Below are 55,098 nucleotides of genomic sequence, written 5' to 3'. Positions count from 1 at the left end.
AGCTTCGCCATGCGCGGCAACCCGGCGACGACGGTGATCGCGGTCGCTGTCGACTCGATCTACCCGCAATGCCCGAAGGCGCTGGTCCGTTCGCGGCTCTGGAACCCGGAGGTTCAGATCCCGCGCTCGGCCCTGCCCTCGACGGGCGAGATGATGAAGGCGATCGACCCTGCCTTCGATGCCGAGACCTACGAATCGGAATACCCGGCGCGGATGGAACGCACGATCTATTGAGGCTACGCCGCGCAGCCGGTTACCCCCGGATATCGCCCCGGAACACGACATGCAGCTTGTTGCCGTCGGGATCGCGCAGATAGGCCCCGTAATAGCCTTCGCCATAATGCGGGCGGGGCCCCGGCGCACCTTCACAGGTTCCGCCCGTGGCCATGCCTCCGGCATAGGCGGAATCGACGGCCGCAGGCGAAGGTGCCTCGAAGGCAACCATCACCCCGTTTCCGGCCGTCGCGGGCGCGCCGTTGAAGGGCCGGTAGATATTGAGGCGCGGCAGCGTCTGCCCGGGCTTGATCCAGCAGAGCGAGGGCGGTCCGCCATCGGGCGTAACGGGGCGCTGCACCAGGCCGAGAGGCATCAGCAGGGCATCGTAGAACAGACCGGCACGATCGAGATCATTCGTGCCAAGGGTCACGTGGCTGAACATCGGAAACCTCACAAAGCAAAAGACAAGACAAAACAGCACTTCAGCAATGCGCCCGGATAGCACCAGCGCCGCAAGCAGGCAATGCACCGGGCAAGTTGCATGAGTCCCGCCGGGTTGCGTGGCGAGCGGTTTTCGCCTATGGAGCCGGCGTGCCGGTCTTGCACCCTTGGAGGAAGCGGCACAAACGCGAGGCCCAGCGCCCCGGTTTTCATTTTTGGAGAATCATATGTCCACCATCAAGAACCTCTCGGCCTCGCGCCGTGAGCGGGCCGGTAAGGGGGCCGCCCGTGCTGTTCGTCGTGAAGGCCGCGTTCCGGCCGTCATTTACGGCGCCGGCCAGCCCCCCGTTTCGATCTCGCTCGACTTCAAGGATACGAACAAGCTGATCTATGCCGGTCACTTCCTGACGACCGTGTTCGATATCGATGTCGAAGGCGAGAAGATCCGCGCCATCCCGCGCGACTATCAGCTCGACGTTGTCCGTGACTTCCCGATCCATGTCGACTTCCTCCGCCTCGGCGAAGGCGCGACCGTGCGTGTGGAAATTCCGGTCCATGTCGTCGGCCAGGATGTATCGCCGGGCCTGAAGGCCGGCGGCGCGCTGAACCTTGTCCGCCATACGGTCGAGTTCAATGTTCCCGCCGACAGCATCCCGGAATACATCGAAGTCGATGTCTCGAAGGCGAAGCTGGGCGATTCGATCCACATCTCGGCGGTCAAGCTGCCGGCTGGTGCCAAGCCGGTCATCTCGGACCGTGACTTCACCATCGCCACGATCGCCGGCACCGGCGCCAAGGGCGGCGAAGGCTGAGCCCTTCCGGAGGGAGGCGCCCTGACGGGCCCTCCCCTGCCAACCCGGCTGCCGCGCGGTCCCGCGCCGCAGCCTTTTTCTTGAGCGGAGCCAGGCGATGCATCTTCTCGTCGGCCTCGGAAATCCCGGCCCCCGCTACGCAGGGAATCGGCACAATATCGGCTTCATGGCCCTGGACGCGCTGCATCGCCGCTGGCGCAGATTGCCCTGGCGCGCCCGGTTCCAGGGCGAGGCCAGCGAGATCACCATCGGGACCGACCGCGCCATCCTGCTGAAACCCACCACCTTCATGAACGAGAGCGGCCGCGCCGTCGGCGAGGCGATGCGCTTCTACAAGATCCCGCTCGACCGGGTGCTGGTCTTCCATGACGAACTCGACCTGCCACCCGGCAAGCTGCGCGTGAAGACCGGGGGCGGCAATGCCGGCCATAACGGGCTGCGTTCGATCACTGCGCATTGCGGCAATGAGTATCCCCGCCTGCGTCTCGGCATCGGCCATCCCGGCGACAAGGCGCTGGTCCATGCCTATGTGCTCAATGATTTCGCGAAGGCGGAGGAGGGTTGGGTTGACAGCCTGTGCCGCGCCATGGCCGAGGAAGCACCCCGGTTGCTGGCGGGCGATGCGGCCGGCTTCCAGAGCAAGGTGCATCTGGCGATGGAGGCGGCCGGCCATGGCAGCCCGGAAACCCTCGGCCGCCCCGCGAAAAAGACTGGACTTCCGGACTGATCGAAGGTCAAAAGACCGCGATTTCCTTCTCTCTGCACAGAATTGAGCGGACCAAGCCATGGGCTTCAAATGCGGTATCGTCGGCCTGCCGAATGTCGGCAAATCGACCCTCTTCAACGCCCTGACTCAGACCGCGGCGGCGCAGGCGGCCAATTATCCGTTCTGCACCATCGAGCCCAATGTCGGCGATGTCGCCGTACCGGATGACCGGCTGGAAAAGCTCTCCGCCATTGCCGGCTCGAAGGAGATCATCCCTACCCGGCTGACCTTCGTTGACATTGCCGGCCTCGTGCGCGGCGCCTCGAAGGGTGAGGGCCTCGGCAACCAGTTCCTCGCCAATATCCGCGAGGTGGATGCCATCGCGCATGTGGTCCGCTGCTTCGAGGATTCCGACATCACCCATGTCGAAGGCAAAATCGACCCGATCGCGGATATCGAGACGATCGAGACGGAACTGATGCTCGCCGATCTCGACAGCCTCGAGAAGCGCATCATTGCCATCGAGAAGAAGGCCAAGGGCAACGACAAGGAGGCGAAAGAGACCTTCGACCTGATGAGCCGCGCGCTTGTGCTGCTGCGCGAGGGCAAACCGGCGCGGCTGGTCGAGATCAAGCCGGCCGAGGCAAAGGCCTTCGACATGCTCGGCCTGCTGACGGCCAAGCCGGTCCTTTATGTCTGCAATGTCGAGGAAGCCTCCGCCGACCAGGGCAATGCCTTCTCGGCCCGCGTCTTCCAGCGGGCGAAGGAGGAAGGCGCTCGCGCCGTCGTGGTTTCCGCCAAGATCGAGAGCGAGATCGCCGTCCTCGCGCCGGACGAGCAGCGCGACTATCTCGAGGCGATCGGCCTCGAGGAACCCGGCCTCAACCGCGTGATCCGGGAAGGCTATGCCCTGCTCGGCCTGATCACCTATTTCACGGTCGGCCCGAAGGAAGCGCGCGCCTGGACGGTGATGGCCGGCACGAAGGCGCCACAAGCGGCAGGCGTGATCCACACGGATTTCGAGAAGGGCTTCATCCGCGCCGAAACGGTGGCCTACGAGGATTACGTCACGCTCAAGGGCGAAGCCGGCGCGCGCGATGCCGGGAAGTTCCGTCTCGAAGGCAAGGAATATGTCGTCGCGGACGGTGACGTGCTCCATTTCCGCTTCGCCAACTGACCGGCATAGCCCGGAGCCAGGCAAATCGCAGCTTGTCATTAACCAATTCGACTTTAGTCTATCTCCCGGGAAACCCTCGGGAGGTGGTCATGGCTGTGATCGTCGCTGAAATCCGTTCGGTCTATTACCGTGCCTTGATGGTGCTGCTCTTTCCCTTCGTCTTCCTCTGGACCGCGCTCGAAATGGTCCCGCGGGAATGGATCAGGGGCTTTTTCGAGGGCGCACTTCTATCCTTCGCCCTTGTCTCCACCCTCGCCCTCGGGCTGGCAAGCGTGTATGGCTTGAAGATCCTGTTTTCCTGACGACCGGCGCGGCCCTCCCACCGGTCCTTCCGCATGGACCGGAGAGAATGCGCTATTTCGAAGATTTCGAGGTCGGAACCTCGGAAGCCTATGGCTCGATCACGATCCGCGAAGACGAGATGCTCGCTTTCGCCGCGGAATTCGACCCCCAGCCCATGCATCTGGATGCGGCTTCCGAACAGGCCCGGCGCATGGGCGGTGTGATCGCCTCCGGCTGGTATACCTGCTCGGCCAATATGCGCCTGATGGCCGATCACTTCATCCTGAATTCGGCCGGCATGGGCTCGCCCGGTGTCTCGAACCTCAGATGGGCCCGGCCCGTCCGCGCCGGCGACACGCTGACCGGACGCATGCATATCCTTGATCGCAAGCCTTCCTCCAGCAAGCCGGATCGCGGCTTCGTGCAATACCGGTTCGACCTGCATAACCAGGAGGACGAGCTGGTTCTCGAGCAGACCAACCTGATCATGATGGGCCGCCGTGAGCCGGGCCTGGTCGAAGCCGCACCGACTGCCATTGCCCGCCCTCCCGCCGAAACTTTCCTGCCTGAAGCGAATGTCACACGGTTCGGTCCGGTCGAGGAAATCCGGCCAGGCATGATCATCCGCTTCGGCACCTACGACTTCACGCCGGATGTCATGCTTCGCTTTGCCCGACGCTATGATCCGCAGGAATTCCACCTGTCGGAGGAAGCCGGCCGCAACAGCCATTTCGGCGGTCTCTCCGCCTCCGGCTGGCACACCGCCTCGGCCTGGATGGGTACGGTGATCCGCTTCTGGCAGGATCGTGAGAGAGAGGCGGCCTTGCCGAAGCGTGGCCCTGGCTTCGGTTTTACCGACCTGCACTGGATTCGCCCTGTCCTCGCTGGCGACAGGCTGACCTATTTTGCAAGGATCCTCGAAGCGCGGCCCTCGCAGTCAAAGCCGGGCTGGGGCATCGTCACCCAGCGCAATTACGCCATCAACCAGAACGGGATTCCCGTCTTCGCCTTTACCGGCGCCGTATTCTGGGGAACCCGCGAATGACGCCCGCGCCGCGCCTGCTGCAGACATCCGGCCATCGGATCCTCGTCGTCATGGCCGCCACCGTCGAATACGGCCCGGCCCTGCAACAACGCATCACGCCGGTCATCACCGGACTCGGCCCCGTCGAGGCGGCGATCGGCACGACTCGCGCCCTGCAGGATTGCCTTGATCATCAGGGCCTGCCCGATCTGGTACTCTCGCTCGGGTCGGCCGGCTCCCGGCGGCTTGAACAGGGGGCGATCTATCAGGTGAGCGCGGTTTCCTACCGCGACATGGATGCCTCGCCGCTCGGCTTCGAGAAGGGTCGCACGCCGTTTCTTGACCTGCCGGCCGAACTGGCCCTGCCATTGCGCTTGCGGGAGGTGCCGGCCGCACGGCTTTCCACCGGCGCCAACATCGTCTCCGGCCCGGCCTATGACGCGATCGATGCAGAGATGGTCGATATGGAAACCTATGCCGTCCTGCGCGCCTGCCAGCATTTCGGCGTGCCGATGATCGGCCTGCGCGGCATTTCGGATGGCGCCGAGGAGTTGCGGCATTACAACGACTGGACAGCCCTTCTCGGCCATCTCGACAGGGAAATGGCGGCCATCATCGACCGGCTGGAAACCCTGCTGCTCGCCGCCTGAATCCGTTCAATGCCCGTCAAAGGCGACAAGCGTGCGCACCGGCACGCCGAGCGCCTCGATCTTCGCCCGCCCGCCCAGTTCCGGCAGGTCGATCACGAAGCAGGCGGCTTCGACCTCCGCCCCGATCTTCTGGAGCAGCTGCACCGCCGCGGTGGCTGTGCCGCCGGTGGCGATCAGGTCATCGACGAGAATAACCTTCTCGCCGGGCGCGACCGCATCGAGATGGATCTCCATCTCGTCCGTTCCGTATTCCAGCGCATAGGAAATCGAAACAGTGCGATGCGGCAGCTTGCCCTTCTTGCGGATCGGCACGAAGCCGCAGGACAGCTGATGCGCCACCGCGCCGCCGAGGATGAAGCCGCGGGCCTCGATCCCCGCAACCTTGTCCACCCGCGCACCGGCATAGGGCTGGACCAGCTCGTCCACGGCCCTGCGGAAGGCGCGCGGATTGCCGAGAAGGGTCGAAATATCCCGGAACTGGATGCCGGGTTTCGGATAATCCGGAATGGTGCGGATCGTATTGCGCAGGAAGTCCATCACTCGTCGTTCCGTCAGGGGATCGTCATCCCTTTGTCACGTCCTGCGGCGGCCTTGGCAAGCGGGAAACACGCATGAAAAAAGGGGCCGAAGCCCCTTTTCAATCCCTCCCGCGGGAAGGGCTCAGTGCGCACCCTCAAGCCGCGACCAGATCCGCTTCTTGGTGAGATAGAGCAGGCCAGCCAGCAGGATCAGCCAAAGCATGACCTTCGTGCCGGTCTGCTTGCGCTCTTCCATCTTCGGTTCGGCTGCCCACATCAGGAACGCCGTGACATCGCGGGCTACCTGCTCGCGCGTGACCGGCGTTCCATCGGTGTAGAAGCCCGGATCATGCGGCTTGCCGGCATCGTCGAACACGGCCACCAGCGGATTGCCCATGGCGATCTTGTTGCCGGGGAAGTACCGGTTCCAGTGCAGGCCCGCCTCCACCGTCACGCCCTGCGGCGGCTCCTCGTAGCCGAGCAGCAGCGCGGTGATGTAGTCCACGCCCTGCTCCTGGTACTGGGTGATGACGTCGAGAAGGTACAGCGGGAAGCCGCGCTCATAGGTGCGGGCCTTGGCGATCACAGAGAAATCCGGCGGGACAGCGCCGTTATTCGCCGCCTTGGCCGCTTCCGAATTCGGGAACGGCTTCGGGAAACGGTCAGACGGGCGCGCCGGCCGTTCGAACATCTCGCCGGATTCGTTCGGGCCGTCCATCACCTTGTACTCGGCCGCCAGCGTCTTGACCTGCCCGTCGGTGAAGCCCGGGCCGCCCGGCTGCGACAGGTTGCGGAACGAAAGCTTTTCAAGGCCATGGCACGAGGCGCAGACCTCGCGATAGACCTTGAAGCCGCGCTGGAGCTGCGCCCGGTCAAACATGCCGAACGGACCGGAGAAGGTCCAGTTCTGGCGCGGCGGCTTTTCCGCACCGCCGGCCGCGAGGGCCGGCTGGGCGAGAGCGGCAAGGCCCGAAAGGGCGAGGGCCGCGAGCAGGAAACGAGAAGACGTCGTCATGATAGGTTCCTTCCCGTCCTCAATGCTTGGGCGGCGCCGCATGCGCGCCGGCAATATGGCCGCTCCCCGCCGGTCCGAGCACCGAATCGGCGATCGAGGCCGGCAGCGCCTTGGGCTTCTCGATCAGGCCGAGCAGCGGCAGCGCCACGAGGAAATAGGCGAAGTAGATCGCGGTCAGGATCTGCGCGAAATCGACCATGTCAAGGCGGGTCTGTCCGCCGATCGCCAGCACAACCTTGTCGGTCGGCTGCGAGCCGGTATAGCCGAGCAGCACGGACACGATCACGAACGTCCAGAAGGCGAACTGGAACCACGGGCGATACTTGCCCGAGCGCACCTTCGACGTGTCGAGCCACGGCAGGAAGGCGAGGATCGCGATCGAGGCGAACATCGCCACAACGCCGCCGAGCTTGTCCGGGATGGCGCGCAGGATGCCGTAGAACGGCAGGAAGTACCATTCCGGAACGATATGTGCCGGCGTCTTCAGCGGATCGGCCGGGATGTAGTTATCCGCATGGCCGAGGAAATTGGGCTGGTAGAACACGAACCACGCGAAGAAGATCATGAAGCAGACCATGGCGAACAGGTCCTTCACGGTCGCATACGGGGTAAACGGCACCGTATCTTTCTTGTAGTTCTTCACCTCGACGCCCGACGGGTTGTTCTGGCCGACATGATGCAGCGCCCAGACATGGAGGATGACCACGCCGAAGATCATGAACGGCAGCAGGTAATGCAGCGAGAAGAAGCGGTTCAGCGTCGGGTTGTCGACGGAGTAGCCGCCCCAGAGCCAGACCACGATGGCCTCGCCGACCACCGGAATGGCCGAGAACAGGTTGGTGATGACGGTCGCACCCCAGAAGCTCATCTGGCCCCAGGGCAGCACGTAGCCGAGGAAGGCCGTGGCCATCATCAGCAGGAAGATGACGACACCGAGGATCCAGAGCACCTCGCGCGGGGCCTTGTACGAGCCGTAGAACATGCCGCGGAAGATGTGGATATAGACGGCGATGAAGAACATCGACGCGCCGTTGGCATGCATGTAGCGCATCAGCCAGCCGTAATTCACGTCGCGCATGATGTGCTCGACCGACTGGAACGCATAATCGACATGCGGCGTGTAATGCATGACCAGCACGATGCCGGTGACGATCTGCGACACCAGCATGAACATGAGGATGCCGCCGAAGGTCCAGAAATAGTTCAGGTTCCGCGGCACCGGATAGGATACGGCGGAATCGTGCATCAGCCGGACGATCGGCAGGCGGGCATCGAGCCAACGCTCGAACCCGGTCTTGGGCACATAGGTGGAATGATGCTCAGCCATTCGGGTCTCTCACTCTGGATTCGCTCAGCCGATGCGGATTTTCGACGCGGACAGGAAAGTGAATTCGGGGATATCAAGGTTACGCGGCGCAGGACCTTTGCGGATACGCCCGGCATTGTCGTAATGTGAGCCGTGGCACGGGCAGTACCAGCCATTGAAATCGCCCGAGAAGCCGATCGGCACGCAGCCGAGATGGGTGCAGTTGCCATAGACAACGACCCATTGTTCCAGCGCCTTGCCTTCGAAGGCACGGACGCGGGCGGCATCGGCCTGCGGATCCGGCAGACCGGACGCATCATCCTTCTTGGAGGCCTCGATCTCGGCCGCCGTACGGTGGCGGACGAAGATCGGCTTGCCGCGCCATTTCAGCGTGATCGCGCGACCTTCGGCGATCGGTGCCAGGTCAACTTCGACCGGTGCGCCCGCCGCAATGGTCGAGGCATCCGGCGACATCTGCGAAATCAGCGGCCAGGCCACGCCGCCCACGGCGACGGCACCGGCAGCGCCGGTGGCCAGAAACAGAAAATCACGGCGGTTCGGTTCGCTCATCGATTGATCAGCCACAATCCTAATCCTTCTTTCACCCTGGCGCACCGCGACCATGGAGATGCCCGGCGACGAGGTGCCCGGCGACAGCCTCAGGAACATTCCGGTGCAGATAGCATTCGGCTATCCGGATTGGAGAGGCGAATTGCCTCAGCCGTCCCACCCGGTCCCGGGCAGCGCCCGGCCGGATCGCATATTGGAACGATCCTGAATTGCAAGGCTCATGGCACCGTCTATATCGCTTGTCCATCCCTTTCCGCGTTCCCTGGCCCCTGAACAATGGTCGACCCCCGCGAAACCGCATTTCCGCCATCGCCCCTGAGGCTTGCCCTCTATGAACCGGACATCCCGCAGAATGCCGGGACGCTGTTCCGGCTCGGTGCCTGCCTCGGCGTACCGGTCGATCTGATCGAACCGGCAGGATTCGACGCCTCGGATCGCAACCTGCGCCGGGCCGGCCTGGACTATCTCGACCGGCTCGACCTGACGCGGCACCTCTCCTACGGCCATTTCCGCCAGACGATCCGGGCGCGCGGGCACCGCCTCGTCCTCGCCACCACGCGCGGCGCCGTGGCCCATCATCGCTTCGCTTTCCGCCCGGGCGACATCATCCTGCTCGGTCGGGAAAGCGCCGGCGTTCCGGATCCGGTGCAGGAGGATGCTGATGCCCGCATCGTCATTCCGATGCAGCCCGGCCTGCGTTCGCTCAATGTCGCGGTTTCCGGCGCCATTCTGGTTGCGGAAGCGTTGCGCCAGCTTGACGGTTTCGCGTCGAACGATGCACAACCGGACGGGAAACTGTAAAGTTGAGAGGACACGAGGACTGCATGACCCTTGCCGACCAGCCTGAACTCGTCGCCCGCCGTGCCCGCGCCTCGGAATGGTTCCTCTCCCTCCAGCAGCGCATCATGGCAGCCTTCGAGGCGGTCGAGATCGAGGCGGAAGGCCCTTTCTTTCCCGAGGCGACCACGCCCGGAAAAGCCACCTTCAAGCCATGGAGCCGCAACAACCACGATGGTTCGCCCGGCGGCGGCGGCACGATGGGGATGATCCGGGGCCGGGTCTTCGAGAAGGCCGGCGTGCATGTCAGCCATGTCCACGGCACGTTTGCACCGGAATTCGCCAAGGAAATTCCCGGCGCCGATGCGGACCCGAATTTCGCGGCGACAGGCATCTCGTTGATCGCCCATCCCTGGAACCCGCATGCACCGACCGTGCATATGAACACCCGCTTCGTCGTGACCTCGAAGGCCTGGTTCGGCGGCGGCGCCGACCTGACGCCGGTTCTGGTGCGCCGGCGCGAACAGGCGGATCCGGATTCGCAGGCCTTCCATGCGGCAATGAAGGTGCCTTGCGATGCCCATGGCCGGGATTACCCGCGTTACAAGGCATGGTGCGACGAATATTTCCACCTGAAGCACCGGAACGAGCCACGCGGCATCGGCGGTATTTTCTACGATTATGTCGCCACAGGAGACTGGGAGGCGGATTTCGCCTTCACCCGGGCAGTCGGCGAGGCCTTCCTCGACGCCTATATCCCGATCCTCCGCGCCAATATCACGCAGCCCTGGACGGAAGCCGATCGGGAAGAGCAGCAGGTCCGCCGCGGCCGATATGTCGAGTTCAACCTGCTCTATGACCGCGGGACAATCTTTGGCCTGCGCACCGGCGGCAACGTCGAATCGATTCTCTCCTCGATGCCGCCCTCGGTCCGCTGGCCCTGATTTCAGCTTCCGGCACCGGATTCCGCGAGAAAGCGAGAGAAAAGCGCGCGCTGTTCGGCCTCCGATCCCGGCGCGCCGGCCTCGATCCAGCGGGCGCGGAAGGCCGCCAGCCGGGCGCCGACCACGGGCCCCGGCGTGAAGCCGGCCGCGAGGAAATCGCGCCCCGAGACATACAGCCGCGGATGCTTCTCCGCCGCCTCCGCCAGCGCGAGAACCCGCTCCGGCTCGGGCGAGACCGAGGCGGCCAGCGCGATCGCCTCGCCGGCAGCGAGCGGGAAGTCCTCCGCCAGCCAGCTGGCAAGATGGGCAGCACCGCGGGTGATCAGGTCTTCCGCCCCGGCGCATTGCTCGAGCCAGCGCATTTCCTCGTTCGACAGCTTCAGCGCCTCCTGCAAGGCCGGGTCGACCCGCCCCTTGCGGGACAGCAGGGCCGCCAGCCGGGCCAGGACCGGCCAGGCGAGGTCAGGCCGCCGGGCCTGCAAGCCGGCCCGCGCAGCGAACCGGTCGAGATCGGCCTCGATCCCGAGCAGGTCGGGCAGGAGCCCGGCCTCGCCCATCTGCCGGAGAACCGGCAGGACATGGGCCGCCATCAGCAGCTTGAATAGCTCCTGACGGATGCGCTCGCGCGAGAGGCCGGCAAACCCGGCCCGCATCCGGAGGATTGCGGCCATTCCGGCAGGATCAAGCCGCCCGCCGCCATAGCGGGCCGAAAAGCGGAAGAACCGCAGGCCACGCAGGTAATCCTCGCGCAGACGGGTCTCGGGATCGCCGATGAAGCGCACGATCCGGGCAGCGAGATCAGCCTCGCCGCCGAAATAGTCATGAAGTCGGCCATCGGTGCCCAGCGAAAGCGCGTTGATCGTGAAGTCGCGCCGCGCGGCATCCTCCCGGAAGTCGCGGCCGAACACGACCCGGGCATGACGGCCATCCGTCTCGACATCGCGGCGAAGGGTCGTGACCTCGAAGCTCCGCCCCTCGCGCAGAAGTGTGATCGTTCCGTGCTCGATGCCGGTCGGCACGGCCTTCCAGCCCATCGCCTTGCCCCGCTTGAGGATATCCGGCGGCTGGAGCGTGGTTGCAAGATCGACATCCTCGGTCGGCTCGCCGAGCAGCGTGTTCCGCACGATGCCGCCGACAAGGCGCGTCTCCTCGCCCGGCGGATTCAGCGCAACCATCAGGTTCGACAGGACAGGGTCCGCCAGCAGCCTTTCAAGGCGTTCGTTGGCGGAACCGCCCCTCACTCGACCCGTCCCGGCACGAGCTGACCGTCCTTGAACACGGCCGGCGAATAGGGACCCGTATGCGCCTCGTCCAGAAGGCCATAGACAACGAGCACCAGCGCCATCAGTGCTACGCCGGCCAGCGTCTGCCATTGCAGCGCCTTCCGCGTCAGGATCTTCTTGGCCGCCCGCGGATTGCGCTGCTGCCAGATCAGGAACCCCGCATAGCAGAGGAAGGGCAGGATGAAGAAGCCAGCCAGTTCGAAGACAATGCGCGCCATGAAACCTCGTTGATCAGTAACGTTCCGCCATGGACCGCAGGATCCCGGCCGTCACCCCCCAGATATAGGCATCGTGATGGTCGAGGATATAGAAGATGCGTTCACGACCCCGCCAGAAGATTGTCGATTGCCGGTAGCGGGCGAGATCCAGCGCCTGCGCCAGCGGAACTTCGAAGACTCTCGCCACCTCCGACGGATCCGGTCGCAGATCAAGATCGGGCTCGACCAATGCCACGAGCGGCTGGACGCGGAAACCCGTTCCGGAGAAGTAATTCGGCAGGAATCCCAACGGCTCCACGCGGTCGGGCGGGAGACCGATCTCCTCCTCCGCCTCGCGGAGCGCCGCGTCGATTGCTGTCTCGCCCGGCTCGATCCGCCCGCCCGGAAAGGCCACCTGCCCCGCATGCGTCGAGAGATGGCCCGAGCGCTCGGTCAGCAGCACAGTAAGCCCGGTCGGCCGCTTGATGACAGGGTAGAGCACCGCTGCCGGCTTCGCCTTTTCCAGTAGCCCCGGCTCCATCGGCAGGCCGGCAATCGCATGGTCACCGTAAGGCGTTGCGCCGGCATGGACATCGCGCGGCTCGGGCAGCAGCAACTCGCGCGCCCGGGCGACGAAGCGCGGCAATTCGACCGGTCGCGACATCGTGTCACGCATGGCCCGCCTCCGGCACGCCGAAGAACTGCCCCCCGGCCGCAAGCCCGATCCGGCCATCGGGCGTCTCGATCAGCCGCTCGGCCAGATCGATCGCGAGCGCGCGCGTCAGGCGGGCCCAGAGGCCGCCCCGGACCAGCACATAGGGCTTCAGCCCGCCGCCCGGCTCGACATCGAACCGGACGGGATGCGCGGCATCGACGGTCACGATTTCGTCGAGATTGGTCCGGAAGGCGAGGCCCGGCGCGCCCTCGGCCTCGATTTCCGCCATTTCCACGGCGAGGAAAGGGGCATCCTCAACCTCGATCCCCACCCGCTCGACCGGAGTGACCAGCACATGCCGGTCCTCGTCCTTGCGGAGAATGGTGGAGAACAGCTTCACCAGGGCCGGCCGCGTGATCGGCGTCCCCATGTAGAACCAGCGCCCGTCCCTGGCGATGCGCATGTCGATCTCGCCGCAATAGGCCGGATTCCAGCGTTCGACCGGCGGCAGCGCGCGGCCGCCATGCGCCATGGCGGCCTCGAGAAAGCGCGAGGGCAGCCCGGGCGGCAGGTCTGGAGGCAAGCTGGGGAGCGTGAGCCGGGACGTCATGGCCGTTGATGTAGGACGCAGCGCCGCAAACGCAAAGCCATTCCGCCTTGTCCCCGCCATGATTGCCTCCTCGACTGGCACCGGAATTGCGGATCAGCCTCACGGCAGCGGCGCGGCACACAAAGTTGTGTACCGCAAATTCGGGGGTCGTGACGTTTCGCGCATTGCCGCAAGGGCAGTGCCGTTCCAGATTGGTTTGATAGACGGCAAGGAGAATCGACCATGCGGGAAGCACCCACCTCGTCGGAACAGCCGGCAGATTTCGCGGCCTCCTTCGTGCGAATGGCCGAGGATGCCGCCGGCAACCTTGTCCGGGCGCGGGCAGAGATCGGCAAAGCGATCTTCGGGCAGGAACGTGTGATCGAGGAAGCGCTGGTCACGGTCCTGTCGGGTGGCCACGCCCTTCTGGTCGGTGTTCCCGGCCTCGCCAAGACCAAGCTTGTCGAAACCATGGGCAGGGTGCTCGGTCTCGATGCGCGGCGCGTCCAGTTTACGCCTGACCTGATGCCCTCCGACATTCTCGGCACCGAGATCCTCGAGGAGCCGACACCCGGCAAACGCGCCTTCCGCTTCGTGAAAGGGCCCGTCTTCGCCGAATTGCTGATGGCGGATGAAATCAACCGCGCCAGCCCGCGCACCCAGTCGGCCCTGCTGCAGGCGATGCAGGAAGGCTTTGTCACCATTGCCGGCCAGCGCCATGACCTGCCCAAGCCTTTCCATGTGCTGGCGACACAGAACCCGATCGAGCAGGAAGGCACCTATCCCTTGCCGGAAGCCCAGCTTGATCGCTTCCTGCTGGAAATCGACGTTGATTACCCGGATCGCGATGCCGAACGCCGGATGCTGATCGAAACCACAGGCTCGGAATCGAGCGAGATCCAGGCCGTCTTTTCGGCCGAGGGCATCCTTGCTGCGCAGCGCCTCGTCCGCCGCCTGCCGGTGGGCGACAGCATCGTCGAATCCATCCTCGATCTCGTCCGCTCGGCCCGCCCGCTGCCGGGAACGCCGCTCGCCGAGAAGCTGGTCTGGGGTCCCGGCCCGCGCGCCAGCCAGGCCCTCATGCTCGCCATCCGCGCCCGCGCCCTGATCGATGGCCGCCTTTCGCCCTCGCTCGACGATGTCGTGGCGCTTGCCGAGCCCGTCCTGAAACACAGGATGGCCCTCTCCTTCGCGGCACGGGCAGAAGGCGAGACCATCAGCAAGATCATCCGCTCCCTCACCGACCGCTTCGCCTGAGGGCGGCAAGGAAAGCCTGCATGAAGGTCGAGGAAGCCCATTCCGTTCCCCCCTTCGCCGGCAAGGTGCCCCTTTCGCTGGCGAGCGAGGCTGCCCAGCTCGCCGAAGTGCTGCCGCATCTCGTGGTGGAAGCCCGGAATGTGGCGGCCCAGCTCCAGCTCGGCATCCATGGACGGCGGAGGCCCGGCCCCGGTGAGGAATTCTGGGAATTCCGCCCCTTCGTGGCCGGCGAATCCACCAGCCGGATCGACTGGCGGCGTTCGGCCCGCGATGACCGGCTCTATGTCCGCGAACGGGAATGGGAAAGCGCCTCGGCGCATTGGCTCTGGATCGATTTCTCCGCCTCGATGCATTTCGGCTCGCGCCTTGCCGGCCGTGCGAAGCGCGACCGCGCCGTTCTGATTGGCCTTGCCCTCGCCGACCTGCTGGTCCATGCCGGCGAACGGGTTGGCCTGCCCGGCCGCACGCATCCGATGGCCTCGCGCAACATCGTGATGCGCCTTGCGGAAGCTCTGTTGCGGCAGGACCGGTCAGGGATCGACCCGCTGACCATGGAAGCCCTGCCGGAAAGCCTGCCGGTAAAGCGGCACGACCATGTGATCCTGATCGGCGATTTCATCATGCCGATGCCGCTTTTCGCCGAGCGGATCGCCCGGATCGCCCATCGCGGTGCCAAGGGAACCATCGTTCTCGTCCGCGATCCGGTCGAGGAGGAATTCCCCTTTGCCGGCGAGTTCGAGTTCGAGGCCCTTGAAACCGAAGAGACCTGGCGCGTCGGCGAGGCTCAGGACATCGCCCTCCGCTACCGGGAGCGGATCGCCTCGATCAACGAGGAAATGCGCCGCATCGCCCTCAAGCACGGCTTCGGCTTCGTGCGGCACCTGACGCACCGGCCTGCGGCGGAAACCCTGCTCGCGCTTGCGGCGATGATCGGCGGGCAGGTCCTGCCGGCTCATTCGTCTTTGGGGGCAACGCCATGATCGCCGGGCTGTCCTTCCTTGCTCCGCTGGCCCTGATCGCGCTGGTCGCATTGCCGGCCATCCTGTTCCTCCTCCGCATCACACCGCCGCCGCCGCGCCGCCTGCCTCTGCCGACCCTGCCGCTCGTGAAGGACATTCTCGGCAAGGAACGCGAACCCGCCCGCACGCCGTGGTGGCTGCTCGTCCTGCGCCTGCTCGCAGCCGCTGCAGTCATCCTGGCGGTGGCCGGCCCGCGCTGGCAGCCGAGCCAGGATCTGCAGCTCGCGCCGGGCCAGGGGCCGCTCATCGTCCTGGTTGACGATGGCTGGGCAGCTGCCGGCGACTGGCCCACCCGGATTTCGCGGGCGCAGGCCCTGATCGAACAGGCCGCCAGCCGCCCGGTCCAGGTGATCGGGACGAGCGAGGAGCGCCCGAGCCTCCAGCCGGAGACAGCCGCCACAGCACTCAGCCGCCTGCTTTCGCTGCGGCCGAAACCCTATTTCCCGCAACGCGAGGCGGCCTTCGACATTGCCCTTGCGGCCGGTGCCAGTGCCAGCATTGTCTGGATCAGCGATGGCATCCGGCAGGAAGACGAAGCCCCGCGCATCGACCGTTTCATCGCGGCGGCCGGAAACCGGCTCGACATCATCGCCATGCAGTCCTCGTCCGTTCTTGCCCTCGCCGGCCTGACGCAGAACGCCGAGGGCCTCGAGGCGGTGATCCGCCGTCCGGCCACCACGGGGCAGGCCCGGCAGGGGTTGATTCGCGCCTATGACGACAAGGGCCGCCTGCTCGGCGATACCACCTTCGCGCTGGCCGCCGAGGCGCGCGAAGCGACAGCCCGGCTGGCCCTGCCGATCGAGCTGGTCAATGACATCACCCGGCTCGAAATTGCCGACGAGAAACATGCCGGCGCCGTCCACCTGCTCGATTCCGCGCATCGGCGGCGCCGCGTCGCGCTGATCTCTGGCGAGACCACCGATACTGCGCAGCCGCTTGTCTCGGCGCGCTATTTCGTCAGCCGGGCATTGCAGCCCTTCGCCGATCTGCGCGAGCCGCCGCGTGGCGTGCCGGATCCGATCGCCCGCGCGCTCGAGGAACGGCCGGATGTGCTGGTCCTTGTCGATATCGGCACGCTGGCCGGCGAAACCGCGGCCTCGATCACCCGCTTCGTCGAGAATGGCGGCATGCTGATGCGCTTTGCAGGCCCGGGCCTCGCCGCCGCTTCCGACGATCTCCTGCCGGTCAAGCTTCGTCGCGGCGGCCGCATCCTCGGCGGCGCCCTGTCCTGGGACAAGCCACGCCGGCTCGGTGCCTATCCCGAGGCATCCCCCTTCTTCGGCCTTGCCGCCAGCCCCGATATTCAGGTCGAGCGGCAGGTGCTGGCCGAACCCGATGCCGAACTGAGCCGCGCCAGCTGGGCCGTCCTCGAGGATGGCACGCCGCTCGTCACCGGCATTGCGCGCGGAAAGGGACATATCGTGCTGTTCCATGTCACCGGCGATACGAGCTGGTCGAACCTGCCGCTATCCGGCGCCTTCGTCGACATGCTGCGCCGAACGCTGCTGATCGCCCGGAGTGCCGGGGCGGCGGATGCAGGGACCGCAACAACCGGGCGTGAGCGCCTCGCCGCGCGCAACAATCTGGATGGTTTCGGCCAGTTTGGCGGCCCCTCGCCGACAGCGCGGCCTGTCGATCCCCGCTATGCGCAGCCGGGCACGCCGGATCACCCGCCAGGCTTCTATGGCCCCGCCGAGGCCGGGCTCGCCGTCAACGCGCTGACCCTGGCAACCACCATCGAACCGATCCGCTTCGGCACGGCCCGGGTAACCCCGCTCTCGGAAGGCACGGTGCTCGATTTCCGGCCTTGGCTGATGCTGGTCGCCGTGGCGCTCTTCGTGGCGGACGCGCTTGCGGTAGCCCTCATCGGCGGCCTTGCGGGTGCCCTTCGCGGACGCGGGCGCCTCGCTGCACGCGCAGCGGCCATTCTGCTTGGTCTTGGCCTGCTTTCGCTGGCCACCCCGACACCAGGGCAGGCTCAAAGTCCCGCACAGACCCAAAGCCCGGCGCTAGTGCCGGGCCCCGACCTTCGCTCGATCCGTCAGGAAGATATCCGCTCCAGCCTCCGGCCGCGGCTTGCCTATGTGATCACCGGCGATTCCCGGGTCGACGAGGCCAGCCGTGCCGGCCTCGCCGGCCTGAGCAATATCCTCCAGCAGCGGACCTCGATCTCGCTCGACGAGCCGATCGGTCTTGATCCGGCGCGCGACGAACTGGTCTTTTATTCCATGATCTACTGGCCGATCCTCGCCGGCCAGACGGCCCCGCAGGAACGCGCCATCCGGGCCATCGACACCTTCATGAAGCAGGGCGGCACGGTCATTTTCGATACGCGCGATGCCTTCGTGCAGCGCCCGGGCGGCATGCCCACGGCCGAGACCCGCGCCCTGCGCGCCATGCTTGCCTCGCTCGATATCCCTGCTCTTGAACCGATCCCGCCGGATCATGTTCTCACCAAGACCTTCTACCTGCTGGACCGGTTCGTTGGCCGCTATGCCGCCGGCGATACCTGGGTCGAAACGCTTGCCGGCCCGCGGGATGCCAAGACGCCCGCCCGCGCCGGAGACCGCGTCTCGCCCATTATCATCACATCGAATGACCTTGCGGCCGCCTGGGCTGTCGATCGGCTCGGCAACCCGATGTTCCCGCTGGTGCCGGGTGAACCGCGCCAGCGCGAGATGGCTTTCCGTACCGGGGTCAACATCGTGATGTATGTGATGACAGGCAACTACAAGGCCGATCAGGTCCATGTCCCGGCCCTGCTCGAAAGGCTCGGCCAATGAGTGCGGATCGCTGGAGCCTTGCCTTCTCGCCCTTCCTGCCCTGGCCTTTCCTTGCTGCTCTGGCGCTGGTCGGGCTCGTGGCGGTTGCCCTTCTGGTCTGGCGCGGCAAGCGCGGCGCCTGGATCCGCCTCGCAGCGTTGGTTCTGGTGCTGGCTGGCCTCGCCGATCCGCGCATCATCAACGAGAAGCGGGACCGGCTGACCGATATCGTCGCCATCGCTGTGGATCGCTCCGGCTCGCAGACGATCGGCAATCGGCAGCAGGAAACAGAGGCCGCGCTCAAGGCGCTGACCGACAGGCTGAAGGACCGGCCGAATACCGAGACCCGGCTGATCGAGGTCTTTGACCGCGAGGGCAATGGCGACGGCACCCGCCTTTTCGATGCGATTGCCGGCGCCACGCGGGACATCCCGCAGGACCGGCTCGCCGGCGTGATCGCCATCACGGACGGCGTGGTGCATGACATCCCGGCTGACAGGGCACGCCTGCCCTTCACGGCGCCGCTCCATGCCCTGGTGACCGGGCGGTCCGGCGAGTTCGACCGGCGCATCGAGCTTGTCGAAGCGCCGCGCTTCGGCATTGTCGGGAAGGATGTGACGGTCAGTGTCCGGGTCGAGAACCAGGGCGCGCCGGCCGGCCCGGTCCGGATGACGATCCGCCAGAACGGGCAGGTTCTCGGCACGCGCAACGTCATTGCCGGCGTGCCCGCACGGCTGCCCCTGCGCATCGACCGGGCGGGCATGAACCTGTTCGAGATTTCGGTCGAGACCGCTCCGGGCGAGCTGACACCCCTCAACAACCTGCTTGCACTGCCCATTGACGGTGTGCGTGAGAAGCTTCGCGTTCTGCTCGTCTCGGGTGAACCCCATGCCGGCGAACGCACCTGGCGTAACCTGCTCAAGGCCGACCCCAATGTCGACCTCGTGCATTTCACCATTCTCCGCCCGCCGGAAAAGCAGGACGGAACGCCGACGAACGAATTGTCGCTGATCGCCTTCCCGACGCGGGAACTCTTCGTCACCAAGATCTCCGAATTCGACCTGATCATCTTCGACCGCTATTCGAACCAGACCTTCCTGCCGACGCTCTATTTCGAGAACATGGTGCGCTATGTCCGCGAAGGCGGCGCGATCCTTTTCGCCGTAGGGCCGGAAATCGTCGCGCGTGGCGGATTGCTGACGACGCCCCTGCGCGAGATCATGCCGGCGGAACCCACCGGCTCCATCGTCGAACGGGCCTATCGTGCCGAAGTGACGGATCTCGGCCGCAAGCACCCGGTGACGCGAAACCTCGAAGGCGCAACCGGGCCGCAGGGAACGCCGGTCTGGTCGCCCTGGTTCCGGCAGATCGCCGCGCGCAGTCGCGAGGGCCAGAGCCTGCTCAACGGCATCGACAACCTGCCGTTGCTTGAACTTCGCCGCGAGGGCAAGGGCCGCGTCGGGCTCTTCCTGTCCGACCATGTCTGGCTCTGGGCCCGCGGCTATGCCGGTGGTGGCCCCTATCTTGACCTGCTCCGCCGTACGTCGCATTGGCTGATGAAGGAACCGGAACTCGAGGAGGAAGCACTGCGCCTCTCCGTCGCGGCCGGCCGCATCCAGATCGAGCGGCGGACCATTGCCGGCCCGCCGGGTGACGCGCGGATCATCGAACCCTCGGGCGAGGCCCTGCCAGTCACGCTGAGCGAGGCCGAGCCCGGAATCTGGCGTGCAGAAATCGCCATCCGGCGTGCCGGGCTCTACCGGGCGGAAAATGGCGGCCTTGTTGCTTTCGTGAATGCGGGCCAGCCCAACCCCCGGGAATTCCGCCAGGTTGTCAGCACCACCTCTGACCTCGCCCCGATCGCCGAAGCCACCGGCGGTTCGGTGCGCCGCCTCTATCCGAACAGCACGCTTGTCCTGCCCCGCCTGGTCGATATCCGCTCGGGCACGCGCTTCAGCGGCAGCGACTATATCGGCCTGCGCCCGACCGAGGCCTCCATCCTGCGCGGAGTCAGTGTCCTGCCGCTGGGGCTCGGTTTCCTCGGGCTCGGCCTCCTGTTGATCCCGATCCTCGCAACATGGCTGGCGGAGGGGCTGCGCCGGCGCCGCCCGGCCGGCGGCTGATCAACGCGTCAGGTGCCGCCGCGCACCTCGCCCCGCATCATGGCGAGAGCATCCGGTTCGAGCTCCAGTGCCAGCAGGCGCATTGGATCGACCGGCCCGGGCAGGGTGATCTGCCCCGGTGGCACGCGCCGGTAGCCACTGCGCTTGTAATAGGCCTCGTCGCCCACAAGAAGGATCAGCGTCGATCCCAGCGCCCGGGCGGAATGCGCGCAGCGCTCCAGCAGGGCGCGGCCGATCCCCTTGCCCTCGAAAGGCGGATCCACCGTCAGCGGGCCCAGCATGAAGGCCGGCCGCGCACCGATCCGGATCGGCGTCAGTTGGACTGCCGCCACCAGCAGCGATCCGACATACGCAACGAAGGCAAGCCCTTCCGTCTGCCCGGCCTGTTCGCGGATGCGGAACGCTGTCCGCGCATAGCGCCCCGGCCCGAAGGCGCGCGCATGCAGCCGTTCGACCGCCTCGTCATCCTTCGGCTTCTGGTGGGTGATGATGAATTCCAGGCCCTGCATGGGCCGCGTGATCACCGGACTTGCTGCCGCCGTCAAGCGCTTTCACCAGAAAGGCGAGGCTGGCTTGCCTTCGAGCCACTCGGCCAGGCGGGCACGCGTGCCCGCCGTGGTTCCCTCAGGCAGGGCATCCAGCGGGAAGAACTCAGCCTCGGCAATCTCGCGGTCAGGCGGGCGCGGGCCGGTTTGCCGCACCTGGCGGATCCCGTAGACCGCCACATGGTCGCGCCGCGAGACATGGCGGTTCCAGTAGAGCCCGACCAGTTCCGGCGGGCTCTCGGCGACAAGATTACCCTCCTCGCGGAGTTCCATCGCCAGCGCGTCCAGCAGGCTCTGGCCCCATTCCACGCCACCTCCCGGCAAATGCCAGCCGGCCACATAGGTATGCCGCACGAGAAAGACCCGGCCCTCCCCGTCCAGCGCGATGGCCCGGACGCCGAGCGTCATCCCGCGGGACAGATAGAACCAGAGATGGAGGACCCGGCGGAGAACGCGCTTCCAGAACGGAATTGGCTGCCCCTTCGGCTTCTGGAGGCTTGACGGGGAAGGGGTTACACGCGACAGGGACGTAACGCGCCCCTTGGCGTCGCGACCGGTTTCGAGGCCTGCTTGACCTTTACCCTCGCCCATCTCTCCGATCCCCATATCGGGCCGCTTCCCCGCATCCCTTTCCGGGAGCTGCTGAACAAGCGGCTGACCGGCGCGCTCAACTGGCACAGCGCCCGTGCGACGATCCATAACATGGATGTGCTGGCCGCCATCATGGCGGATATCCTCGAGCAGTCACCAGACCACATCGCTCTGACCGGCGACCTCGTCAATATCGGCCATGAAGACGAATTCCCGCAGGCCTTGGCCACAACGGAAATCCTCGGCGGCCCGGACCGCGTGAGCATCGTTCCCGGAAACCACGATGCCTATATCCGCGTATCATTGCCGGCCATGGCAGCCGTGTTCAGCCCTTTCATGTCGGGAGACACGGCTGAAAGCCACGCTTTCCCCTATCTCCGCCAGCGGGGTTCCATCGCCCTGATCGGGGTGAATTCAGGCATTCCCACCCTTCCCTTCATGGCGACCGGGAAGGTCGGCCGGGCCCAGCGCCAGGCCCTCGCGGCGATGCTCGACGAAACGCGCAAGGCTGGCCTTTTCCGCGTGCTGATGATCCATCACCCGCCGGTCAGGAACGCTTCCCGCTTCGGCCGAAGCCTGAAGGACAACAAGGAATTCACACGGCTTCTGGCCGAACATGGCGCGGAACTCGTGCTTCACGGCCATAACCACCGGCATTCGCTCAACGTGATCGAGTCCGTTTCGGGGCCGGTCCCCGTGGTCGGTGTCGGCTCGGCTTCGGCAGTGCCCGGCACGCCGCTGCACAAGGCCGAATATCACCTGATCCGGATCGACCCGAAAACACGCAGCTTCGAGTTGCGCCGGCGCGGCTTTGCCGGACGGAAAAGCCAGATCGACGATCTCGGCGGCTTCTGCTTCCCCGTTATCCCCGGCTCGGGAACAAAACCTTAACCGGAATGCGCGCAGACTGTCCCCGATTTTGGATACTGGGGATCGACCACGTGACGGCCGCGCAACCGATAGACCTCATGAGCGAGCAGCAGCCCCCGGCTGGTGCCGACGTTTTGGCCGCGCCGGCCATGGTCCGCCGGGTGGCGGACGCGATGGACCGCGCTGCTATTCCCTACACACTCCAGATGCTCCCCCGCGCAATGACCGCACCCGAGGAGCTGGCGGAAGCCTGCGGCTGCGAGGTCAATTTCATCGTCCAGGCGTTGCTGATGCGCGGCAAGGCGACAAAAAAGAACTTCCTGATCCTTCACTCCGCCGCCACCCGCGTGAATGACCGCATCCTCGGTCCGATGGTGGGCGAGAATCTCCAACGGGCGGACGCCGATTTCACGTTGCGGTTCACCGGCTTCCCGATGGGCTGTGTTCCGCCGATCGGCCACCAGAACCGCGTTCCGATGTTGATGGATATCAGCCTGACGCGCTTTGCCCGGGTCTGGTGCCCGTCCGGTGCGCCGAATGCACTGTTCTCGGTGCCGACCTTGGTCCTCGCGCGGGCCGTCTCGGCCCGGATCGTCCAGTTCAACTGATCCATCCGGCTGCGGCATCCGGTCAAGGCATCCCTCTCGCCTTCGCGGGCGCTTGCGTTATGGTGCCAGCCCGGTTCGCGCGGATCTGATGCAGCATGATGGATTTTCTAGAAGAGTACTGGCTGAGGCCTGATCCGGCCGATCCGCGCCTGTCCGAGGCCGTTTCAGGCCATGACGAGACCGGCGCCGCCATCGAGACCCGTGTTACCGTCGAACGGCCGCTGACCCTGTTTCTCAACGCACGCGAGATCGTCACCATGATGACGATCGGCGACTACCCCGAATATCTCGCGCTCGGCTATCTTTTGAACCAGAACATGCTCTCGCCGGATACGGAAGTCACGGCGGTCGAGCATGACGAGGATCTCGATGTCGTGGTCGTCCGGACCGCGACAGAGACCGATTTCGAGGAGAAGCTGAAAAAGAAGATCCAGACCTCGGGATGCGCGCAAGGCACCGTCTTCGGTGATCTGATGGACGTGATCGAGAATGCCCGCCTGCCGCAGACGCCGCTCCGCACATCCTGGCTTTACCATCTGACGCACAAGATCAACCAGACACCGTCGCTCTATCTCGAATCCGGCGCCATTCACGGTTCGATCCTTGCGCGAGAAGACAGGCCCCTTGTCTATATGGAGGATGTCGGACGCCACAATGCCGTCGACAAGATTGCCGGCTACATGTATCGGCATGGCATCGATCCGGCAGACAAGATCTTTTACACGACAGGCCGGCTGACATCCGAGATGGTGATCAAGACCGTCCGCATGGGAATTCCGGTACTGGTCTCGCGGTCCGGCTTCACCGCCTGGGGTGTCGAACTGGCACGAAAAGCCGGGCTGACGCTGATCGGGCGGGCGCGCGGAAAGCGCTTCCTTGTACTCTCTGGCCAGGACAGGCTGATCTACGATCAGGATCTGGCTTATATCCCCGAGGAATCAGCGCGCAATCGCCGGAAGGGGGCCGGAGAATGAGCCTTGCCTATGTCATCCTCGCCGGAGGCAGGGCGACCCGAATGGGCGGGGGTGACAAGCCCCTGAAGCGCCTCGGAGACCGCGCCATTCTCGACCGTGTGATCGATCGTCTGGCAGCACCCGCCGGACGTCTTGTGTTGAACGCGAATGCCGACCCCGGTCGGTTTGCCAGCTATTCCCTTCCCGTGGTGTCGGATGCGCTGCCGGATTATCCCGGCCCTCTTGCCGGCATCCTTGCCGGTCTCGACTGGGCTGTCGGGCAAGACGGTGTCACCGATATCCTCTCCGTTCCCGGCGACTGCCCGTTCATCCCGAAGAACCTCGCGTCACGCCTGCTGACGGGGCGCGCGGGTGCCGGAACCGCCTTCGCCTGCGCGGCATCCGACGGCTGGACGCATCCCGTCATTGGCCTCTGGCCGATCTCCTGCCGCGACGACCTTCGCGACGCTCTGGTGGCTGGCGAGCGCAAGATCGACCGATTTACCGGACGATATGGTTGCGCCGCCGTGGAATGGCCGCATGAGGGTTATGATCCCTTCTTCAACGTGAATACCCCGGACGAATTGCTGCAGGCCGAAGCCTTGCTTCCGCTTGTGGAAGGCGGCCAAATACCCTAGGTTTCCTATGCTTTCACGCCGGCTGATCGCCGGACCAAGGAGAAAAAAATGAAGTCTTTCGCCCTGGCGATTGCCGCGATCCTCGTCATCTCGATTGGTTCTTCCTTCGTGCTGAACGCCAATTTCCAGAAATCGGCTGATCAGGCCTATGCCACGACGGGTGCACGTCTCGATCGGGCCAACTGATCGTCAGACCATCAGGTCGGCATAGGAATAGAACGCCACAGGCTCGCCCGGCTGAACGGCGAGCCTTTCTTCTTCCAGCTCGACGAGACCGTCGGTCTCGATCAGTGAAGAGATCAGGGCCGCACCATCGCGCGGGAAGCGCCAGGCCTCGAGCGCACCCGCATTCCTGATGATGCTTGCCCGGACATATTCGAGCCGCTCGGCCTTCTTGCGATAGGAAAACCCGGCAGGCAGCCAGCGTGGCAACGGGCGGACGGGCCGGGCGCCGGCAAGCATGTCCAGCACGGGGCCGACGAAGCGCGAAAACGTCACCAGAACCGCGGCCGGGTTGCCGGGCATGCCAAGCACGACGGCCTTTCCGAGATGGCCCATGGCGATGGGTCGGCCCGGCTTGATGGCGAGGCGCCAGAAATCGAGCCGCCCGGCCTCCTCGACCGCGAAACGAACATGATCCTCTTCGCCGGTAGAGACGCCGCCGCTGGTCAGCAGCACGTCATGGTCCTCCGAGGCAGCAACCAGCGCCTCTCGGATGGCGGTTCGTGAATCCGGCAGGATACCGAGATCGGTGGCGGCGAGCCCGCGATTGCGGAGCAGCGCCAGCAGCATGGGACGATTCGCATCCCGGATCGCACCCGGCGGGAGCGGCGCGGGATGCCCGGCATCGCGCAGCTCGTCTCCCGTCGAGAAGACGGCAACGCGGAGCGGCCGCCGCACCGCCACCACGCCGATGCCCAGAGCCGCCAGCGCAGAAAGACTCCGCGCATCGAGCCGGCTCCCCGGCGACAGGACCGGCTTGCCAGGTTCGAAATCCTCGCCCGCTTCGCGGCTGTTGGCGCCCGGTTTCAGGCCGGGCGGCAGGATCACCGCATCACCATCCAGCGTCACATCTTCCTGCATGTACACCGTATCGGCACCCGGGGGCATCATCGCACCGGTGAAGATGCGCATGGCATGCCCGGGCACCAAGGCCGGCACCGCAAGCGCTCCGGCCGGGACGCGCCCGGAGACCGGCAGGCACGTCGGCCCTTCCGCCTGCAGATCGGCATGTCGAACTGCGTAGCCATCGACAGCGGAATTGGCGAAGCCCGGAACCGGCACAGGTGCCAGCAGGGCAGAAGCCAGCACTCTCCCCTGCGCATCGGCGAGCGGGGCATTCTCGACTTCCGCCACCGGAACAAGGCGGGCCGCGAGATCGTCGAGCGCCGCATTCAGGCGGAGCAGCGTGCCACTGAATGCAAAACAATCATTCGAAAGCTGCGCCAAATCCGGGCTCCCCGCTGGCCGACCGGGTAATCAGCCCGGAAAGATCTCGCGCACATGCGCGGCCTTTTCCAGCGCCAGATGGGCGATGGCCGCGATGTCGTCAAGATGGACCTGCGGCAGCACCACCGACGGGAAGGGCCGGTCAGTCGCGATGCCGACAATATGCGGATCATCGGGATGCAGGGCCGGCTTGCCGTTCCCGGAGCGGAAGATCTCGATCTTCGGATGCCGCTCGCGCTTGAAGCCCTCCACCAGCACCAGATCGACCGGCGCAAGTTTGCCAAGCAGCTCCGGCAGGGTCCATTCCGGTGCACCGCGCAATTCATGGACCAGCGCGAAACGGTTGGCCGAACTGACCAGCACTTCGGTCGCCCCCGCCATGCGGTGCTGGTAGCTGTCCTTGCCCGGCTGGTCGATCTCGAACCGGTGATGGGCATGTTTCAGCGTCGAGACACGGAAACCCTGTCCGACGAGATGCGGGACGAGCTTCGAGACCAGGGTTGTTTTGCCTGCACCGCTCCAGCCTGCCAGTCCAATGATCCGCATGCCTGCCTCCTCACGAAAAAAGGGCGCGAATCGCGCCCTTTTTCAAGCTCTGAAAGGCTGGATCATTCAGCCGGCTGCGGCGCAGCGTTGCCGGCAGGGCGCTTGCCCTTCATGACATCCTCGACCCAGAGCGAGTGATGCTCCTTGGCCCAGTTGAGATCGACCTCGCCCGACCCCATCGCATCGAAGGCGCCTTCCATGCCGACGGAGCCGATATAGATGTGGGCGATGATGATGGCGATCATCACGAAGGCCGTGGTGCCATGCAACGTGGCCTGCCATTGCACATGCTCGATCGCTTCGGCTGTCGGGAAGAGCAGGTGCCAGCCCGAGAGGGAAAGCAGGAAACCCCCGACAACGACGCTCCAGAAGATGATCTTCTGGCCGCCATTGAAGCGCTTGGCCGGCGGATGGCCCTTGCCGAGCAGGCCACCGCCTGCGGCAAACCACTGAACGTCCACGGCGCTGGGGATATTGTCCTTCACCCAGATCAGGAAAGTGAGCAGGACACCGGCCATGAAGGCAAAGCCGACATAATTGTGCACGAGCTTGGCAAAACCGGCCCAGGCCGCAAAAGCCTCGGGGCCCATCACCGGCGCCAGAACGATCTTGCCGAAGGTGACGTTGATCCCGGTAATGGCCAGCACGATGAAGCTCGTCGCGGTCAGCCAGTGCGTGAACCGGTCCAGCGCACCGAAGCGCAGGATCTTCATGCCCGACAGGCCGGCATCGATCCGGATCTTGCCGCGCATCATGTAGAAGGCCACCAGCACGATCGCGATGCCGATCAGCGAATAGGCGCCGAGCCTCGGCAGCGTCTCCTGGTTGAAGGCGCGCCAGTCACGGCCGGGCTGGATCAGGTTGGCTGCCTGCTTGTCCGGGATGGAAATGCGGCCGGCCACCGGAGCGCCCGGCTTGAGGGCCTGGAGAAGCTGCTCTTCCTTGACCGCCTGCGCCGTCGGATTGACGCTGGTCGGTTGCTGGGCGAGGGCGGGAAGGCTCGAAGCCGCGAACACGGCAAGGAGACCGAAAGCGAGCGCACGAAACGCGGCGGAGAGTTTTGAAGCCATGGTGGCCTCCTTCTCATCTCATGGTCTGGATCAGCGCGGGGTTGCCCCCGCGCACCGGCATTCGGCGATCAGAGCGCCACGGTTTCCTTGTAGGCGACTTTCCAGCCCCAGGCGCCGGAACCATAGCCACGTTTGGCCACACGTTCCTTGTAGATCTGGGCGATGATGTCGCCATCCCCGGCCAGCAGCGCCTTGGTCGAGCACATTTCCGCGCAGAGCGGAAGCTTGCCCTCGGCCAGACGGTTGCGCCCGTATTTGTCGAGCTCGGCCTGGCTGCCATCGGCTTCCGGGCCCCCGGCGCAATAGGTGCACTTGTCCATCTTGCCGCGGGAACCGAAGTTGCTGGTCTTCGGATATTGCGGCGCGCCGAACGGACAGGCGTAGAAGCAGTAGCCGCAACCGATGCAGAGATCCTTCGAGTGCAGCACCACCGCATCCGCCGTGGTGTAGAAGCAGCTCACCGGGCAGACCGAGGCGCAGGGCGCATCGGTGCAATGCATGCAGGCCATGGAAACCGAGCGTTCGCCCGGCTTGCCGTCGTTGATCGTTACGACGCGGCGGCGGTTGATGCCCCACGGCACTTCATGCTCGTTCTTGCAGGCAGTCACGCAGGCGTTGCACTCGATGCAGCGGTCCGCGTCGCAGAGAAATTTCATGCGAGCCATTGTTCAATTCCTCCCTTACGCGGCGCGGATCTGGCAGAGCGTGACCTTGGTTTCCTGCATCCCGGTGACGGGATCGTAGCCATAGGTCGTCACGGCATTGACGCTTTCCCCGAGGACATACGGGTCCGTACCCTTCGGATACTTGCCGCGCTGATCCTCGCCCTGGAACCAGCCACCGAAATGGAACGGCATCCAGGCCACGCCCTTGCCGACACGTTCGGTCACCATGGCCTTGACGCGGGCCTTCGAGCCGTTCTCGGGGCCAAGCACCCAGACCCAGGCACCGTCCTTGATGCCGCGATCGGCCGCATCCGCCGGGTTGATCTCGACGAACATGTCCTGCTGCAACTCGGCCAGCCAGGGGTTCGACCGGGTTTCTTCCCCACCGCCCTCGTACTCGACCAGACGGCCGGACGACAGGATGATCGGGAACTCCTTCGCGACGCCCTTGTCGACCGCCGCCTTCTGCACCGTGAAGCCGATATTCGGCATACGGAACTGACGGAAATCCGGACGGGTCGGGTATTGCGCCACGAGATCGGTGCGCGGGGTGTAGATCGGTTCACGATGGACCGGGATCGGATCCGGCAGGTTCCAGGCATTGGCGCGGGCCTTGCCATTCCCGAACGGGATACAGCCATGCTCGAGCGCAACCCGCTGGATGCCACCGGAGAGATCGATCGCCCACGATACGCCGTCCGGGCTGTTGCCGCCGATCCGCTCGATCGTGGCTTTCTCCGCTTCGGTGAGGTCCTTGTCCCAGCCGAGCTTCTTGAGCATCCCGTAGGTGAATTGCGGGTAGCCGTCCTTCAGCTCGGAATCCTTCGAGAAGGAGCCTTCGGCGAGGAGATTGATCTTCTTCTTGGAACCATCGGCCTGCGGCTCCTCGTATTCCACCCCGAACCGGGCGCGGAAGGTACCGCCACCATCCTTGACGTGCAGGTTGGTATTGTAGAGCTGGTGCGTGCCCGGATGCCGGTATTCCGGCGTTCCCCAGCACGGCCAGGGCAGGCCGTAATAATCGCCGGCGACTTCCGCCGGGGCATCCTTCGGGGCGCGCAGCGAGACCAGGTCGAACTTGTCCTGGTTCTTCATATGCGCCTTCAGACGCTCCGGAGACTGGCCGCAATAACCGGTCGACCAGCCACCGCGATTGATCTCGCGCAGGATCGATTCGGCTTCCGGCTCCATGCCGTACTTGCCCTTCACCATCGTGATGTTCTTGAACATCCGGTCGGCGAAGCCGAGCTTCTGGGCGAACTGGTGCATCACCCAGTAATCATTCGCGCTTTCGAAGATCGGGTCGACGACCTTCTCGCCCCACTGGATCGAGCGGTTCGAGGCCGTGCGCGAGCCAGAGCATTCGAACTGGGTGCAGATCGGCAGCAGGTAGGTCCCGTTCTTGCGGTTCGAGACATGGGCGAAGGTGGTCGGATGCGGATCGGCGACGACGAGCAGTTCCGCCTTCTCGAGGCCCTTCACCATTTCCGGCATACGGGTGACGGTGTTGCCGCCATGGCCCATGATGAAGAGGCCCTTGACGTTGTCACGCTGGGCAACCTGGTCCTTCGGCATGCTGACGGCGTCGAACCACCGGGTCGACGGAATGCCGGGAACGCTCATCATCGAGGTTTCCTTGCCATCCGGCGCCTTGGTGACGTCGAAGCGGCCACGGAGCCAGGAAATCTCGGTTTCCCAGACACGCGCCCAATGGGCCCAGGCACCGGCATCGAGGCCGTAATAGAGCGGCAGCGTCGTGACATCGAGGCCAAGATCGGTCGCGCCCTGCACGTTGCAATGGCCGCGGAAGATGTTGGCGCCATTGCCCATACCACCGACATTGCCGGTGGCCAGCAGCAGGATGCAGAACGCGCGAACGTTGGCGGTACCAACCGTCTTCTGCGTGGCGCCCATGCACCAGATCAGCGTCGAGGGCTTCTCGGTGGCGAAGGTCTTGGCGACACGCTCGAGCTGGGCGCCCGGAATGCCGGTCACACGCTCGACTTCCGCCGGGGTCCACTTCTCGACCTCCTTGCGCACCATGTCCATGCCATAGACGCGCTGCTGGATGAAGTCCTTGTCTTCCCAGCCATTCTTGAAGATGTGGTGGAGCATGCCCCAGATCACCGGAATGTCGGTGCCCGGGCGCATCCGCACATATTCCGTCGCATGCGCGGCCGTGCGGGTCATCCGGGGATCGATGACGATCATGTTGGCACGGTTGACTTCCTTGCCGCTCAGCACGTGCTGCAGCGAAACAGGATGCGCTTCCGCCGGGTTGCCGCCCATGATGATCATGGTCTTGGCATTGCGGATATCATTGTAGGAATTGGTCTGCGCGCCGTAGCCCCAGGTGTTCGCAACGCCCGCCACGGTGGTGGAGTGGCAGATACGGGCCTGGTGATCGACGTTGTTCGTGCCCCAATAGGCCGCGAACTTGCGGAACAGGTAAGCCCCCTCGTTCGAGAATTTCGCGGAACCAAGGAACCACATCGAGTCGGCGCCGGACTTTTCGCGGATCTCGAGCATCTTCTTCGAGATCTCGTCGAAAGCGACATCCCACGAGATACGCTGCCATTCGCCATTGACGAGCTTCATCGGATACTTGATCCGGCGCTCACCCTTGACCAGTTCGCGCACAGCCGCGCCTTTGGCGCAATGCGTGCCGCGGTTGATCGGGCTTTCCCAGGCCGGCTCCTGGCCAACCCAGACGCCTTCCTGAACCTCGGCCTTCACCGTGCAGCCCACCGAACAATGGGTGCACATGTTCTTCTTCATCTCGACCGGCTTGCCGGCAACCGGCATCTTGGCCTGGGCCTCGCGGACCGAGCCGAAGCCGATCGACCCGATGGCCGCGAGCCCCCCGGCCGCCAGACCGGACCGGCGCAGGAATGCGCGACGGTCGAGCCGTTCGGCTCCGGTGGCGGCCAAAGCTGCAGCGAGGCCCTGGCGGGCGGCTTGCCCTTCCTTGCGCTTGATCAGCATGGCGTTTTCCTCAGTAGCGATTGGTTGCGTAGTAGGTCTTGACGTGGTCGGTCTCGCGATAGCGCGCCTTCTTCTTGTCGGCGTCATTCTCGCTGGCCGCAGCCGGCACGACAGCAGCCCCGGTCGCGGCCGCCGCGGCGGAGGCGCCCGCGAGGCCGGCCTGCAGGAAGCTACGGCGGGAGCGGTCAACCTTTTCGGGATTATCGTCTTTTTTCGTGCTCATGCGCTTGCTCCTTGGCTGGCGTCGATCGCATCGGATGATTCGGAAATGTTGGGATCGAGAGCGAAGGCCTCGCGTTCGATCCGCATGAATTCGAGGCCGAGAGCCCCGACCTTGCGGTAGAAATTCGCGGAATCGGCCTTGGCCAGATCAGCGAAGAACCGCTCTGCCCAGGGCTGGATATGGCGCGCGAAGAAACGGTTCTGCTCGGTCGGCTCGGCAACAAATCGACGGGCAATGAGCCCTGCCATTGTCTCCAGCAGGAAGCCGAGATGATCCTCCGGCTCCGACATGCCCTCCGAGCGCTCGACACCCAGCCGCCGCATGTCCTGACGCACGCGCACAAGCGGCCGCTCATACAGGAAGCCCGTCAGGTAATACGAGGCATAGGGAAGCAGCTCGCCCCGCCCGACACCGATGAAGAGATCGAAATGCTCGCGTGCGATCCGGTCCGCGCCAGGCACATCGGCCGCATCGGCCAGTGCCATGAGCGCCTGCCCGAGAGCACTGTCATCGCCCTGCAGCCGCCTGAGATCGATCAGCACGCGCTCGTCCGGAACCTTCAGCAGGAGATGCGAAAGGAGCAGATACAGCCGCGAGCGCGCCTCGTCGATCGCGTCGAGCGGCGGAACATCATCCGCAGGGGGATAGAGATCGGGGCGCAGGATGTGGCGAGGAACGGAGGTGACATTCTCGACCGCGACAACCCGCTCGGCAGGAACCCGCGTCCAGATTGAAACTGAGGGCTGTGCGATGCCAAGCAGACGCGACAGGGCGGAAATGCCACCAACCGCTCGAATGGCTTCCTGAAGGCCTGCGTCTCTCATCCCGAACCCGAGTTTGCGGCTTTTGCCGTCTTCTAAACTGGAATGGTTCGAGATTATAGGATGGTCCTATGACGCGCAAGCATATTCATTATTCAGTTTGGCAGCGCGCCACCATGGCGCCGGCGAGGCGCGATAGTTTCAGGGGTCTCATCGACAGTTTCCTTGGCAACCATCGAGTATTCACCGGAATCCTCCGGAATCGCGACAATTTGCCCCGCAGCCGGTGAATCAGCCAAGGGAACCGGCTCGGGCGATTCGAGGCGCGCTTCGTCCTGATTCGCGGCCGGGATGTCGGCCGGCAACCCGGCCGCCCCGTCTTCCACCGGCACCTCCGGATCCTTCTCGCCCATGATCCGCCGCAACATGGAAGCGGGATCAAACCCGGCCTCCATCGGGCCGAATCCAGGCATCGCCGTGGGATCATTGAAATCCCACGCATATTCAGCGAAGCGATCCGGCGCGCTCAGCACCGGGTCAAGCACCCACATCTTGCGCAGGGCAGCGTTGCGGAGCGCTTCCGGCACGCCCTTCTGCAGGAACTGGGTGAAATCGCTCTCGGAGGTCAGAGCCTCGAGGGGCGTCAGCGTCGAGACATCGAATTCGGGCTCTGCCTCTGCGGAAAGCATGGGCTCGCCCTCTACCGCGGCAGGCACCGATGACGGGTCATCCGGAACCGAAGCGCCGGCCTCCGGCTCCGGCTTCAGCTTCCGCCGCGACCAGCGGCTGAGAAATCCTTCGCCCTGGCTCATGGCCTAGCCTTCCTTGCCCATCGGGCGGCGCGCCAGCCGATCCGGATCGGCCCGGTCACGCTTGCGCTTGAAAAATTCCCGTTCGACATGATGCATATCAACGAACTGCGCCACGAAATGGGCGATTTCCGGCACCATCGGCACGGTATCGACGATATTCGTGCCGGTCTCCGTATGCGCCTCGCCCTCGGCCGGATCAGCTGTTACGGCAACCAGTATGAGCCCTGCATCGGGATGATCCTCGCGCATGGCCACCCAGAGCTTGGGGGCGCCGCTCATCATGTTGTCGCGATAATTCGCCGTATCCACCGAGGCGAGGGTGATGCGTGCCGCGCCGGCATAATAGCGCTCGCCATCCGGCAGGGTCTCGATCAGCGTCATCGGCGCGGCCTCCGGCAGTCCGGGCAGGACCGCCACCGGCGACCAGGTATGGTCGATCCACGGGCTTGCCGCTTTCCGCTTCTCGACGATGACGCCCACGGCAATGCTGTCCTCGGCCATCGCTTGCCTCCTCAACCGGCATCCGGCGCCAGGGGCAGGCCGGCAATCAGGTTCTGTGGCTTGATCCGGACAAGCCGATCCGCAGTCGATCCGAGCAGGGCAAAGGCCTTGCGGCCTCTCTTGTCAGGGCGGATCCGGGCATGGTCAGGCAATGTGAAGGTGAACAGCGCGAGAAGCCGCGCCCGCTGGTCATCGCTCAGGGTCTCGCCGTTCCAGACGCGGTTGCCGATGGCCGTGCCCTCGGCATCGAGGGCGATGAACCAGGCGAAGCGCTCCTCGGAAAACGCATCGACTGGCGTGAAGGCGATCTCGACCCCGAGCAGATGCCGGATCCAGCCTGTCATTGCCCGGGCAAGGGCCGGCCGGCCATGCGTCGGATTGGTCAGGTCGAAGACAAGATCATGCGCATCGCTGCGGCCGTGATAGCGCGAGGCGTTCTCGGGGGAGAGCACCTCGAGTTCCGACACGGCGGGCCCGCCGAGCATCGAGAGCAGGGGCGAATGATCCCGCGCGTGCTCATGTTGCTCGATCGCCTCCTGATCTGCGAGCAGCACCGAGCCTTCATGGATCGTCACACGCTGGGTACGCCAGAAGCATTCGGCAGCCCGCAACACATGGGCATCCTCCTCCGCGTCGAACGCATTCCGGGCCACAAGATGCACCAGTTGCTGGAGGAAGAGTGGCGGGATGCCGGAGAGGTCACCCCGGACCAGCGAAAGATAGGCTGCTTCCAGGGTCGGCGCGGCGAGAATCCGGTCCCGGAAGGCGAGGAACAGCCCGAGATTCTCACGTGCATCCGGATCGGCGATCAGCGCGATCTCGTCCGCCGCCACCGCCTGGCGCGGCGTCTGGAGCAGGCTGGCATGCAGGCCCCGCTCGACCGGACAGGCCTCGGCCGGCGGCACCAGTTCGGGCCGCGCGAGATAGGCTTGCAGAAACGCATCCGTTGCCACAAGGCCGCCGCCCTCGATCCGGTCAACGAGGTGATGGCCGCTCGCCACCCAGAAATCAGGCCGTTCCGGAATCATGTCTTGTCCATTCCCTTGGCATCCACCATGCCGGCAAGGTCGAGTTGTTCGTCTGGCATCTCGTCAGGCACCTCCATGAAACTGAAGGCCCGCGAATGGCGTTCATCTGTCCCCGGCAGCAACGTCCGGAACCGTTCGACGATCTCGCCATTCTCAACTACCCGGTGGATCGCCACAAGCACGCCGGGCCCGGGAGCGGCCAGTTCTTCCGCATAGGCGACCTCGCTTTCCGCGGCCGGCAGGGCGGCCGCAAGGTCGGGCGCACCGCATCGCGCGACGAGTTGCTCGGCAAGCTGGCGGACCAAGAGCGCACGTTCGAGATCGGTCGCCTCGACGATCGTCGCCAAAGTCGACCAGCCGAAACTTTCCGCGCCCAGCAGGCCAGAGCGGAACGCCGCGCGCTCCTTGCCGAGCAACCCGTCCACCGGTTGCTCCCAGAACAGGAACGTACCCGGCACCGCCCATTCGCCGGGCTCGGCCGCCCGTGTGAAGACGAAAGCGTCGGAAGGATCGAGGCGGATCGTGCGCAGCAGCTTCGGCATGTCAGCCCCGCGGTTCGTTGAGCAGCGGGTCGAACCAGTCCGGCCGCGCAAGCGCCGGAGCCAGCTTTTCCCGCGCTTTCGCCTCGCCGCCGGTCCCCTGGATCAGCAGGTCGCCATTCTCGTCAATGCCGCGCCGCGCCTTCGCATCATCCTTCTCGAGGAAGGAGAGGTAGCGCGGCCCGATCCCGGAGAAGCCGCGTTCCTGCCAGGAATCGACCTCGACGAGGAAATGCCGCGAGAACGAGGCCGCGAATTCCGGCGGGTTCCACGCCTCGAAGCCCTCGTCATCCAGCGTGGTGATTTCGGGCGCAAGGCCAACCCCGAGTTCGCGGACACCGCCAGCCCGTACCATCGCCCCGAAGACCAGCCAGTCGGGCGGGGCCTGCTCATCCGCCCCCGGCGGATGGCCGAGCCGCCCCCCGCCGACCAGCGCGCCATCGAAATAGAGCGAGCCGGGATAGCGGATCGTGATCGGCTTTTCCGGCGGCGAAAGCACCGAGAGCGCCTCGGCCAGGGCATTCATTCCGGCAAAGAAGATTTTCCGTGCCAGCCATAATGGTTCCTCGGGTTCGAGCACCAAAGCCAACTCGATCAGCTCGAACCGGCCCACATAATAAAGGCTCCCCGCCCCGCGATGGGCGTCGCCCGTTGCCTGCGCGCCGGTGACAGCGGCCTGAAACGCATCTTCGCGCTCGCGGAGGCGGATCGGGGAAATCAGGGGAGGAAACCGTGCGATATCATCCATGGTCCAGCTTTCGAGGCCGTAATGATGCCGGAAGACCCGCCAGGGATCTGGAGCACCCGGCAGATCCCCCTTGCTTCCGGCGAGACATTCTTATTTGAAGACATTCCAAAAAAGACAAGAGCGGGCATTCAGGATGCCCGACCGGAGAGGAGCCGGCATCGCATGCCCCCCAGCGCACCCGAAGGCACGCTCTCGGACGGCAAGACGCCGCAGATCGTCGTCTGCTCCTGCGAAAAGACCTTCACGCCCGATCTCGCGGCCATGGCAGCCGGGCTGGGCGTGGCCGAGGGCTCGATCGTGGCCTGCTCGAATCTCTGCGGCGGCGAACAGGACCGGCTCGCCCGGCTGGCTGGCGGCGCCCGATCGCTGGTTCTTGCCTGCCGGCAGGAGGAGGCCACCCTTCGCGGCGTGCTCGAGGATGCCGGCTATTCCGGCAGCCAGACCTATCTCGATATCCGCAATGCCGGCGGCTGGTCGACCGAGGCCGCGGCGGCCGGGCCGAAAATGGCGGCCCTGCTGGCCGGTGCCCTGCTCGAGCCGCCCGCCCTGCCCTTCGTCACGCTCGAGAGCCAGGGGGTCACCCTTGTCTACGGAACCGATGCCACGGCTATCGACGTCGCGCGGCGCCTTGCCGATACCCTCGACGTGACCGTCATTCTCCGCAGCCCGAAAGATGTCGCACCGCCGACGAAGCGGGAATTCCCGATCGCGCGCGGCCGCATCCGACAGGCCAGCGGCCATCTCGGCGCCTTCCAGCTGGTCGTTGATGATTTCGCCCTGTCGCTGGCCTCCTCCCGCGCGGCGCTGGCTTTCGGCGATCCGCGCGACCAGGCCCGCTCGACCTGCGACCTCATCATCGATGTCACCGGCGATCGGCCGCTTTTCTCGGCGGATGACCTGCGCGATGGTTATCTCCGCGCTGACCCGCGGGATCCGGTCGGGCTCGACAGGCTGGTGAGCCGCGCGCGGGACCTCGTCGGCACGTTCGACAAGCCGAAATACATTACCTTCGATTCCGGGCTCTGCGCCCATTCGCGCTCGACCATCACGGGTTGCACGCGCTGTATCGAAATCTGCCCGACCGGTGCCATCAGCCCGGCCGGCGACCATGTGGCGATCGATCCGCAGATCTGCGCCGGCTGCGGCGGCTGCGCCTCGGTCTGCCCGACCGGTGCGGCGAGCTATGCGCTGCCAGCGACGGATTACGTGCTGAAAAAGGTGCGGACCATGCTCCGCGCCTATGATCAGGCTGGCGGCCGCGATGCGGTTCTGCTGTTCCACGATGCGGACCATGGCGAACCGATGATCGACGCCCTTGCCCGGTTCGGCGATGGCCTGCCCGCCCGCGTCATCCCCCTCGCGCTCAACGAGGTGACACAGCTCGATCTGGCGGAAGTCGCTGGCAGTTTCGCCTATGGCGCCGCCGCCATCGCGGTGCTGACGCAAGCGAAGCCCAAGCATGACATCACCCCGCTGGTCCGGCTTGGCGAGACGCTGTCAGCTCTGCTTCCCGCCCTGGGCCATGCGCCGGAAGCCTTCGCCGTACTCGGCACCGATGATCCCGATGCCCTGCTGGCGGGCCTGCGTGCCCTGCCGGCCGGCAGCAAGGCGGGCAAGGCCAGCTTCCTGCCGCTCGGGGCGAAGCGCCCGCTGACCATGCTTGCCCTGCGGGAATGGCACGCCGTCGCGCCGGAGCAACCCGCCATCGTGCCGCTGGCGAAGGGCGCCGGCTTCGGCAAGGTCGAGGTCGATGCGGAAGGGTGCACGCTCTGTCTGTCCTGCGTGTCGACCTGCCCTGTCGATGCGCTGAGCGCCAATCCCGACCGGCCTGAACTGCGCTTCCAGGAGGATCTCTGCGTGCAATGTGGCCTCTGCCAGGCCACCTGCCCGGAAAAGGTCATCTCCCTGGTGCCGCAACTCGATTTCACGCGGATCAACGCCGCCCCGGTCTCGCTGAAGCAGGAGGAGCCCTATCCCTGCGACAAATGCGGCAAGCTTTTTGGCACGCGTTCGACCATCGAGAAGATCAAGACCAAGCTTGGCGGCAAGCACTGGATGTTCTCCGGCCCGAACGCCGACCGGTTGAAGCTGATCGGCTATTGCGACGATTGCCGCATCGAGACCGCCACCCTGCAGGGCTTTGACCCCTATGCCGGGCCCGAGCGTCCGCGCGTCCGCACCACGGAGGACTATTTCCGAACCCATCCGGAAGATGAGGAAAAATCCTGAACCGGGGCTAGCGCGACGCCTTCTCGATGAAGTCGACAAGCGCCTCGAGGTCGGCAGGATCACGCACCTGCTGCTCGGGCATTTTCGTGCCCGGCGTATAGGCCATCGGCCCCACGGTGAAAAGCTTGGCGATGGTCTCGCGGCTCCAGACAATATCCATCGCGGTCAGGGCCGGCGAATAGACATAGCCCGGCGCTGTCCCGATCCGGCGGCCAATCACGCCGTGCAAGGTCGGCCCGGCCCGGTTTCCATCATCCGGCGTCAGCGTATGGCAGGCAATACAGGCCTTGAACACTTCGGCGCCGCGATGATAGGCGAAGCGCTGGATCAGGGCATCAGTCTGGTCCGCCAGCACCGGATTGACCGGCTCGCCCGTCGCGACCAGCCAGCGGCGGACAAGCCGGTCGGCACCGCCGGTCAGGATTTCCCGCCCATCGGCCGAGAAGGCAAGCGACCAGAGCGGAAAGGCCGGGCCCGCCATCCGCCGGAACACCTTGCGCGAGCCACGCTCGATCATCACCAGCGCGCCGCGGAAGCCGGCAACAGCCACGAGATCCGCCTTCGGCTCGACCGCCACCGCAACAATCGGCACCTCGACAACGGGCATGGCCTCGAAGGCGCCACTGGCCGCATCGATGAAGCGCAGCTGCCCGTCCGCTCCCGCGGCCAGAATTTCACCACCGAGAATGGCCAGTGTGTTCACCGGCAGGCCGATCTCCACCTGCAGCGGGCTGCCGCCCGGGCGGAGGATGCGGACCAGCCCGTCATACCCGGCGGTGACCAGCGTCCGGTCCGGCAAGTAGGCCACAGCATTGACCGGCCCGCGATGCCCCTCGACCCGCTGCGCCTCGCCACCGGCCAGCGGCCAGAGCCGCACCGTCCCGTCCCAGCTGGCGGAGGCCAGTTGCTGACCATCCGGCGACAGGGCAAGACCGGCAATTGGCCCGGTATGGCCTTCGAGAACCCGGTGCGGCTGGCTCTCGCCTGCGCGCCAGATTGCGATCCGGCGATCTTCGCCTGCCGTCGCGAAACCGCCATCCGGCAACCGGAGGACCGTATTCACCGCCCCGTCATGGAAGCGGTGCACGAGAAGCGCCCGCCCCGTGGCAAGGTCCCACCGGATGATGGTGGTGTCGAAACTGCCGGTTACGACATCCCCTGACCCCATGGCAATGGCGCGAACGGGGCCGCCATGGCCGCGGAGATCCACTGCCCAGGCAGGCGCCGTGCTGCCGGCAAGAGCGGCGGCGATCAGCAGGAAAAACGAGGCGAGGCCTCTCGACGTCGACGACATGCCTCAACATATGCGAAGGGGTTTCGGAACGGGAAGATCCAACTTGCCACAGGGGGCTATTGCGTGGGCGGAACGACACTCGACCTGATGGGGCTGAAATGCCCTCTGCCGGCCCTCAAGACGCGCAAGGCGCTGAAGGGCCTCCCGCCGGGCACGCGCCTTGTCGTGACAGCCAATGACCCGCTGGCCGAAATCGATATCCCGAATCTCATCCGCGAAACCGGAGACAGGCTGCTCTCGAGCCGGCGCGAGCCGGATCGCCTCGTCTTCGAAATCGAGAAGGCCTGAACCGCGCCTTCAATGTGCCGGCTGGGCGAAAGCCAGGGCCGCCGCTACCGCAAGGATGCCGCGCGGACGCGTCTCGGCCTGCATCAGCCGGCCAAGCCTTTCGCTGGCGAAACGGTTCTGCCCGCCGCGTTCGGCCAGCCGCTTCGACAGGATCGACCGGGCAAGCTGGCTCTCGCCGGAGCGCAGCGCGCTCTCGATGAGCACTTGCTCGAACACGTCTCGCTGGGCGTCACTCCCGCCGATCAGCACGAGGCTTGCACGTGCGGGCAGCAAATGGTCCAGCGCCTCGCCCGTGCGGCCGTTTCGGAACGCGATCAATCCCCGGGCGACAAGACGCCCCGCCTGCCGCGCGGCAAGCCCCTGCGAGGCATGGGCCGGCGCTGTGCCGGCCAACGAATCTGCCAACCGGGCCGCAGCCTCCTGTCGACCCGCCCCGAGCAGCGCCAGCAGGTAATGCAGATCCGCAAAAACCAGCGAGCGGTCATCGAGCCGCGCCTCGGCCTTGTCGGCCAGTTCCTCCCAGCGGGATCCGACATCGACGCCTTCATGGCCGAGGCGGCTCAGCAGCGAGGCGGCATTGGCGATATCGCGGAAATCATCCGTCTTCTCGGAGCGGATCTTCTCGTCATACAGGGCGAGGACGTCGCCAATCTGCCCCTTTTCCAGCTTGAACAGCGCCAGATGCCAGAAGAGATGGCCGCCGAAATTGTTGCATGCCCCGAAAACATGATCCCTCCCCTCGATCCAGCGGATTCCGTCTTCCACGCGCCCGGTCATCTCATGGACATGGCTGACGGCATGAAGCCCCCAGGCATCGCGGGCCTCCATGGCCACGGCGCGCCGGCCCACCCGTTCTGCGGTTGCATACTGGCCGTTCTCCTCCAGCGCGAAAGCATGGCAGCCCAGCATGAAGCCGGCATCAGGGTGATCCTCCGGAAGCGCCCGCAAGGCCCGCTCGATGGAACGCAGCATGCCAGGCTTGTCGCCGAGCATGAACCGGAAGGCATGCGACAGCTTGATCGCCAGCGTATCCGCGGGATTGTCGCGGATTACGGCTTCGAGCTGGTCAATCGCGGCCCACCATGCACCATGTGCCGCAGCGGAAGCAGCCTCGACGAAAGCCCGCTCGGCAGCGGACGGACAGGGCGGCAACAGATCCACCGCCTGCGCCGAGATGTCCTGCGCCGGAGCGCGCAACTCGCGCTTCGCCAGAAGCGTCAGCATCATCGCCTTGGTCGCGTGGGCCCGCCACGAAGCGGGCTCGTTGTCCAGCCATTGCTGGAGGAGGGCCGGCGTTTCGCGGCCATGGGCGAGGAAAGCCTGCGTAAGCGCCCGTTCGCAGCTCAGGCTTTCGCCGCGCATTTCGATCTGCCTGATGCCCGACATCGCATTCTCCCCGGATCCAGAGGGCGCCTGCCCTCGCACGGTCACCATGCCTCGCCGCGGATCTGCAGGCTTCACACAAGCGCTCGCGGCTGGATCAAGGCTTTGTGAGACTGCGGAAAAGACCGCATAAATCCTTCTCAAAGAACAAAACGGAGGCTAAAGAGAACAAAATGGAGCATCCCATGGCCTCATCCGCCTTCGCCTTGCCGGCTGGCAGGCATGCCCGGCAGGCGCTTCTTGTCGCCCTGCCGCTTGCCCTGCTCTTCACCCTTTCGGCCGTGCAGGGCGGCGGCATTGTCGTCGCCATGGGCGCAATCGGTGTTTTCGCGGGCCTTGCCCTTTATCACGCCAGCTTCGGCTTCACCGCCGCCTGGCGCCGCTTCATCCTCCAGCGGCACAGCGCCGGCCTGCGCGCGCAACTGGTGATGCTGGCCGTGACCTGCCTCGTCTTCTTCCCGCTGATCGGCGCCGGCACGGCGTTCGGACGGCCGGTCGGCGGTTTCGTCTTTCCGATCGGGCTGGCCCTGGTCACCGGCGCGTTTCTGTTTGGCATCGGGATGCAACTCGGCGGCGGCTGCGGCTCGGGCACGCTGTTCACCATCGGCGGCGGCTCGACCCGGATGGTCATCACGCTGGCCTTCTTCATTCTCGGCAGCACGCTGGCGACAGCTTCTTCCGGCAGCTGGATGGCCTGGCCTGCCCTGCCGCCGGTTTCCGTCATTGGCACTTTTGGTTCCCTGCCCGGCCTGGCGCTTGTGCTCGCCGTGCTGGCAGGCCTTTTCCTGCTGGTCCGGCGGGTCGAAATGGCGCATCATGGCGTGGCCGCCCCGATCACCGCGCCGACAACGCAATGGTTGACGGGCCCATGGTCGCTTGTCGCCGGCGCACTGGCGCTCGCGTTGGTCAATGTCCTTGTGCTGCTCACCTGGGGTTGGCCCTGGGGCATCACCAGCGCCTTCGCGCTCTGGGGTTCGAAACTGGCTGGCCTGATCGGATTTGCACCGGCCAGCTGGCCCTACTGGCAGGGCCAGGAAGCCGCTCTCGCGGCCTCGATATTCTCTGATCCGGTCTCGGTCATGGATTTCGGGCTCATCCTCGGCGCGATGGTCGCCGCGATGCTTGCCGGCAAGTTCCGGCCGGTTCTTGCCATTCCGCCGCGGTCGCTTGCCGCTGCCGTGATCGGCGGATTGCTGCTCGGCATCGGCGCCCGGTTGGGTACGGGCTGCAATATCGGCGCGTTCTTCTCGGGTATCGCCTCCGGCAGCCTGCATGGCTGGGTCTGGCTGGCCTTTGCCTTTGCCGGCAATGTCGCCGGCACATATCTGCGCCCGATCTTCCGGCTGGATTGAGGCTCACTCGGCCGGATGGGGATAAGCGGCAGGCGGCACCGGCCGGGCGGCGTCGCGCGGCTCTGCCTTCTGCCGCGCGGCCTTCCCGTCGCCACCCTTGTAGCGGCGGGCCAGAGCCGCCACCGCAAGCAGCCCGGCAAAGCCTGCGAGATTGGCCAGCGCAGTTGCCATCACCCCCCGCCCGGTCGCGTCCAGCACCATGCCGCCGAGCCAGGCCAGGACAATCCCGGCCATGAAGGTCGCCAGCGCCTGCTGGCCGACCAGCACGATTGGCGCCGCGCGGTGAAGCCGGTTGCGATAGGGCTCCACGAGCACCAGCACGACATAGGCGCTGGCGAGGAAATGGAGGTAGAGCGGCAGGACGAGATTGGTCTTGCCATCCTGCGGCACCAGCGCGTCATGGATTGCGCCGAGCACAGCGACATTCTCCGTAAAGGCCCAGAAATTCAGCGGGACGGAGACGATCAGGAACACAAGGCAAAGCCGGAACAGCCAACCCCGTTCGAGGGCGGGCGCCTTGAGCCAACCCATGCCGAAGGCGAAGCCGGTAAAGAACATCGCCTGCCACGCCAAGGGATTGAAGAACCAGACCATGCCGGGGGATTGCCCACCCGGGAGGTTGAAGCCAGTGGCCTGCACCAGCAGCCAGAGGCCCGCCATCAGGCCGAGCGGCAGCCAGTGCGAAAGGCGGCCGAGCAGGGCCATGGCCGGCAGCATCGCCAGCAGCACGAGATACATGGGCAGGATATCGAGAAAAGCCGGCGTGAAGCCGAGTGAGACAAGGCCCATCAGACCATCGGCCGGCTGCGCGAGGAACCAGTCCAGCCCGAGCTGGCGAGCATAATCGATGCCGGTCAGGCGCGCGGCGGCCAGGCTGAGCGTGATCATCACCAGCGCAAGCCCGATATGCGCCCAGTAGACCTGCCAGATCCGGAAGGCGACGCGCTGCAGACCGGCCAACGCACCCTTGCGTTCGAAGACGCGGCCGAACGCGTAGGCCGATGCGAGGCCGGAGCAAAAGACGAAAAGTTCGCCGGCCGAGGAAAAGCCGAACCGCGCCGGAATGAACAGGAACCAGGAATTGCCGGGCATATGGGCGATGAAGATGATGAACATCGCCAGCCCCCGGAAGAAATCGAGCCGGACATCGCGCTGGCCTGGGTCAAGGATCGAGGGCGTCATGTCAGAAGGCTCCCTGATAAGCATCCGGCGCAATGCGGGCGGCAATGAGGCTGAACCGGTCGCGCCGCGCCAGCGCTGCGGTGAAGGCGGCGGCCAGTGCGTCGCGGGAATCCACGGCCACACCCGCACCGCCAAATCCCGCAGCGACAGCCGCGAAATCCGTGCCGCCGAAGCGCACCCCGGCTTCCTTGCGGCCCGAGGCCCGCTGCTTGAGATCGATTAGCGCGAGCCGTTCGTCCTGCAGCACCACCACGATGACCGGCAGGCCGAGATCCCGCGCGGTGGCAAGTTCGCCTATGCCCATTTCCAGTCCGGCATCCCCGACAAAGGCGATGACAGGCCGGTCCGGTTCGGCCATCTGCATGCCGAGCGCGAGCGGCAGGGCGCAACCCATGGTGCAAAGCGCCGAGGATTGGACGAGATCGCGCGGAGCATGGCAGCGCCAGATCTGGCTGAGCAGGATCCGGTGCGCGCCCGAATCGGCGCTGGCAAGGGTGTTCTCCGGCGCCAGCGCCCGGATCGTGTGGAAAACCGCATGCGGCCCCCAATCGGGCGCGTCGGGGAAGGCCGTCGCCAACGCCTCCCGCAAGGGTTGGGCCCGCGCTACGCTGACATCGCGGGCCGCGCCTGCTGCCGGCGTGAGCCCCGACAGCACGAGGCCGACATCCCCGACCAGCGCGAGATCGGCGCGGTGCATCTGGTGCTGTGGCAGGGTGGCGGAAATGTCGATCACCGGCACGCCTGCCGGGAACGGATCACGCCAGTTGATGCGCATCTCGATCGGATCATAGCCGGCCAGCACGATGCAATCCGCCTCGGCCAGGGCCGGCAGGAGGAGGCGGTCGGCCTTGGGTGACAGGCCGGCCCCACCGAGAACAAGCGGGTGCCGTTCATCCACCAGCCCCTTGGCCTTGTAGCTGGTGACCAGCGGCGCACCGAGCGCCTCGATGAAACCCCGAAGCGCCGCGCCGGCATGATGGTTCACGGCATCGACACCGGCGAGGACGATCGGCCGGCGCGCAGCGGCGAGCATGGCGCGGGCGCGGTCGAGATCGGCCGGGACCGGCAGGCCCGGCGCCGCCGCCGGCCGGAAGAACGCATCCGCCGGTTCCTCGCCTTCGGCCACGGCGATAGGCACATCGACATGGACCGGCCCCGGCTGGCCGCTGGTGGCGATCTGCACCGCGCGGTCAATGACCCGATGCACGGCGCCGCGGCTCGCCGAGAGGCTGGCCTTGGTGATCGGCCGGAACAGGGCCTGATGATCGAAGACCTGATGGGTGTAGCTTTCAGCTTCGGCGGCGTCGACGCGCCCCGTCAGCACAATCAGCGGGACACGGTCCTGCAGCGCGTTGGCGACAACATTGACTGCATTGGCAGCCCCCGGCCCCAAGGTCGCGACAAGGATGCCCGGCGCCATCGGCGCAGCGGGATCGATGAGGCTCTGGCGATGCCAGTAGCCCTCGGCCATGAAGCCGGCGGCATTCTCGTGTTTGGTCAGCACGAAGCGGATGCCGGCCGCTTCCAGCCCCTCGATCAGCGCCAGCACTTCGCCGCCGGGCATGCCGAAGGCGTGGCGGCAACCCTGCCGGGCAAGGCGGGCTGCAAGAATATCGGCTCCGGACGGCATGGCATTCTCCCTGTCCTCTCCTTGCCTGATGCCGGCATCACCCGCATTTCGCAATTGCGTGAACGCGTCCGGCGCGGGAAAACAGGGCATAAGGAGATTCCCATGCCGCGCTTTGCTGCCAACCTCACCATGATGTTCAACGAGGTACCGTTCCTCGAGCGTTTCGGCCGGGCAGCGGCAGCGGGCTTCGAGGCCGTGGAGTTCCTTTTTCCCTACGAATTTCCGCCCGAGGCTGTTGCCGCCGAACTGCGTCGGCACGGCCTGACGCTGGCCTTGTTCAACCTGCCCCCGGGCGACTGGGCGGGCGGCGAGCGCGGCATAGCCGCTTTGGCGGGCCGCGAGGATGAGTTCCGGCAGGGGCTGGTGACCGCTCGGGCCTATGCCGAGGCAACCGGTGTGCGCCGCGTCCACATGATGGCCGGACTCGCCTCTCCGGAGGACCCGGCGGCCATGGCGCGCTACGAGGCCGGCATCCGCGAGGCCGCCGCCTTCTTCGCGCCGATGGGGATCGACGTGCTGCTCGAACCGCTGAACCGGCGCGACGTTCCGGGCTACCTGCTCGACGATTTCGGCCGGGCCGCAGTCTTGATCCGCCAGCTCGGCCTGCCGAACGTCAAGCTGCAATTCGACATCTACCACTGCCAGATCCTGCATGGCGATATGATCATGCGCCTGCGAGAGATGGCTCCGATCATCGGCCATATCCAGACAGCGAGCATCCCGCTGCGCAACGAGCCCGGCAGCGGCGAGCTGAACGATGCCGCCATCTTCACCGAACTCGACCGGCTCGGCTATGACGGCTTCATCGGCTGTGAATACCGTCCGGCGGGCGGCACCGAAGCCGGCCTCGGCTGGTTTGCGCCCTATCGCCCGCGGGGCTGAGCTCCGGGTCGCCCCGATTACCGGAAGATCAGCGAAAGCCGGGCCTGCATGTCCTGCAAGGCGGCTTCGGCGGTCTTCGACCCCGCCATGAAGGCCGAAAGGTTGGTCCGGACAATCTCCGACACTTCGGAATAGCGCGTGCTTTGCGGCCGCAGGCGCGCCACGGCCAGCACGGGCCCCATCTGGCCGAGGAAAGGCCGCGACGCCACAATCGTCGCGTCCAGATAGGGGCCGCTCTGGGCAGGCAAATCTCCGAGTTCGGCCTGCAGCCGCGCGGCTTCGGGCGAGGCGAGATAGCGAAGGAAAGCCAAAGCCTCGGCCTTCTGGCCGGAAAAGGCGGTCACGCCCACCATCCAGCCGCCGGCGCAGCTCGAAGCGCGATCCTCCGTCTCGCCGGGAACCGGCACCACCCGCACCTTGCCGGCCACGACACTGTCGATGTCGGTCTGCATCCGTTGCCAGGCATAGCTCCAGCCGTGACCGAAAACGAGCGAGCCAGCCTGCATGGCAAGGCGAACGCGTTCCGGATGGCCCTCGCCAGGCGGGATGGCCAGGAGCTTTGCATCCTTGAGCGCCTGGAATCCCCGCAGGCCGCGGAGGGCAGGGTCAGTCAGCAAAGCCGGCTTGCCTTCGGTGACAAGATCATGCCCGCTCCCCCACAGCGCCATCGCCGCGGTGCAGACGCTGCTCTCGACCGGTGCCGAGGAGAGATCGATCGCACGCAGGGTCGGCTGGTTCTCGGCGGCAAGGATCCGCGTTGCCGCCTCGCGAAGCGCTGCCTGGGTCGCAGGAACCGCAAGGCCGTGCTTCTCGAGAAGGTCAGTGCGCACGAACAACGCCTGCGCATCCGCCGAATACGGCACCACCATCAGCCGCCCGCCGGCAAGGGCCGCCTGCCGGTAGGCCGGAAACAGCCGCGCGAGGAACGCTTCGCGCTCGGGGCCGAACGGGGCGTCCAGCGGCTCGAGCCATTGGCCCGATGTCCATTGCGGCACACGGAGAACATCGACCAAAACCAGATCAACACTGGCATCGCGGGCACCGAGCAGGGCATTGAGCGCCTGCTGCTGGCTGCCCAGCGTGGCACCGCCGGTTTCGATCTCGATCGTGACGCCCGGGCGCGTCTGGCCATAGGCATTGGCAAGCGCGCGCAGCACATCGATCTTCGGGAAATTGGCCGCGAAGACCTTGAGATTGGTCTGAGCCGGAGCCGGCAAAGTCGAGGCCAGCCAGAGAAAAAGGAAGCCGCCCAGCAGGCGGGCGGGACGGCCTGTCCCCGATCCTCGCCGGGCCGATGCTTCCGTTTCGTCCTTCCGCATGCGACAACCTCCCGGATGGGTGATGGCAGGATTCCCGAGCCTGTTCAATGCCGGGCCCGGATGCCGGATGCCTGCAAGCGAGGAAGGACCAGCGATGCGCAGCCTGATGACCATCGGCATCGTGGTGCTCGATGAGGTGATGACAATCCCGCTCGCGCTGAAACCTGGCGAGAAACACCGCGCCATCCGGTCCGACAGCGTGATGGGCGGCAATGCCGCCAATGCTGCCCTTGCGATCGCCCGGCTGGGCGGAAAGGCCTGCCTGATCGCGCGGATCGGCGACGATGCCAGCGGCCAGATCGTGCGGCAGAAACTGGCCGAATTCAGCATCGACGACTCATTCTCCCCGCCCATGACCGGCTACGTGACGTCGAGGTCGAGCATCATCATTGAACCCGGCGGGGACCGGACGATCGTCAATTATCTCGATCCCCGCATGCCGGACCGCCCGGACTGGCTGCCCCCTTCCCTGCCGGCCGGAACCGCAGCCGTTCTGGGCGATACCCGCTGGGAAACGGGAGCCGGCCATCTGTTCGATCTCGCACGGCAGGCCGGGATCCCGGCTGTGTTCGACGGCGACCGCGCGCCGCAGGATCGCAGCCTGCTGGCGCGGGCAAGCCATGTGATCTTTTCCGCAATCGGGTTGCGGGAGGCCACCGGCATGCCGGATCTCCACCAGGGCCTGCTGGCCATCCGGCGCGAAAGCGAGAGCTTCCTCGCGGTCACGGATGGCGGCGATGGCGTGCTCGCGCTGCTCCCCGACGGCCTCTGGCACATCCCCTCGCTGGATATCCGCGCGGTCGATACGCTCGGCGCCGGCGATGTCTGGCATGGTGCTTTTGCCTGGGCGCTGACCGAACGGCTCGACCTGCTGGATGCCATCCAGTGGGCGAATGTCACCGCGGCGCTGAAATGCCTGAGGCCCGGCGGCAGTTCCGGCGCGCCGGCGCGCCAGGAGGTCGAGGCTGCCCTGCCCAACCTGCCGGCGCCGAGGCGCCTCGTTTCTATCTGAGGCCGCTCACATAGTGGCAATGGCGTGTATCGCAGAGCGAATAACGCCATTCCACCGGCTTGCCGTCGAGATCCAGCGCCACCCGGTCGATGGCGAGGATCGGCGTTCCCTCCGGAATGCCGAGCAGCGCGGCATCCTCTGCCGGCGCCGCCATGGCACGGAGCGATTCGTCGCCGCCCGCAATCGTGATGCCGTAATCCGATGCGAAATGATCGTAGAGATTGTTGGGGATATCCGATTGGCTCACAAGGCCGGGGAACCGCTCCAGCGGCAGGGCGAGATATTCTGAAATGGTCGGCCGGCCGTTGAGCGAGCGGATCCGTGCGATCCGGATCACGTTGTCACCGGGCCTGAGCGCCAGGCGCGCCACTTCCTCGGGGCTCGCCGGCGCGGTCTCGACACGGCGGAGATGGCTTTCGGGAAAGACGGGAATCCCGGTCTCGGGCACGATCTTGAAGAACTGGAACAGGATCCGGCTCTCGTCATGCCGGGCAACGAAAGTGCCCCGCCCCTGCCGGCGCACGAGCAGGCGGTCGGCGGTCATCTCGTCGAGCGCCTTGCGGACCGTGCCCTGGCTGACGCCGAGTTCCGCCGCGATCTGCATCTCGGAGGGCAGGATTTCCCCCGGCTGCCAGAAGCGCTCGGCGATCCGGCGGACGAGCAGGGACTTGACCTGCCGGTAGAGCGGCAGGAACCCCGGCGTCCCGCGAGCCTCGTCCGGAGAATTTGTCTTCTCGTTCATGATTGACACTCTAACAAGTCTTATGTCTTATACAAGACCTGAGCGTTCGTAGCCCTGATCCGTCACGGTGCCGGCACGCCACCATCCCCCCAAGCGCCCGAGGGCGTATCGCGAGGAAGGCATAGAGCCATGACCATTCCCCATCTGCTTGTCCATGAACACAAGGACACCGTGGGCGTTGTCGTTGTCGAAAACCTCAAGGCCGGCACCGAGATGCTGGCCGTGGTGACGGCCGACAATTCCAGCTTCTCGGTGGCTTCCCGGGCCGACATCCCGATCGGCCACAAGGTGGCGTTGAAGGATATCCGCAAGGGCGACACGATCTGGAAATACGGACAGGACATCGGCAAGGCCGTGGCGGATATCGCCAAGGGCGAACATGTCCACGTGCATAACGTCAAGACCAAGCGCTGGTGACAGGAGAACCGACATGGCAAGCGCCCCGATCGTTGCGAATTTCTCCCTGAACCGGAACAAGCTCAAGCCCGTCAAGGGCCGCTGGATCGAAGCCCCGTCCTTCAAGGCGCCGATGCGCCGGAAGCGCCGGGCCGATGCCGCGATGGACCATTTCTACGGCTGGCGCCGCGAGAATGGTCGCGTCGGCGTCCGGAACCACGTCGTCCTGCTGCCGCTGGATGACCTCTCGAATGCGGCCTGCGAGGCCGTGGCGAACAACATCAAGGGCACGATGGCCCTGCCGCATGCCTATGGCCGCCTGCAATTCGGCGCCGATCTTGACCTGCATTTCCGCACGCTGATCGGCACCGGCTCCAACCCGAATGTTGCCGCCGTCATCGTCATCGGCATCGAGGACAGCTGGACCAAGGTTGTTGTCGAGGGCATTGCCAAGACCGGCAAGCCGGTTGTCGGCTTCGGCATCGAAGGCCATGGCGATATCGCGGTCATCGCAAAGGCCTCCTATGTCGCCAAGGAATTCGTGCAATGGGCCAGCGAGCTCCAGCGCGAGAAATGCGACATCTCCGAATTGTGGGTCTCGACCAAATGCGGCGAGAGCGACACCACGACCGGGCTCTCCTCCTGCCCGACTGTCGGCAACATGTATGACAAGCTGATCCCCAAGGGCATCTACGGCGTCTTCGGCGAGACGTCAGAGATCACCGGTGCCGAGCATCTCTGCAAGGCCCGCGCGGCGACGCCTGAAGTCGGCGAGCGCTGGTACAAGATGTGGAAGGCCTATCAGGACGATGTCATCGAGGCCCACAAGACCTCCGACCTCTCCGACAGCCAGCCGACCAAGGGCAACATTGCCGGCGGCCTGACGACCATCGAGGAAAAGGCGCTCGGCAATCTCGAGAAGATCGGCCGTGAGTGCAAGTATATCGACATCCTCGACCCGGCCGAGGCACCGGCGAAAGGGCCCGGCCTCTATTTCATGGACACGTCCTCCGCCGCGGCGGAATGCGTGACCCTGATGGCCGCAGGTGGCTATGTCGTGCACACCTTCCCGACCGGGCAGGGCAATGTCATCGGCAATCCGATCATCCCCGTGATCAAGATCACCGGCAACCCGAAGACCATGCGCACCATGCCGGAGCATATGGATGTCGATGTCTCCGGTATCCTCCGGCGTGATCTCACGATCCCGGAAGCGGGTGACGCGCTGATCGCCTCGATCATCCGCACCGCGAATGGTCGCCTGACGGCCGCCGAAGCGCTCGGCCATCGGGAATTCGTCATGACCAAGCTCTATCGCTCGGCCTGACGCATGCCTGAAGCAACGGTATCGCCGGGCGCCCCGCGCCCGGCGGCCTGGTTGCCAGGCCTGGCGCTCGCTCTGGCCGTGGCTCTGGCCGCCATGGCCCTCGAACCCTGGCTCCGCCGCACCTTCGGCGCCAGCCTTCCGGGCATGGTGCTGGCGCTGGTGATCGGGATTCTCCTGAACCCGATCGCCCGGAATCCTGTCTTCAAGGCGGGTTTCGACCTCGCCGTGAAACGCCTGCTCCGCTATGCCATCGCCCTGCTTGGCCTGCGCATCGCGCTGTCCGACATTGCCGGCCTCGGCTGGCCTGCCGCCCTGCTTGCCATCCTGGCCATGGCCTGCACGGTTGCCGGCGCGATGATGCTGGCGCGTCTGCTCGGGCTGGCACGCGGCTATGGTGCGCTGGCCGGCGCTGCCTGTGCGGTCTGCGGCGCTTCGGCGACTCTGGCGACCGCCACCGTGGTTCCGGATTACAAGCAGAAGGCTGCCGACATTGCCTTCACGGTGGTGATGGCGAATGCACTCTCGACTGTCGTGATGATCGCCTATCCGCCGCTCGCGGTCGCACTCGGCCTTGATGTCCGGGAGACCGGCCTCTTCCTCGGCCTGACCATCCATGACATGGCCCAGGTCGTCGGCGCCGGCTACGCCATGTCCGAGCCCGTCGGTAACAATGCCGTGATCATCAAGCTCTTCCGTGTCTTCCTGCTCCTGCCCGTCGTCCTGGGCATCGGCTGGGTGTTGATGCGGCAGGAAGGCGGGGATGGCGGGACGAAGGCGAAAGTGCCGCTGCCGGGCTTCGCGCTGGTCTTCCTCGCGCTGGTGGTCGTCAATTCGGTCATGCCGGGCACCGCGCTCGCGGCACAGTATGCAAGCGTCAAGAGCGTGCTATCCTCGCTTTCCGGCTGGCTGATGATGATCGCCATCGCCGCGCTCGGCCTTGGCACCTCTGCCGGTGCCGTCATGGCCACGGGCTGGCGCCACCTCGCCGTATTCCTCGGCGCCACCTTGATCATCCTGGCGCTGGCCCTTGCCGGCATTTTCGCGATGAGGGTCCTGTGAGCACGATCATTGTCACCGAATTCATGGACGAGGCGGCCGTCGCGCGGCTGTCCGACCGCCACGACACGCTCTACGATCCGGCCCTCGTCGATGATCCCGCCAGACTGGCCGGGCTGCTGCCCTCCGCCCGCGCCCTGATCGTCCGCAACCGCACGCAGGTCCGTCCGGCTTTGCTGGCGGCAGGCCCGAATCTCGAGGCGGTCGGTCGGCTCGGCGTCGGGCTCGACAATATCGATGTCGCCGCCTGCAAGGACCGTGGCATCGCGGTTTATCCCGCAACCGGCGCGAACGACCTTGCCGTGGCGGAATGGGTTATCGCCTCCACGCTGATCCTGCTGCGCGGCGCCTATGCCGCCACAGCAGAGGTGATCGCCGGCACCTGGCCGCGCCAGCGGCTGATGGGCCGCGAGGCCTCGGGCCGGGTGATGGGGCTGGTCGGGTTCGGTGCCATTGCCCGCGAGGTGGCGCAGCGGGCACGGGCCCTCGGCATGGAAGTCATCGCTTATGATCCTTTCCTGTCCGACACCGATCCGTGCTGGTCCATGGCCCGCCGGCACGGGCTTGAACCCCTGCTGCGCGAGGCGGATGTGATCTCCCTCCATGTTCCGCTGACGGACGAGACCCGCAACCTGATCGACGACCTGCGCCTGCGCCGGATGCGGCCGGATGCGATCCTGCTCAACGCGGCACGGGGCGGCGTCGTCGATGAACCCGCCCTTGCCGCAGCCCTGCGCGAAGGGCGGCTGGGCGGCGCGGCGCTCGATGTCTTCGACGAAGAGCCGCTGACGGCACAGCGCGGTGCTGTCTTTTCCGGCTGCCCGAACCTGATCCTGACGCCGCATATTGCCGGCGTCACGCAGGAATCGAACCGGCGCGTCTCCGACCTCATCGCCACGCGCATCCTCGACCATCTGGAGAACGGGAAGGCCGGCTGAGCCGGGTCACGCCCCAGTGCCTCCGCAAGGAATCTGCCATGTCCGAGCGCATCCTCACCCTTGAGCAAGCCGAGGCCCTCGCCGCCTCGGCCTTCATCCGCTGCAACACGCGGCCGGAAACAGCCCATTGCGTGGCGCGCGCCCTTGTGGCGGCCGAGGCCGACGGGCTCAAGGGCCATGGCCTATCGCGCGTGCCCAGCTATGCCGCGCAGGCCCGCAACGGCAAGATCCGCGGTGATGCGGAGCCCCGGCTCGAAATGGTCACGCCGGCGCTGGGCCGGATCGATGTAGGCTTCGGCTTTGCCTATCCCGCTTTGGCGCTGGCGGAGGCGATGCTGGCCGAACATGCCCCGATGATGGGCCTCGCCGCTGCCGCCATCCGGCGCTCGCATCATTGCGGCGTGGCCGGCGCGCCGGTGGAACGTCTCGCGGAGAAGGGCCTCGTTGCGATGCTCTTCGCCAATACCCCTGCCGCCATGGCGCCCTGGGGCGGGAGCCGTGCGACCTTCGGCACCAACCCGCTCGCCCTTGCCTGTCCGCTGCCGGGCGAACCGCCGATCGTGGTTGATCTCTCGCTCTCCAAGGTGGCGCGCGGCAACATCCTCGCGGCAAAACAGAAGGGCCAGCCTATTCCCGAGGGCTGGGCGCTGGATGCCGAGGGCCGGCCGACCACCGATGCCGAGGCTGCACTCAAGGGCACGATGCTGCCGCTCGGCGATGCCAAGGGCACCGCGCTGGCGCTGATGATCGAATTGCTCGCTGCCGGCCTGACCGGCGCCCGCTTCGCCGCCGATGCCTCCTCCTTCCTCGATGACAAGGGCGATCCGCCGGCCACCGGCCAGCTGCTTCTCGCCTTCGATCCGGCGTTGTTCGGTGGCGAGGGCACGCTCGCCCATTTCGCCCGCCTGGCCGAGCAGATCCGCAGCCAGCCCGGCGCTCGCCTGCCCGGCTCGCGGCGGCTGACCTTGCGCGCCAAGGCACAAAAAAGCGGTTTGGCCGTCGCAGAGGCCCTCGTCTCGGAGATCGAGGCGCTGTAAGGGAAGCGTGAGGGGATCATTTCGCCACCGCCGGGCGGCTGGCAGGAGATCGACATGCTGACCAAACTCGAATTCAAGAAGCAGGCCATTCTCGTGGATGGCCAGTGGATCGCGGCTGATTCCGGCCGGACGATCGCCGTCACCGATCCCGCCACCGGCGAGACGATCGGCACCATCCCGAATGCCGGGAAGGCAGAAACACGCCGCGCCATCGAGGCGGCCCATGCCACTTTCCCGGCCTGGCGTGCAAAAACCGCTGCCGAGCGCGCCGCCCTCCTGCAGAAACTGGCCGAGCTGATCCGCCAGAACAGCGAAGCGCTCGCCCATCTGCTTACGCAGGAACAGGGCAAGCCACTGGCCGAGGCGCGCGGCGAGATCGGCAGTTCTGCCGCCTATGTGCAATGGTTCGCCGAGGAAGCCCGCCGCGCTTATGGTGAGGTCGTGCCCTCGCCCTGGGCCGACCGGCGCATCCTCGTCACGCGGGAACCTGTGGGCGTGGTCGGGGCGATCACGCCGTGGAACTTCCCCTCCTCGATGATCGGCCGCAAGCTCGGCGCCGCCCTCGCGGCGGGCTGCACCATCGTGATCAAGCCGGCGGACCTCACCCCCTATTCCGGCCTAGCCTGGGGCGTGCTCTGCGCCGAGGCCGGCATCCCGGCCGGGGTGGTCAACATCGTCACTGGCGATGCGCCCGAAATCGGTGCGGAACTGACATCCAATCCGCTCGTCCGCAAGATCACCTTCACCGGCTCGACGCCGGTCGGCAAGCTCCTCGCCCAGCAAAGCGCCGGCACGATGAAGCGCATCTCGATGGAACTCGGCGGCAATGCGCCCTTCATCGTGTTCGACGATGCCGATCTCGACCGCGCGGTGCAGGGCGCGCTTCAGGCCAAGTATCGCAATGCCGGCCAGACCTGCGTCTGCACCAACCGCTTCTATGTGCAGGCGGGCATCCATGATGCCTTCGCCCGCCGCTTCGCCGAGGAAGTGGCGAAGATGCGCGTCGGCAGCGGGTTCGAGAGCGGCGTGCAGATCGGCCCGCTGATCGATACCCGCGCCCTCACCAAGGTGAAGGCCCATCTCGATGACATTCTCGCCCGCGGCGGCGAGGTCGTCACCGGCGGCAAGAGCCATGCGCTCGGCGGCACCTTCTTCGAGCCGACCGTCGTCAAGAAT

58 protein-coding genes (2 of these 58 cut by a window edge) are annotated in these 55,098 nt (G+C 65.7%); 29 read left to right on the top strand and 29 right to left on the bottom strand.

The features are described 5' to 3' along the window. Positions 1–234 carry the end of a pyridoxamine 5'-phosphate oxidase family protein gene (locus tag P0652_RS05930; protein WP_284177847.1) on the top strand. 384 nt of this gene lie to the left of the window's left edge, so only the last 234 of its 618 coding nucleotides appear in the window; the start codon falls outside the window, past its left edge; its stop codon occupies positions 232–234. A 19-nt stretch (positions 235–253) separates the two neighbouring features. Here the strand turns inward: P0652_RS05930 and P0652_RS05925 are convergent, their stop codons facing one another. Then, a complete protein-coding gene (locus P0652_RS05925; protein ID WP_284177846.1) occupies positions 254–658 on the bottom strand; it encodes a VOC family protein in 405 nt (134 codons plus the stop codon). A gap of 226 nt (positions 659–884) precedes the next feature. Here P0652_RS05925 and P0652_RS05920 point away from each other — a divergent pair, with 226 nt between their 5' ends. From P0652_RS05920 to P0652_RS05895, 6 genes are all read left to right on the top strand, one after another. Continuing rightward, entirely contained in the window at positions 885–1,469 is a 585-nt protein-coding gene (locus P0652_RS05920; RefSeq protein WP_284177845.1) for a 50S ribosomal protein L25/general stress protein Ctc, read from the top strand. A gap of 97 nt (positions 1,470–1,566) precedes the next feature. Then, a complete protein-coding gene (gene pth / locus P0652_RS05915; RefSeq protein WP_284177844.1) occupies positions 1,567–2,196 on the top strand; it encodes an aminoacyl-tRNA hydrolase in 630 nt (209 codons plus the stop codon). A 58-nt stretch (positions 2,197–2,254) separates the two neighbouring features. Then, positions 2,255–3,352, top strand: a complete 1,098-nt coding sequence (gene ychF, locus P0652_RS05910; protein ID WP_284177843.1) for a redox-regulated ATPase YchF — start codon at positions 2,255–2,257, stop codon at positions 3,350–3,352. A gap of 89 nt (positions 3,353–3,441) precedes the next feature. Further along, entirely contained in the window at positions 3,442–3,654 is a 213-nt protein-coding gene (locus P0652_RS05905) for a hypothetical protein (protein WP_284177842.1), read from the top strand. A gap of 47 nt (positions 3,655–3,701) precedes the next feature. Next, positions 3,702–4,679: a MaoC family dehydratase gene (locus P0652_RS05900; protein ID WP_284177841.1), complete on the top strand. Its 978-nt coding sequence runs from the start codon at positions 3,702–3,704 to the stop codon at positions 4,677–4,679. Beyond that, a complete protein-coding gene (locus tag P0652_RS05895; protein ID WP_284177840.1) occupies positions 4,676–5,308 on the top strand; it encodes a 5'-methylthioadenosine/S-adenosylhomocysteine nucleosidase in 633 nt (210 codons plus the stop codon). The genes P0652_RS05900 and P0652_RS05895 overlap by 4 nt, the downstream gene beginning before the upstream one ends. Positions 5,309–5,314: 6 nt before the next feature. Here the strand turns inward: P0652_RS05895 and P0652_RS05890 are convergent, their stop codons facing one another. The 4 genes from P0652_RS05890 to petA form a co-directional block, all read right to left on the bottom strand. Then, the gene (locus P0652_RS05890; RefSeq protein WP_284177839.1) at positions 5,315–5,845 is read right to left on the bottom strand and encodes an adenine phosphoribosyltransferase; all 531 of its coding nucleotides are present in this window, start codon (positions 5,843–5,845) and stop codon (positions 5,315–5,317) included. Positions 5,846–5,968: 123 nt separating this feature from the next. Further along, positions 5,969–6,841, bottom strand: a complete 873-nt coding sequence (locus P0652_RS05885; RefSeq protein WP_284177838.1) for a cytochrome c1 — start codon at positions 6,839–6,841, stop codon at positions 5,969–5,971. Positions 6,842–6,860: 19 nt separating this feature from the next. Next, a complete protein-coding gene (locus P0652_RS05880; RefSeq protein ID WP_284177837.1) occupies positions 6,861–8,168 on the bottom strand; it encodes a cytochrome b in 1,308 nt (435 codons plus the stop codon). A gap of 24 nt (positions 8,169–8,192) precedes the next feature. Continuing rightward, complete coding sequence (gene petA / locus P0652_RS05875; protein WP_284177836.1) at positions 8,193–8,717, bottom strand: ubiquinol-cytochrome c reductase iron-sulfur subunit; 525 nt, start codon at positions 8,715–8,717, stop codon at positions 8,193–8,195. Positions 8,718–8,993: 276 nt separating this feature from the next. Between petA and P0652_RS05870 the strand changes: the two genes are divergently transcribed. Then, positions 8,994–9,518 (top strand): tRNA (cytidine(34)-2'-O)-methyltransferase, encoded by a 525-nt coding sequence (locus P0652_RS05870; protein ID WP_284177835.1) that lies wholly within the window; start codon positions 8,994–8,996, stop codon positions 9,516–9,518. 23 nt (positions 9,519–9,541) lie between these two features. Then, entirely contained in the window at positions 9,542–10,438 is an 897-nt protein-coding gene (hemF, locus tag P0652_RS05865) for an oxygen-dependent coproporphyrinogen oxidase (RefSeq protein WP_284177834.1), read from the top strand. 2 nt (positions 10,439–10,440) lie between these two features. On the opposite strand, the gene P0652_RS05860 is transcribed toward hemF, so the two are convergent. From P0652_RS05860 to P0652_RS05845, 4 genes are read right to left on the bottom strand one after another with little or no spacing between them, the layout of a single operon-like run. Further along, positions 10,441–11,679, bottom strand: coding sequence for a CCA tRNA nucleotidyltransferase (locus P0652_RS05860; protein ID WP_284177833.1), 1,239 nt, complete (start codon positions 11,677–11,679; stop codon positions 10,441–10,443). Next, entirely contained in the window at positions 11,676–11,939 is a 264-nt protein-coding gene (locus P0652_RS05855) for a DUF6111 family protein (RefSeq protein ID WP_284177832.1), read from the bottom strand. The genes P0652_RS05860 and P0652_RS05855 overlap by 4 nt, the downstream gene beginning before the upstream one ends. 13 nt (positions 11,940–11,952) lie before the next feature. Further along, on the bottom strand, positions 11,953–12,594 hold the full coding sequence (locus P0652_RS05850) for a CoA pyrophosphatase (RefSeq protein WP_284177831.1): 642 nt from the start codon (positions 12,592–12,594) through the stop codon (positions 11,953–11,955). Continuing rightward, positions 12,587–13,183 (bottom strand): DUF1285 domain-containing protein, encoded by a 597-nt coding sequence (locus tag P0652_RS05845; protein WP_502947476.1) that lies wholly within the window; start codon positions 13,181–13,183, stop codon positions 12,587–12,589. The genes P0652_RS05850 and P0652_RS05845 overlap by 8 nt, the downstream gene beginning before the upstream one ends. A 222-nt stretch (positions 13,184–13,405) precedes the next feature. On the opposite strand from P0652_RS05845, the gene P0652_RS05840 reads away from it, so the two are divergent. Genes P0652_RS05840 through P0652_RS05825 form a run of 4 tightly spaced genes read left to right on the top strand, consistent with a single transcriptional unit; the run spans position 13,406 to position 20,323 of the window. Continuing rightward, positions 13,406–14,419 (top strand): AAA family ATPase, encoded by a 1,014-nt coding sequence (locus P0652_RS05840; protein ID WP_284177830.1) that lies wholly within the window; start codon positions 13,406–13,408, stop codon positions 14,417–14,419. A gap of 20 nt (positions 14,420–14,439) precedes the next feature. Then, on the top strand, positions 14,440–15,399 hold the full coding sequence (locus P0652_RS05835) for a DUF58 domain-containing protein (protein WP_284177829.1): 960 nt from the start codon (positions 14,440–14,442) through the stop codon (positions 15,397–15,399). Next, positions 15,396–18,221: a DUF4159 domain-containing protein gene (locus P0652_RS05830; protein WP_284177828.1), complete on the top strand. Its 2,826-nt coding sequence runs from the start codon at positions 15,396–15,398 to the stop codon at positions 18,219–18,221. Before P0652_RS05835 ends, P0652_RS05830 begins: the two co-directional genes overlap by 4 nt. Next, complete coding sequence (locus P0652_RS05825) at positions 18,218–20,323, top strand: hypothetical protein (protein WP_284177827.1); 2,106 nt, start codon at positions 18,218–18,220, stop codon at positions 20,321–20,323. Before P0652_RS05830 ends, P0652_RS05825 begins: the two co-directional genes overlap by 4 nt. Before the next feature lie 8 nt (positions 20,324–20,331). On the opposite strand, the gene P0652_RS05820 is transcribed toward P0652_RS05825, so the two are convergent. Together P0652_RS05820 and P0652_RS05815 are read right to left on the bottom strand one after the other, a co-directional pair. Next, the gene (locus P0652_RS05820; protein ID WP_284177826.1) at positions 20,332–20,832 is read right to left on the bottom strand and encodes a GNAT family N-acetyltransferase; all 501 of its coding nucleotides are present in this window, start codon (positions 20,830–20,832) and stop codon (positions 20,332–20,334) included. Between the two features lie 42 nt (positions 20,833–20,874). Next, positions 20,875–21,459, bottom strand: coding sequence for an NUDIX domain-containing protein (locus tag P0652_RS05815; RefSeq protein WP_284177825.1), 585 nt, complete (start codon positions 21,457–21,459; stop codon positions 20,875–20,877). On the opposite strand from P0652_RS05815, the gene P0652_RS05810 reads away from it, so the two are divergent. The 5 genes from P0652_RS05810 (at position 21,439) to P0652_RS05790 (ending at position 24,714) form a co-directional block, all read left to right on the top strand. Beyond that, positions 21,439–22,350, top strand: coding sequence for a metallophosphoesterase family protein (locus P0652_RS05810; RefSeq protein ID WP_284177824.1), 912 nt, complete (start codon positions 21,439–21,441; stop codon positions 22,348–22,350). The two genes, P0652_RS05815 and P0652_RS05810, sit on opposite strands and share 21 nt — an antisense overlap. A gap of 77 nt (positions 22,351–22,427) precedes the next feature. Then, positions 22,428–22,937 (top strand): YbaK/EbsC family protein, encoded by a 510-nt coding sequence (locus tag P0652_RS05805; RefSeq protein ID WP_284177823.1) that lies wholly within the window; start codon positions 22,428–22,430, stop codon positions 22,935–22,937. Between the two features lie 95 nt (positions 22,938–23,032). Beyond that, positions 23,033–23,911 carry a formate dehydrogenase accessory sulfurtransferase FdhD gene (locus P0652_RS05800; protein WP_284177822.1) on the top strand — a complete coding sequence of 293 codons (879 nt, stop codon included), beginning with the start codon at positions 23,033–23,035 and terminating at the stop codon, positions 23,909–23,911. Continuing rightward, entirely contained in the window at positions 23,908–24,528 is a 621-nt protein-coding gene (gene mobA, locus P0652_RS05795) for a molybdenum cofactor guanylyltransferase MobA (protein WP_284177821.1), read from the top strand. The genes P0652_RS05800 and mobA overlap by 4 nt, the downstream gene beginning before the upstream one ends. Positions 24,529–24,576: 48 nt before the next feature. Next, positions 24,577–24,714 (top strand): hypothetical protein, encoded by a 138-nt coding sequence (locus P0652_RS05790; protein ID WP_284177820.1) that lies wholly within the window; start codon positions 24,577–24,579, stop codon positions 24,712–24,714. A gap of 3 nt (positions 24,715–24,717) precedes the next feature. Here P0652_RS05790 and P0652_RS05785 read toward each other — a convergent pair whose 3' ends face one another. The 12 genes from P0652_RS05785 to P0652_RS05730 all read right to left on the bottom strand — a co-directional run bounded on the left by P0652_RS05785 (position 24,718) and on the right by P0652_RS05730 (position 35,855). Next, positions 24,718–25,977 carry a molybdopterin molybdotransferase MoeA gene (locus P0652_RS05785; RefSeq protein WP_284177819.1) on the bottom strand — a complete coding sequence of 420 codons (1,260 nt, stop codon included), beginning with the start codon at positions 25,975–25,977 and terminating at the stop codon, positions 24,718–24,720. A 30-nt stretch (positions 25,978–26,007) separates the two neighbouring features. Next, on the bottom strand, positions 26,008–26,523 hold the full coding sequence (gene mobB, locus P0652_RS05780) for a molybdopterin-guanine dinucleotide biosynthesis protein B (protein WP_284177818.1): 516 nt from the start codon (positions 26,521–26,523) through the stop codon (positions 26,008–26,010). Between the two features lie 62 nt (positions 26,524–26,585). Next, on the bottom strand, positions 26,586–27,593 hold the full coding sequence (locus P0652_RS05775; protein ID WP_284177817.1) for a formate dehydrogenase subunit gamma: 1,008 nt from the start codon (positions 27,591–27,593) through the stop codon (positions 26,586–26,588). A 68-nt stretch (positions 27,594–27,661) separates the two neighbouring features. After that, entirely contained in the window at positions 27,662–28,258 is a 597-nt protein-coding gene (gene fdh3B / locus P0652_RS05770) for a formate dehydrogenase FDH3 subunit beta (RefSeq protein WP_284177816.1), read from the bottom strand. A gap of 15 nt (positions 28,259–28,273) precedes the next feature. Continuing rightward, the gene (locus P0652_RS05765; protein ID WP_284177815.1) at positions 28,274–31,243 is read right to left on the bottom strand and encodes a formate dehydrogenase subunit alpha; all 2,970 of its coding nucleotides are present in this window, start codon (positions 31,241–31,243) and stop codon (positions 28,274–28,276) included. Between the two features lie 10 nt (positions 31,244–31,253). Continuing rightward, complete coding sequence (locus tag P0652_RS05760) at positions 31,254–31,466, bottom strand: formate dehydrogenase (protein ID WP_284177814.1); 213 nt, start codon at positions 31,464–31,466, stop codon at positions 31,254–31,256. Then, positions 31,463–32,290, bottom strand: coding sequence for a molecular chaperone TorD family protein (locus P0652_RS05755; protein ID WP_284177813.1), 828 nt, complete (start codon positions 32,288–32,290; stop codon positions 31,463–31,465). Before P0652_RS05755 ends, P0652_RS05760 begins: the two co-directional genes overlap by 4 nt. Positions 32,291–32,382: 92 nt before the next feature. Next, on the bottom strand, positions 32,383–33,039 hold the full coding sequence (locus P0652_RS05750) for a DUF3306 domain-containing protein (protein ID WP_284177812.1): 657 nt from the start codon (positions 33,037–33,039) through the stop codon (positions 32,383–32,385). A gap of 3 nt (positions 33,040–33,042) precedes the next feature. Beyond that, positions 33,043–33,540, bottom strand: coding sequence for a DUF3305 domain-containing protein (locus P0652_RS05745; protein ID WP_284177811.1), 498 nt, complete (start codon positions 33,538–33,540; stop codon positions 33,043–33,045). A gap of 11 nt (positions 33,541–33,551) precedes the next feature. Beyond that, the gene (locus tag P0652_RS05740) at positions 33,552–34,568 is read right to left on the bottom strand and encodes a DUF6352 family protein (protein WP_284177810.1); all 1,017 of its coding nucleotides are present in this window, start codon (positions 34,566–34,568) and stop codon (positions 33,552–33,554) included. Continuing rightward, entirely contained in the window at positions 34,565–35,110 is a 546-nt protein-coding gene (locus P0652_RS05735; RefSeq protein WP_284177808.1) for a DUF6505 family protein, read from the bottom strand. Before P0652_RS05735 ends, P0652_RS05740 begins: the two co-directional genes overlap by 4 nt. A 1-nt stretch (position 35,111) precedes the next feature. Next, complete coding sequence (locus tag P0652_RS05730) at positions 35,112–35,855, bottom strand: biotin/lipoate--protein ligase family protein (protein ID WP_284177807.1); 744 nt, start codon at positions 35,853–35,855, stop codon at positions 35,112–35,114. Positions 35,856–36,017: 162 nt separating this feature from the next. On the opposite strand from P0652_RS05730, the gene P0652_RS05725 reads away from it, so the two are divergent. After that, on the top strand, positions 36,018–38,084 hold the full coding sequence (locus P0652_RS05725) for a 4Fe-4S binding protein (protein ID WP_284177806.1): 2,067 nt from the start codon (positions 36,018–36,020) through the stop codon (positions 38,082–38,084). Between the two features lie 7 nt (positions 38,085–38,091). Here the strand turns inward: P0652_RS05725 and P0652_RS05720 are convergent, their stop codons facing one another. Beyond that, on the bottom strand, positions 38,092–39,378 hold the full coding sequence (locus P0652_RS05720) for a c-type cytochrome (protein WP_284177805.1): 1,287 nt from the start codon (positions 39,376–39,378) through the stop codon (positions 38,092–38,094). A 63-nt stretch (positions 39,379–39,441) separates the two neighbouring features. On the opposite strand from P0652_RS05720, the gene P0652_RS05715 reads away from it, so the two are divergent. After that, a complete protein-coding gene (locus tag P0652_RS05715; RefSeq protein ID WP_284177804.1) occupies positions 39,442–39,666 on the top strand; it encodes a sulfurtransferase TusA family protein in 225 nt (74 codons plus the stop codon). Positions 39,667–39,675: 9 nt separating this feature from the next. Here the strand turns inward: P0652_RS05715 and P0652_RS05710 are convergent, their stop codons facing one another. Then, the gene (locus tag P0652_RS05710; protein ID WP_284177803.1) at positions 39,676–41,052 is read right to left on the bottom strand and encodes a tetratricopeptide repeat protein; all 1,377 of its coding nucleotides are present in this window, start codon (positions 41,050–41,052) and stop codon (positions 39,676–39,678) included. A 182-nt stretch (positions 41,053–41,234) separates the two neighbouring features. Between P0652_RS05710 and P0652_RS05705 the strand changes: the two genes are divergently transcribed. Continuing rightward, positions 41,235–42,401, top strand: coding sequence for a YeeE/YedE family protein (locus P0652_RS05705; RefSeq protein ID WP_284177802.1), 1,167 nt, complete (start codon positions 41,235–41,237; stop codon positions 42,399–42,401). 3 nt (positions 42,402–42,404) lie between these two features. Here the strand turns inward: P0652_RS05705 and P0652_RS05700 are convergent, their stop codons facing one another. Together P0652_RS05700 and P0652_RS05695 are read right to left on the bottom strand one after the other, a co-directional pair. Further along, positions 42,405–43,583 carry an OpgC family protein gene (locus P0652_RS05700; RefSeq protein ID WP_284177801.1) on the bottom strand — a complete coding sequence of 393 codons (1,179 nt, stop codon included), beginning with the start codon at positions 43,581–43,583 and terminating at the stop codon, positions 42,405–42,407. 1 nt (position 43,584) lies between these two features. Further along, the gene (locus tag P0652_RS05695; protein WP_284177800.1) at positions 43,585–45,213 is read right to left on the bottom strand and encodes a thiamine pyrophosphate-binding protein; all 1,629 of its coding nucleotides are present in this window, start codon (positions 45,211–45,213) and stop codon (positions 43,585–43,587) included. A gap of 102 nt (positions 45,214–45,315) precedes the next feature. Between P0652_RS05695 and otnI the strand changes: the two genes are divergently transcribed. After that, the gene (otnI, locus tag P0652_RS05690; RefSeq protein ID WP_284177799.1) at positions 45,316–46,095 is read left to right on the top strand and encodes a 2-oxo-tetronate isomerase; all 780 of its coding nucleotides are present in this window, start codon (positions 45,316–45,318) and stop codon (positions 46,093–46,095) included. A 17-nt stretch (positions 46,096–46,112) separates the two neighbouring features. Here the strand turns inward: otnI and P0652_RS05685 are convergent, their stop codons facing one another. Beyond that, positions 46,113–47,414: an extracellular solute-binding protein gene (locus P0652_RS05685; protein WP_284177798.1), complete on the bottom strand. Its 1,302-nt coding sequence runs from the start codon at positions 47,412–47,414 to the stop codon at positions 46,113–46,115. A 22-nt stretch (positions 47,415–47,436) separates the two neighbouring features. On the opposite strand from P0652_RS05685, the gene P0652_RS05680 reads away from it, so the two are divergent. Continuing rightward, a complete protein-coding gene (locus P0652_RS05680; RefSeq protein WP_284177797.1) occupies positions 47,437–48,426 on the top strand; it encodes a PfkB family carbohydrate kinase in 990 nt (329 codons plus the stop codon). On the opposite strand, the gene P0652_RS05675 is transcribed toward P0652_RS05680, so the two are convergent. Beyond that, positions 48,419–49,168: a GntR family transcriptional regulator gene (locus tag P0652_RS05675; protein WP_284177796.1), complete on the bottom strand. Its 750-nt coding sequence runs from the start codon at positions 49,166–49,168 to the stop codon at positions 48,419–48,421. The two genes, P0652_RS05680 and P0652_RS05675, sit on opposite strands and share 8 nt — an antisense overlap. 129 nt (positions 49,169–49,297) lie before the next feature. On the opposite strand from P0652_RS05675, the gene P0652_RS05670 reads away from it, so the two are divergent. From P0652_RS05670 to P0652_RS05645, 6 genes are all read left to right on the top strand, one after another. Then, positions 49,298–49,585: a UxaA family hydrolase gene (locus tag P0652_RS05670; RefSeq protein WP_284177795.1), complete on the top strand. Its 288-nt coding sequence runs from the start codon at positions 49,298–49,300 to the stop codon at positions 49,583–49,585. 142 nt (positions 49,586–49,727) lie between these two features. Then, the gene (locus P0652_RS05665) at positions 49,728–50,891 is read left to right on the top strand and encodes a UxaA family hydrolase (RefSeq protein WP_284178020.1); all 1,164 of its coding nucleotides are present in this window, start codon (positions 49,728–49,730) and stop codon (positions 50,889–50,891) included. Between the two features lie 3 nt (positions 50,892–50,894). Beyond that, the gene (locus P0652_RS05660) at positions 50,895–51,950 is read left to right on the top strand and encodes a YeiH family protein (RefSeq protein ID WP_284177794.1); all 1,056 of its coding nucleotides are present in this window, start codon (positions 50,895–50,897) and stop codon (positions 51,948–51,950) included. Further along, on the top strand, positions 51,947–52,885 hold the full coding sequence (locus P0652_RS05655; RefSeq protein ID WP_284177793.1) for a hydroxyacid dehydrogenase: 939 nt from the start codon (positions 51,947–51,949) through the stop codon (positions 52,883–52,885). The genes P0652_RS05660 and P0652_RS05655 overlap by 4 nt, the downstream gene beginning before the upstream one ends. 38 nt (positions 52,886–52,923) lie before the next feature. Beyond that, complete coding sequence (locus P0652_RS05650; RefSeq protein WP_284177792.1) at positions 52,924–53,922, top strand: Ldh family oxidoreductase; 999 nt, start codon at positions 52,924–52,926, stop codon at positions 53,920–53,922. Positions 53,923–53,976: 54 nt separating this feature from the next. Beyond that, positions 53,977–55,098, top strand: the 5' portion of a protein-coding gene (locus tag P0652_RS05645) for an NAD-dependent succinate-semialdehyde dehydrogenase (RefSeq protein ID WP_284177791.1). 330 nt of this gene lie beyond the right edge of the window; only the first 1,122 of its 1,452 coding nucleotides appear in the window; the start codon lies at positions 53,977–53,979; its stop codon lies off the right edge, out of view.

This window comes from Rhabdaerophilum sp. SD176 (assembly GCF_030143245.1).
Lineage (GTDB): Bacteria > Pseudomonadota > Alphaproteobacteria > Rhizobiales > Beijerinckiaceae > Rhabdaerophilum.
This window is presented reverse-complemented; position numbering and strand designations above follow the sequence as displayed.

Excerpts from the sequence above, each read along its gene's own strand:
- P0652_RS05660 (WP_284177794.1), top strand. The coding sequence starts at position 50,895 with ATGCCTGAAGCAACGGTATCGCCGGGCGCCCCGCGCCCGGCGGCCTGG.
- P0652_RS05755 (WP_284177813.1), bottom strand. The coding sequence starts at position 32,290 with ATGAGAGACGCAGGCCTTCAGGAAGCCATTCGAGCGGTTGGTGGCATT.
- P0652_RS05850 (WP_284177831.1), bottom strand. The coding sequence starts at position 12,594 with ATGCGTGACACGATGTCGCGACCGGTCGAATTGCCGCGCTTCGTCGCC.
- P0652_RS05705 (WP_284177802.1), top strand. The coding sequence starts at position 41,235 with ATGGCCTCATCCGCCTTCGCCTTGCCGGCTGGCAGGCATGCCCGGCAG.
- P0652_RS05805 (WP_284177823.1), top strand. The coding sequence starts at position 22,428 with ATGAGCGAGCAGCAGCCCCCGGCTGGTGCCGACGTTTTGGCCGCGCCG.
- P0652_RS05830 (WP_284177828.1), top strand. The coding sequence starts at position 15,396 with ATGATCGCCGGGCTGTCCTTCCTTGCTCCGCTGGCCCTGATCGCGCTG.
- petA (WP_284177836.1), bottom strand. The coding sequence starts at position 8,717 with ATGAGCGAACCGAACCGCCGTGATTTTCTGTTTCTGGCCACCGGCGCT.
- P0652_RS05835 (WP_284177829.1), top strand. The coding sequence starts at position 14,440 with ATGAAGGTCGAGGAAGCCCATTCCGTTCCCCCCTTCGCCGGCAAGGTG.
- P0652_RS05925 (WP_284177846.1), bottom strand. The coding sequence starts at position 658 with ATGTTCAGCCACGTGACCCTTGGCACGAATGATCTCGATCGTGCCGGT.
- P0652_RS05820 (WP_284177826.1), bottom strand. The coding sequence starts at position 20,832 with ATGCAGGGCCTGGAATTCATCATCACCCACCAGAAGCCGAAGGATGAC.
- mobB (WP_284177818.1), bottom strand. The coding sequence starts at position 26,523 with ATGCGGATCATTGGACTGGCAGGCTGGAGCGGTGCAGGCAAAACAACC.
- P0652_RS05740 (WP_284177810.1), bottom strand. The coding sequence starts at position 34,568 with ATGATTCCGGAACGGCCTGATTTCTGGGTGGCGAGCGGCCATCACCTC.
- P0652_RS05730 (WP_284177807.1), bottom strand. The coding sequence starts at position 35,855 with ATGGATGATATCGCACGGTTTCCTCCCCTGATTTCCCCGATCCGCCTC.
- P0652_RS05685 (WP_284177798.1), bottom strand. The coding sequence starts at position 47,414 with ATGCGGAAGGACGAAACGGAAGCATCGGCCCGGCGAGGATCGGGGACA.
- P0652_RS05700 (WP_284177801.1), bottom strand. The coding sequence starts at position 43,583 with ATGACGCCCTCGATCCTTGACCCAGGCCAGCGCGATGTCCGGCTCGAT.
- hemF (WP_284177834.1), top strand. The coding sequence starts at position 9,542 with ATGACCCTTGCCGACCAGCCTGAACTCGTCGCCCGCCGTGCCCGCGCC.
- P0652_RS05695 (WP_284177800.1), bottom strand. The coding sequence starts at position 45,213 with ATGCCGTCCGGAGCCGATATTCTTGCAGCCCGCCTTGCCCGGCAGGGT.
- P0652_RS05905 (WP_284177842.1), top strand. The coding sequence starts at position 3,442 with ATGGCTGTGATCGTCGCTGAAATCCGTTCGGTCTATTACCGTGCCTTG.
- P0652_RS05760 (WP_284177814.1), bottom strand. The coding sequence starts at position 31,466 with ATGAGCACGAAAAAAGACGATAATCCCGAAAAGGTTGACCGCTCCCGC.
- P0652_RS05800 (WP_284177822.1), top strand. The coding sequence starts at position 23,033 with ATGATGGATTTTCTAGAAGAGTACTGGCTGAGGCCTGATCCGGCCGAT.
- P0652_RS05675 (WP_284177796.1), bottom strand. The coding sequence starts at position 49,168 with ATGAACGAGAAGACAAATTCTCCGGACGAGGCTCGCGGGACGCCGGGG.
- P0652_RS05710 (WP_284177803.1), bottom strand. The coding sequence starts at position 41,052 with ATGTCGGGCATCAGGCAGATCGAAATGCGCGGCGAAAGCCTGAGCTGC.
- P0652_RS05670 (WP_284177795.1), top strand. The coding sequence starts at position 49,298 with ATGACCATTCCCCATCTGCTTGTCCATGAACACAAGGACACCGTGGGC.
- otnI (WP_284177799.1), top strand. The coding sequence starts at position 45,316 with ATGCCGCGCTTTGCTGCCAACCTCACCATGATGTTCAACGAGGTACCG.
- P0652_RS05650 (WP_284177792.1), top strand. The coding sequence starts at position 52,924 with ATGTCCGAGCGCATCCTCACCCTTGAGCAAGCCGAGGCCCTCGCCGCC.
- pth (WP_284177844.1), top strand. The coding sequence starts at position 1,567 with ATGCATCTTCTCGTCGGCCTCGGAAATCCCGGCCCCCGCTACGCAGGG.
- P0652_RS05720 (WP_284177805.1), bottom strand. The coding sequence starts at position 39,378 with ATGTCGTCGACGTCGAGAGGCCTCGCCTCGTTTTTCCTGCTGATCGCC.
- P0652_RS05845 (WP_502947476.1), bottom strand. The coding sequence starts at position 13,183 with ATGACGTCCCGGCTCACGCTCCCCAGCTTGCCTCCAGACCTGCCGCCC.
- P0652_RS05680 (WP_284177797.1), top strand. The coding sequence starts at position 47,437 with ATGGCAGGATTCCCGAGCCTGTTCAATGCCGGGCCCGGATGCCGGATG.
- mobA (WP_284177821.1), top strand. The coding sequence starts at position 23,908 with ATGAGCCTTGCCTATGTCATCCTCGCCGGAGGCAGGGCGACCCGAATG.
- P0652_RS05900 (WP_284177841.1), top strand. The coding sequence starts at position 3,702 with ATGCGCTATTTCGAAGATTTCGAGGTCGGAACCTCGGAAGCCTATGGC.
- P0652_RS05815 (WP_284177825.1), bottom strand. The coding sequence starts at position 21,459 with ATGGGCGAGGGTAAAGGTCAAGCAGGCCTCGAAACCGGTCGCGACGCC.
- P0652_RS05775 (WP_284177817.1), bottom strand. The coding sequence starts at position 27,593 with ATGGCTTCAAAACTCTCCGCCGCGTTTCGTGCGCTCGCTTTCGGTCTC.
- P0652_RS05895 (WP_284177840.1), top strand. The coding sequence starts at position 4,676 with ATGACGCCCGCGCCGCGCCTGCTGCAGACATCCGGCCATCGGATCCTC.
- P0652_RS05735 (WP_284177808.1), bottom strand. The coding sequence starts at position 35,110 with ATGCCGAAGCTGCTGCGCACGATCCGCCTCGATCCTTCCGACGCTTTC.
- ychF (WP_284177843.1), top strand. The coding sequence starts at position 2,255 with ATGGGCTTCAAATGCGGTATCGTCGGCCTGCCGAATGTCGGCAAATCG.
- P0652_RS05750 (WP_284177812.1), bottom strand. The coding sequence starts at position 33,039 with ATGAGCCAGGGCGAAGGATTTCTCAGCCGCTGGTCGCGGCGGAAGCTG.
- P0652_RS05885 (WP_284177838.1), bottom strand. The coding sequence starts at position 6,841 with ATGACGACGTCTTCTCGTTTCCTGCTCGCGGCCCTCGCCCTTTCGGGC.
- P0652_RS05725 (WP_284177806.1), top strand. The coding sequence starts at position 36,018 with ATGCCCCCCAGCGCACCCGAAGGCACGCTCTCGGACGGCAAGACGCCG.
- P0652_RS05765 (WP_284177815.1), bottom strand. The coding sequence starts at position 31,243 with ATGCTGATCAAGCGCAAGGAAGGGCAAGCCGCCCGCCAGGGCCTCGCT.
- P0652_RS05880 (WP_284177837.1), bottom strand. The coding sequence starts at position 8,168 with ATGGCTGAGCATCATTCCACCTATGTGCCCAAGACCGGGTTCGAGCGT.
- P0652_RS05790 (WP_284177820.1), top strand. The coding sequence starts at position 24,577 with ATGAAGTCTTTCGCCCTGGCGATTGCCGCGATCCTCGTCATCTCGATT.
- P0652_RS05890 (WP_284177839.1), bottom strand. The coding sequence starts at position 5,845 with ATGGACTTCCTGCGCAATACGATCCGCACCATTCCGGATTATCCGAAA.
- P0652_RS05870 (WP_284177835.1), top strand. The coding sequence starts at position 8,994 with ATGGTCGACCCCCGCGAAACCGCATTTCCGCCATCGCCCCTGAGGCTT.
- P0652_RS05855 (WP_284177832.1), bottom strand. The coding sequence starts at position 11,939 with ATGGCGCGCATTGTCTTCGAACTGGCTGGCTTCTTCATCCTGCCCTTC.
- P0652_RS05825 (WP_284177827.1), top strand. The coding sequence starts at position 18,218 with ATGAGTGCGGATCGCTGGAGCCTTGCCTTCTCGCCCTTCCTGCCCTGG.
- P0652_RS05920 (WP_284177845.1), top strand. The coding sequence starts at position 885 with ATGTCCACCATCAAGAACCTCTCGGCCTCGCGCCGTGAGCGGGCCGGT.
- P0652_RS05745 (WP_284177811.1), bottom strand. The coding sequence starts at position 33,540 with ATGGCCGAGGACAGCATTGCCGTGGGCGTCATCGTCGAGAAGCGGAAA.
- P0652_RS05665 (WP_284178020.1), top strand. The coding sequence starts at position 49,728 with ATGGACCATTTCTACGGCTGGCGCCGCGAGAATGGTCGCGTCGGCGTC.
- P0652_RS05840 (WP_284177830.1), top strand. The coding sequence starts at position 13,406 with ATGCGGGAAGCACCCACCTCGTCGGAACAGCCGGCAGATTTCGCGGCC.
- fdh3B (WP_284177816.1), bottom strand. The coding sequence starts at position 28,258 with ATGGCTCGCATGAAATTTCTCTGCGACGCGGACCGCTGCATCGAGTGC.